Below are 55,161 nucleotides of genomic sequence, written 5' to 3' on the forward strand. Positions count from 1 at the left end.
AACCAAGCCTGCCCTTCGATCCGATGCCCGAGCGCATCGGGCCGTGCTTGGCGCTTCTGAAGCCGACACCACCGAAGGGAGCCGACTGGCTGTTCGAGGTGAAATGGGACGGATACCGTCTGGCGCTCCATATCGATCGGAAGGGTGTGAAGGACATCACGCGCGGCGGGCACGACTGGACGCACCGCTTTCCGGGGATTGTCGATGCGGCGCGTGCACTTGGGGTGAACAGCGCTATTATTGACGGCGAAGCCGTCGTCCTTGACGATCAGGGCCGCTCCGACTTCGGGGCGCTGCAGCGCTCGCTTGGCGGCCGCGGCGGCAAGAAGGCGTCAGGCGAGGCAATCCTCTATGCGTTCGACCTTCTCTATCTTGACGGCCACGACTTGACCGGCACCGAGCTTTCGGTGCGGCGGCATCTGCTGGAAGATCTGATTTCACCGACGAGCGAGGGCGCGGTTCGCCTGTCGCAGGAGATGGCGGTGGACGGCGATGTCTTGCTGGAGCACGCATGTCGGGCGGGGCTTGAAGGCATCATCGCCAAGCATCGCGACCGCCCTTATCGCTCCGGGCGCACCGGCGATTGGCTGAAGATCAAGTGCATCCAAAGCGAGAGCTTCATGGTCGTCGGCTATGAACAGTCGGCTTCGGCGCGCGGCAGCATCGGCAGCCTGCTCCTTGCGGCACGGAACGGATATGACTGGACCTATGTCGGCTCCGTCAGCACTGGCTTCAACACTAGAGATGCCGAGTACCTGCGCAAGACCCTCGACAAGCTGAAGACGGCGAGGCCGGTCGTGCCTCTCAAAGGCAAGAACTTCGTCTTTGCCCAGCCGGCCCTGATCGCCGAAATCGAGTTCCGCGGCTGGACCCATGACGGCAACCTTCGTCATGCCTCCTACAAGGGTTTGCGGGAAGTCCAGGACAATGCGGCCGTCTTCGACATTGCCGATCGGCCGGCGCCGAACGAGCAGGGCGCTCGATCGTTTTCCGGGTAGCCCAATCAAGCTCGGACAGTCGCGGAGAACATTTCTGCTTGCCTCAGGCAGATTCCATCGTTCGAACCTTCGCTTGGCGGCGGGCCGGCTCTATCCGCCGGCAAGTCGATCGACAATTTCGACGAGCCGTGCGACCTCAATCGTCGGTACCGCCGAACTCCGGTTCTCTGCGCGGAGAGGATTAAACCAGCAGCTTTCGATGCCGAATTGGTTCGCCCCAAGAATGTCCGCATCCAGTCGGTCACCGACTATTATTGCTTCTTGCTTGTCGAAAGTCCGGAACCTGCTCGCCGCGTGTTCAAAGAAGCGAATGTCCGGTTTGGCAAAGCCGCACTTCTCCGAAGTCGCGACGAAGCTGAGCCAGGGCGCAAGGCCTGAGTTTGCGGTGCGCTTCGCCTGGACTGCCTCAATCCCGTTTGTGATGATGCCGACCTCGCCTACCGCTGCTAGTTTCGCGCAGACGTCGGCCGCGCCCTCCACCAGCACGACAGTTTCAGGCAGGAATTGCAGATAGAGTGCGCTGGCGGTTTCCGGATCGGCATCTATGCGATGCCGCACGAAAATCCGCCGGAACCGCTCGACCTTCAAAGTTTCCTTTCGGACGGTTCCCTTCTCGAACTCCGACCAGAGCAGCATGTTTTCCCTCTGATAGTCGGCAAACAATGGCTCGCCTTCGCCGTCGATGCCCAAGCTCGACAAGGCCCGGCTAAAAGACAGCCGCTCCGACGCCTTGAAATCGAGCAGCGTATCGTCGAGATCGAAGAGAAAGTGCCGATATTTCATCTTAAATCCAAAACGGATGCATGAACTGCTCTCCAGAATAGAGGCTACAGAGGGTATATCGTCGTATTCAAAACCTGCAATCGTGATTTCTATCTCTCACTTGCATCATTGGAGGCTCCCTTGCATCGGTCGGGTGCTGTCGTGGTCATGACAGCGAGCGTTTAATTGGCTGAGTTCATCATCTTGACGATTGCATCATCGAGCGAGGTCGCGCCAAGGCGCTGGAGCGCTCGATCCAGGCATGATTGGATTTCCCCCTCAGCCTTGCCTTCAAGCATGGCGATCTCCGGCACGCTCCAGCAGAGTAATACCCAGCGAAGGCACGATCTCTCCATGGGCGATAGTTTCAACGTCGTCATGAACGCTCGCCAGATTAGGTGTCTGGGAGCCAACGTGGCACCCAGGTCTCGGGGTCAACGCTCGGTCATGCTCACCGCAATTTAAAGAGCATCTTCAGTGTCGGCAACGAGATGCAGCGCGGGCGACTTTGCGTTCGCCCGGTCTCCTGCGCGAGCTTCAGGCCAGCGCTCACTTCGTCGGGGGAATTGCAGTTCCCTCACCTCTCGTGCCGACCGCGAAACTCAAATACCAATTGCCTTGTAGGCTTCTGCGATGCGGTTCAACGCGATCCGATAGGCGGCCGTCCGCAAATCCTTGATGTCGGGAAAATCGCGCAGTGTCCTCGACATATTCTCGTAAGCGCCGCGCATGACATCATCCAGACCGGAGCATACCAAGTCGATCTCAGATCCGCCCTCAAGGAATTCGTCTCGCATCTCCTCCGGGAAAGCTTTTCCAGTCATTGTCTCCAGGGCTTGTGTGATCTGATGATTTCGGCGCTCCCGGCGCCGGCGCTCCACGAGACCGAACGGGATGTGCGTCAGGTTTTTGACCCACTCGAAATAGGATACAATGACGCCCCCGCGTTCACGAAAAGATCGGGGAGGACGACAATACCCTTCTCCAACAGCACCTTTTCGGCGGCGAACGCGACGGGGCCATTGGCGGCTTCAGCAATCAACCTGGCGCGAATACGGCCAACGTTTGAGGGCGTGATTGCGTTTTCCATGGCCGCCGGAATGAGGATGTCGCACTCTACTTCGAGGCCGCGGGTGCTGTCGGGATGGCTGTCGGCGCCGACAAACCAAGAATGCTACCGGTTTCCAACTGGTGGCTCTTCACCGCCGCAACGTCCAGTCCCTTATCATTCCGGAGATAGCCGTCGCGCTCTACGATGCAAACGATCTTGGCCCCGTCGTTCTCGCTGAGGAACTTCGCAGCATGGAACCCCACATTGCCAAAGCCCTGGACGGCCACCGTCATCTTCGCGAGGTCACGGTTTCCTCCGATGCCATTGCTGTAGGGATCTCGCAGATAACAATGAATGGCATATTGCACACTTCGCCCGGTGGCTTCGGTGCGACCCTCGATACCGCCATGAGACAGCGGTTTTCCGGTGACGCATGCGGCGCGTTGACGATGTCCGATGGCCCGGTCCGTTTGTGCTCGTCCGCCATCCACGCCATTTCCCGCTCACCCGTACCAACATCCGGTGCGGGCACGTTTCGCCCTGCCGAAATAAGGCTGCACTTTGCGAGCTCCTGTGTAAATCTGCGGGTTATGCGCTCGAGTTCGTGGACTTCCCAATCCTTGGGATTGATCTTCAGCGCTCCTTTCGAGCCACCGAAGGGAACGTCCACCAACGAGCATTTGAGGCTCATCAGCGCCGCCAACGTCTCCACCTCTTCTTGGTTCGACGCAAGATCATAGCGGATGCCACCCTTTGCAGGCTCAACGTGCTCGCTGTGGACGGAGCGCCAGCCCGTGAAGGAATACATTCGCCCCCTTAGCCAAACGCCGAAGCGAACCGTATAGGTGGAATTGCAAGCCTTTATGCGCTCTGCAAGTCCCTCTGGAACCGGCAACTGCGCGAGTGCGCGGTCCATATACGCTTCGACGCTGTCGAGAAACGAGAATTGTTAATCTTCAGACGTCGCAATTTTCACTGCCGTATTCAATTTTCATTCTCCTCGCGGAAATAAGCTGTTGCAAGTTGAGCGCGGTGCCGCCTGGGCCTCGCCAATCTTGAGCCCTCGCCGCGGGCATAAGCGCTCCGGCGAGGCCGTGGCATGGGGGCAATTTCAACCTGATCTGCCTATGGCCATCTTCTCGGACCCGCGCCAGGCATCCTGATTTACCGAAGCTCGATCGCGCGCTGTTCTGCTGCCCTAACGCATTGATCGAGCAGCGCAGGGAGCCCTTTTGGCCCTTCAAGTACCGAGAGGCCCGCCTCTGTCGTTCCTTTGGGACTGGTTACGGCCCGCTTCAGATCAATCGCGCTGCGTTGATCGCGCTCGAGCATCCGACCAGCGCCCACGACGGTCTGCCGAGCGAGTGCCGCCGCCAGTTCGGCCGGCAAGCCGATCTCCACAGCAGCCGCCTCGAGGTGTTGCGTGAAGGCAAACACATATCCAGGTCCGCTGCCGGCAACGGCCGTGACTTTATCGATGTCGTGTTCGTCAGAGACCCAGTGGAAGCGCCCAACGGCTTCAAAGACGCGTTCGACGCGCTCTAAAACCTCCCCATCTACCAGGTTATCCGCATATCCCACGGTCATCCCCGCCCCTACTGAAGCGGGAAGATTGGGCATCACGCGGATCAGCCTTGCGTGTTGGCCCGCAACCTCTCTCATCGTTGCCAGGCTGACGCCAGCGGCAATGGAAACCATCGGCGCCTCAGCAAGGCTGGCCTGACAAGTCTGCAATGCGTCGCCGATGTAGTTCGGTTTGACGCCGAGGATGATAAGGTCAAAGCGCCGCTTCATTAATTGGGCAAGGTCTGAGAACACCTGCACCCGGCTGCCTGGCGGCAGAAGCGATTTCGCGCGCTGTGCGTCAGGATCGACCGCGACGACATCTTCGTGCCCGTTTTGATCGACGCCGGAGGCGATGGCTGCGCCCATATTGCCGCAGCCGAGGACTAGAACGCTCATGAGGATGTCCTTTGCAGATGTTAGTGGGCGCTTGAGGCGATGAACTGCTTGAAACGTTCGGAGCGCGTATTGCCAAACAATTCGTCCGGGGTGCCGTCGGCTTCGACTTCACCTTTATGGAGGAACAGCACGCGATTGGACACGTTGCGGGCAAAGGCCATCTCATGGGTGACGACGAGCATGGTTCGGCCTTCCTCAGCCAGCCCACGCATCACCTTGAGGACTTCACCCACCAATTCAGGATCAAGGGCGGAGGTAGGCTCGTCAAACAACATGACTTTCGGGTTCATGGCCAAGGCACGGGCAATCGCCGCGCGTTGCTGCTGCCCGCCCGACAAGTGGCTTGGGTAGTAGTTGCGCCGTTCCGCGAGGCCCACTTTCTCCAAGAGCTCCTCAGCCTGAGCAACGCATTCGCTTCGCGGCCTTCGGAGAACGTGAACAGGCGCCTCGATGATGTTTTCAAGAACTGTCATATGGGACCAGAGATTAAAGCTCTGGAAAACCATGCCAAGTTCCGCGCGGATCGCGTCGACCTGGCGACGGTCAGCCGGCTCGCTACTTCCATCCCGTTTGGTCTTCATGAGGATCGTATGGCCACCGACCGTAATCGTCCCGGTGCTTGGGGTCTCAAGCATGTTTATGCAGCGCATAAACGTGCTCTTCCCCGATCCGCTTGATCCGAGGATCGAGATCACGTCACCTTGATGAGCCTCGAGCGAGATGCCTTTGAGAACCTCGTGCGAACCGAAAGATTTTCGGAGATCCTTTACGATCAATGCTGCATTTCTGTTCTGTGTCATTGGTTTTCCATCAAAGAGCTTGAACTGTCTCAACGCCGGTGGGTCGAGCCCGCAAGTGCGGAGACAGACGCCGCTCGAGCATCCCGAGCGCTTGGACCAAGAGGAAGTTCAAGAGGAGATATATGGCCGCCGCACACAAGAAAATTTCAAAGGTGCGGTATGTCGAGCTGATCATCTTGTTTGCAATTCCGGTGACCTCCCAAACCGTCACCAGACTGGCCAATGAAGTCGACTTCATCATAGAAACAAGTTCGGTTGAGTAAGCCGGTAGACAATGACGAAATGCGATCGGTCCGACTATGCGCCGGAAGAGGAGGAACCCGGACATGCCGTAGGCCTTGCCCGCTTCGACCTCCTTGGGGGGCACCGCGCGCAGTCCCCCGCGGAAAACTTCGGCAGTATAACCCGCCGTACACAATGCCAACGAGATACAAGCGCAGTAGAATGGCTCCCTAAGAATGGGCCATACCACGCTGTGGCGGACGATCGGAAATTGTCCGAGCCCGTAATAGAGCAGGAACATCTGCATCAAAAGCGGTGATCCACGGAATACGAATATATAGGATCGTGCGAAGCCGCGAGCGGCAGCGTTGTTGCTGACACGCAGGTAGGTCAGCAGTAGCGCCAGGAGGCCTCCGGCGGTGACCGAGATCGCGAAAAGGGCGACAGTCACAGGCAGCACCTCGAGAAGGGCCTGCATAACCTGCTCAAGAAAGACGAGATCCATGTTCACGCCTCTTCCGTGCGAGGCGTAAAGGCCTTGTCTGTCGCGCTTTCAGCTTTTTCAACAACTTGGTTCGATACTGCTGTCAACATCAGGTACAGCGCCGCCCCCGCTACATAAAAAAGGAAGTATTCACGCGTCGTGCGGGCAGCAACGTCGGTGGTCCTCATGATTTCCGCCAGGCCGGTGACCGAGACCAGTGCCGAATCCTTAAGGCTCATCTGCCAAACGTTGTTGAGGCCTGGCAGGGAAAAGCGCATGACTTGCGGTATCAGGATCCTGCGTAGCCTCAGCAGGCGCGGCATGCCGATGGCAACGGCTGCTTCGATTTCACCCTTCGAGACGGCGAGGTAGGCGCCCCTGTAGACCTCGGCCTGATACGCAGCACAGATCAGGCCCACGCCAAATGCGCCGGCAACGAACGGCGGGATCCCGACAAAGCCTGCACCGCCGCTCATATGGAATATGCCGCTAAGAAGTGAGGACCCGCCAAAATAGCAGAGATAGATGATCAATAGTTCCGGCACACCGCGAAAGACGACGGTGTAGCACTCGCCCAACAGGCTTGCGGGCAGTGATCGCGAGAGCTTGGCCCAGGCGATCAGCGCGCCAAGGACTGCCCCGATGATCAGCGATGCAAGCGTCACAGCAAGCGTCATGATGGCCGCTTGAAGCAGCAAACCGCCCCAGCCGCCCTTGCCAAATCCAAGCAAGAATAGGTCGCTCATTTACAGTTTCCGTAGATTTGGCCACGCAAGGGCAGCTGAAGCGTGATCCGAGTTACGGGCTCACGTCGCGTTTGAACCACTTCTGAGCCAGCGTCTTGACGGTGCCATCGGCCAATGCCGCTTGAATTGCGCCGTCGAATTTAGCTTTGAGGTCCGCGTCATCTGTGCGGAATGCCAAGGCCTGCCCGCCGCCCCAAATGGGTCCACCAACTTCGGGGCCTGAAAAAGCTAGATCTGCATTGTCAGGCTTCGCCAAGGCGGATCCGAAATAGGTCGCATCATCGAATGCCACGTCAATTCGACCGGCCGTCAAGTCAAGATCGTGCTCAGGGGGCGTCTTGTATTCCCGAATATCGGCCACATCCCCGAATTTCTTGTGAATGAAGTCGGAGTACACCGTTGATATTTGCACGCCGATCGTCTTGCCGGTCAGTGCTTTGCGAAGCCGGGAAATGACCGCCTCTGCGTCGCTGTCTCCCTTGCCCGCATCATCAAGCTTCAGCACGGTTTTCAGATCGGGTAGTTCATTCAGGGAACCCGTTTTGTTTACGACAAATGCCGCGGGCGTGTTGGCGTAGGGTATCGAGAAAGCCACCTGCTTCTTTCTCTCAGGTGTAATGTTTACACCATCCATAATGACGTCGAACTTCCCGGCCTGCAGACCCGTGAACATGCCATCCCAATCATTGGCAATGAGTTTGCAGTTGAGCTTCGCTTTTCCGCAAAGATAATTTGCAAGTTCGGGTTCGAACCCATCAAGCGTTCCATCAGACCGCGTCAGATTCCATGGTTCGTACGCTCCCTCCAGGGCAATCGTCACCGTGCGACCTTCGTCGGCCGCAGCCAGATAAGAATTGAGTAGCGTCATCGCGAGTGCCAGCGTGGTGGCCTTCGCTATTCCGATCGTGCGCTTCATCATCGAACCTCCCTGAGCTCTGCCTGGCCTCCCGCCACGGCATGGCGCAAACCCAAATGGTCTGCGCGATCAAAGCTATTTAGAGATCGGTCGCTTTCGAGAATATCCTCCTCAAGGAGGACAAAGGAGAGGCCTAACCCAGACGCAACCGGCTCGATCCTCTTCGCTATATTTCTGATTTTGAAAGCACCATGCTGCTGCCACGCCATCATCGGACGCAGTGCTGTGCCTGGGACCATTGCAGGGTTGTTCCCTGACAAACGGGTTATATCCAGTAACGCCCGATGAGGCGCCGCGAGGGTACGGCGGCGGAGTTGGCGCACGCATTCCGAAGAGGAATCGCATGGGGGCGGAAGGCCCGACCGACGGAGAACGCCCCTCAGCCGATCGGCAAACGATACCGAACGTTGCCATCCTCTCTGACGTAGCTATCGTAGAGCCGGCGCGCATGCGCGTTGTCCCGCCGGGCGTGCCAGTAAAACTCTGAGCATCCCGATTCCTTTGCGGTGCCAAGCAGATCGTCGAGCATTGCTCGCCCCAGGCCTTTGCCGCGGTGGCTCTCGGAAATGAAAAGATCTTCGAGGTAGCACACTGGCCGAACCTGCCAGCTTGAGGTCTGAAACTGAATGAGAGCGAAACCTGCTAGCTCGTCGTCGACTTCCAAAACCCTGATCCGTCTCGGAACCAACGGGTTGATTGCCGTTTCCCAGGTGTTTGTGGTCGTCTCCTCCTCCAACTGGACCTGATAAAAATCCAAATAACCTGCCCAAAGCATTCGCCAGGCACTGTAGTCGGCGGGGAGAGCATCTCGGATCGACGGCATGAACGTCCTTTTTCGATATGACTGCATTTGCAGACCGACTATTTCATGCGCGATGCAGAACCCAATCCTCCCCGAGTGGGACAAGCTTTGCCGGACACGCGCTGTTCGGTGTCAGATGACCTTCAAAGATCCCGGCGTCGCCCAGCGCCAGCGAGGCTGCCGAGCGCCGCCAGAAGGAGCTAAGGCCAACCAGGATGTCGCTTACGTGGGCGCAGCCTCATAGACGCCCGGCACGTCGCCTCATCAGCGAGCGGCCAAGACGCTTGCGCACCCCGGAGATCGGAGGGCAATTCCCGCCGTTTCAGCGGGGAACAATTGCTATGGCTCGTGCTGGGAATCCGGACCCGCCTTTCGGCTTTGGCCAAGACGCCATAATGAGGGCACCTGCCTCCGGCACCTGGTCTAAATTTCGCAATAATTCGATCTGCCACGCATTCTGTTGCAGCACAAACAGCTCGAGGCTGCTGTCGCCTCTGGAGACGGCCAGACCCGGATCGGTGTCGATTTGCTCGTGGCCGATCGCCGTTATCCGGCGTTCAAGGAGCAGGATTTCCAAAACGGATTTGGACCAGCCCGGCGTGTGCGAGATACCTTCCTGATCCAGGTTCGCAAATTTTTCGGCGTCCGGCCATCTGGTATGCCAATCCGTCCTGAGTGCCACAAAGCAACCCGAAGGTATTTGGCCATGCCGCTCTTCCCATTCAGTCAGATCCTCCACCGTCGGGGTGGCATCAGGATCTCGTCCGACCCTTTCGGAAATATCGATGACGACGAGCGGCAGGAGCATCTCTGAAACCGGAAGCTCATCGATTGTGCGTCCGCCTTTAACGAAATGGACAGGCGGGTCGACATGCGTCCCCCACTGACCGACGAAGCTATAGCGATGGGCTTGTGCGATATCGCCTCTGTCGAAATCCATCACGAGCCTTCTCTCTTCATCGGGGAAGCTTGAAAACCTCGGCTGACCCGGACCGAACGCATGGGTCAGGTCTACGAAGTCAGCCGAGGAGATCACCTCCCGATACATATCCCACAAAGGGTGTCGGGAGGGACGGGTCATGGTGCCGGCACGAACGAAGGGGCTTCTTCCGAAGCAAGGTAGAGCTTGCCATTCTTCACGCCGATGACGGTCACGGACTTCTCCGGCACTGGATTGCCGTCCTTGTAGGTGATCGTACCGGTGACACCTTCAAGGCCAGCAGTCGTCTTGATGGCCTCGTGGATTTTTGCCGGGTCGTCACTGCCGGCGCGCTTGATGGCGTCCGCCATCAGCTTCATGGCATCGTAGCCGAGAGCTGCGAAGGTGTTCTCCGGAGCACGCCCGTACGCTTTCTTGTATGCTTCCATGAACGCGGCGACTTTCGGCGAAGCGCCCTCACCAATGAAGCTGTGCGTCGTGAAATAGGTGTTGTTGGCAGCCGGACCACCCATCTCCAAGAGAAGCGGCGTGTCGTAGCCGTCACCGCCGACGACAGGGATATCGACCCCGGCTTGGCGCAGTTGCTTGAGGATAAGGCCGATGTCGTCGCCTCCAGCCGAGATGAAAATGAAATCCGGCTTCTCACCCAGGGCTTTGATTTTCGTCACCTGGGCGGTAAAGTTCTTGTCGCCGGTTTTGTAGGTATCCGTTCCCAGCAGCTTGCCGCCACCGTTCTCATAGGCTTTCGTAAAGTATTCGGCGAGCAGGGTCGTATACTCCATACCCATGTCGGTGATCAGGTACCCCTTCTTGGCATTGAGCTTCTCGAGCGCGAACTCCGCTCCGACCGCCGCCTGGACGTTATCCCCAAAGCAGGCCAGGAAAACCTGCGTGCCGACCTGCAGGGGAAGCTTCGGCGACGTAGCGCCAGGCGTGATCAAAGGAATTTTTGCGGCTTCGATCTGAGGAGCCGCCGCCAACACGCTGTCCGGATCGGCAAAACCGATAAACGCTTTGACTTTATCGCTCTCGATCATCTGGCTCGTGACCGTCGAGATCGTCGCAGTGTCGCTCTTGGTGTCATAGGTAACAAGGTCGATCGGGCGGCCAAGAACACCACCGGCGGCGTTGATCTCCGACACCGCGAGCTTCGCGCCGTTCAACATGGGTCCGTCAAATGAAGCCTCGATCCCCGTGATATTGGCCGGAAATCCGATCTTGATCGCATCGGCGGCGGAGGCTGTGGTCGCGAGCATCATCGCGGCCATCATTCCGAGAGTGAGCGTGGCACGCCTGGAAAGGCTTGGCATAGTGTTACCCCTTTTGCTTGGTTATTGCCGAGCTTTTGAACCGAGAGTGAACTCCCGGTCGCCCATGATCCCCTTCGGCCTGAAGATCATGACAACTATGAAGATGAATCCGAGGATGATCTGGCTCGCGCCGAAAACGGCCGGGACTTCGAAGGCACCAAGTGTGAAGCCCCTCTCCACGGACCGTAGGACTTCTGTGATCAGCGATATGCAAACGACGCCGATCAGGGCCCCTGAGAGCGACCCCATTCCGCCAAGGACCAACATCGCAACGATGTTCATTGTCATCGCAAAGTAGAACGTCTTCGGCGAAAACGAACCGAGGTAGTGCGCAAAGATCGATCCGCCGACGCCTGCAAAGAATGCACCCACCACAAAGGCGGTCAGACGCGTTCGCAATACGCTTATTCCGACTGCGCTGGCGGCGAGCTGGTCGTCCCGGACCGACTTCATCGCTCGTCCGAAGGGCGAATGAACAAGACGCCATAGGATATAGAAGGTGATGGCGAGCCACCCCACCGCCCACATCAAATTGGCGTCGACGGGCACCCCTGTGAACGTGCGGGCTCCGCGCGTGAAGTCGCTTGCATTGATCAGCACGACATTCACGATAATGAGAAAACCCATCGTGGCGACGGACACAAAGTTACCCGACAGTCGCATGAGCGGAAATCCGACGATAACCGCGAGAGCTGCCGCGATCAGTCCAGCCACAATGGTGGCTGGGAAAAACCCGAGATGCATTTGGGCGATCAAGAAAGGAAGGTTGGGGAGCAGCGCCGACTTCTGCTGAACGGAAAGGGAGAGAATGCCCGAAGCGTAAGCCCCGACCGCAATGAAACCAACGTGACCGAGAGAAAAAACCCCGGTAAAGCCATTGGTCAGCGCAAGCGAAAGCACGAAGATGCCGTTGAGCGCCATAAGAAGGCATATCCGGCTGACATAGTCGCTGGCTATTGCAGGCAGAAGCCATGCTGCCGAGATGGCGAGCGCGATGAGGGCGACGCCGATTGCGTGTGACTTCAACATCAGAGCTTGATCTCGCGATTGGGTTGGAGAAGGCCGCCGGGCCTGAACAGCAGGAAAGCGATGAGCAACGCGAAGACGATCGCGTCCCTGTAGGGCGACACGGACGAAGGCAGGAAAGCGACGATCAGAATTTCCAAGGCACCCAACATGTACCCGCCCACTAGGGCGCCGGCGATCGAGCCGAAACCGCCGATGATCGCTGCCACAAAGGCTTTCAGCAGCGGAGTAAAGCCCATCTGGGGATCGACCGCCCCCGCCTGAGCTGCCCACAAGACCCCGGCCAGCCCGGCATAGGCCGAGGCGAGCAGGAAGGCGATGACAATCAGCTTATTGACGTTGAGGCCCACAAGCTGCGCGGCATCCGCATCCTCAGCGGCGGCACGCATTCCCAGTCCCGCGGTGGTACGCGTGGTGAACCAGCCAAGCAGCACCAGCGAGCCTGCCGAAACCGCGATCGTCAACAGGGTAATGTTCGTGAGGGTGATGCCCCCTGTGAGCTGCCACGACCCATCGAGCCACGTTGGTATCGGAAAGTTGCGCGGCGACGAACTGAAGATGACAATACCCACATTCTCGAGAATGTATGTCACCGCGAGACTTGTCAGCAGACGCGCAACATCCGGCGCTTTGCGGATGGGTCGATAGGCGATGCGTTCAATGAGGATGCCCAGGACTGAGGCGACAGCGACGCCTATGACGATTGCCGGAATGAATGGAACGCCTGCAGCGATGGAGAGAACGGCTCCGAAGGCTCCGACCATCATGACGTCCCCATGGGCGAAATTGGTCAGACGCATGATCCCGAATATGATCGAAAGCCCGACTGCGACGAGGGCGTAGAGGCTGCCGAGGCTTACCGCATTCAGGAGCTGTTGAAGCACATAGTCCCAGAAATTCATTGTGATGCTCCCAAGTAGGCCTGAGCGACACGGTCGCCTACCCGAAGATCGGACGCTTCGTCGGTAAGCACGACCTGACCATTTCGAAGCACGTATGCGCGATCCGCCAGGTCCAGAGCCAGAGCCGTGTTCTGTTCGACCAGAAGCATCGTCATGCCGCGCCGCTTTAGCTCTCGAAGGGCTTCGAAAATATGCCGGACAAGGAGCGGTGCGACGCCGAGGGACGGCTCATCGAGAAGCAGAAGCCGTGGTGAGGCCATCAATGCCCGTGCCAAAGCCACTTGTTGCTGTTCTCCGCCCGAGAGGGTTCCTGCAAGTTGCGACATGCGCTGCTTGATGATCGGAAACAGCGTGAACATGTTGTCAAGATCTGCCGCGACTTGATGAGCGTCAGACCTTGTACTGGCTCCCAGGCGCAGATTGTCGGCGACGCTCAAGCCGCCAAAAAGCCGCCTTCCCTCGGGGCTCTGGGAAATGCCCAGCTTGACGATTTTCTCAGGAGTGAGGCCGAGAATACTCGTCCCTTCGAACGTCACGGCGCCGGATGACGGCCTTGTGAGACCGGATACCGTTCTTAAAGTGGTTGTCTTGCCCGCGCCATTGGAGCCCAACAAGGCTACGACCTCCCCATGCCCCACGCTGAGCGTGACCCCCTTTAACGCGCGCACGGCGCCGAATGAGACGGTGAGATTCGAGATTTCCAGCAGAGTGCCCGCATTGCTATTCATGGCCGAGATAGGCCTCCCTCACCCGCGGGTGCGCGCGCACTTCCTGTGGTGTTCCGACGCAGATAACCTCTCCTGCAGCCAGCACCTGGATGCGCTCGCAGAGATTCATGATCAGGTCCATGTCGTGCTCGACCACGACGACCGTGACGCCTCGACTGTCCCGGATACGTCTGATCAGGTCGGCGAGCTGTTTGGTCTCTGCGGAATCAAGGCCCGCGGCGGGCTCGTCGAGCAGAAGGATGTCAGGGGCGGTCGCCAGCGCTCTGGCGATCTCGAGCCGTCGCTGATCGCCGTAGGGAAGTTCGCAAGCGAGCCGGTCGGCTTGGTGTGACAGCCCCACCAAGGAGAGAAGTTCCTCCGCCTGGCGGGTTGCCGCCTCCTGCGTCCCAAAATATCGCCTGGTGAGGAGAACGGCTTCGAAGATGTTCGTCTGGTGCCTCAGATGAGCTGCGGCCCTGACATTTTCCCGCACCGTCAGAGATACGAATAGCCGGGAGCCTTGAAAGGTCCGCGCCAGGCCTTTTGCGACCACTGCGGATGGTCGCAAACCGCTGATGCGGTCGTGCCTGAAAAACACCTCTCCCGCGGTGGGTTTGGAAAAGCCGGTGATGCAGTTGAACAGCGTGCTCTTTCCCGACCCGTTCGGCCCGATGACGCCGACAATCTCGCCTTTGCGCAAATCGATCTGGTGATCGCGAAGAGCGATCAATCCTCGGAAGCTTTTGGTGAGCCCTCTGGTTCTAAGCAAAATTTCGTCGCTCGACGCGTCGACCATTCCGCAGCCCCTCCTCTTGTTTCTCCGCATAAGGCAAGACTATTTCCAAATAGTCAAGTACCTATCCTATGGTGAATTTACGCGAGCAACATCGGAGCCAATGTCGCCCAGATACATTCGGCCAGCCATATTAAATACCTTCTTTTCAATGTTTTATCATAAATCACTCTGAATTCTGGACAGGAAAGTCACTTGACATGGTCTCTTCGTGACAATAGCACTAGGCGAGAATGAAGGAGGACCTCGGCCCATGAGTGTTGTCTCGCACTCCAATGATTTTTGGCACGATGCGGCAAAATCCGTTCGAATCCCCACCCGCGCCTTCGTCGACGGGAAGCATGTAGATCCGGCGGGCGGGAAGACCTTTGACGCCGTAAACCCCGCCACGGGGAAAATACTGGCCGCTGTCGGCGCCTATGATGCCTCCGATGTCGACGCCGCGGTCCGGTCGGCGCGCAAGGCCTTCGACAAGGGTGACTGGTCGCGTTGCGATCCCGCCGAGCGCGGCCGTGTGCTGGTGCGCTTGGCGGACCTGATCATGCAGCACCGCGAAGAGCTGGCGCTCCTCGAAACCATGAATATGGGTAAGCTGATAACGGACTCGATCAAACTGGACGTGCCGAGCGCGGCCGCTGTGTTTCGCTGGTACGGGGAAGCTGTCGACAAGCTTGTGGACGAGGTGATCCCGACTGGCGAAAACCGACTGGCGATGGTGACCCGCGAGCCCGTCGGTGTCGTCGGCGCTGTCGTTCCGTGGAACTTTCCACTGAAAATGGCTGCATGGAAATGCGCGCCGTCGCTGGCGGCGGGCAACAGCGTCATTCTAAAGCCCGCCGAACAATCGCCGCTGAGTGCCTTGCGACTGGCAGAACTTGCTGCGGACGCTGGTATTCCCCCGGGCGTGTTCAACGTCCTCCCAGGCCTGGGAGCGGATGCGGGACGGGCAATCGGACTTCATCCTGACGTCGACTGTGTTGCCTTTACGGGCTCCACCGAGGTCGGAAAGATGTTCCTTGGCTATTCCTCCCAATCGAACATGAAGCGGGTTTGGCTGGAATGCGGCGGAAAGAGCGCCAACATCGTCTTCCCGGCCGTGGCCGACATCGGAGCGGCTGCGTCCGCCGCGGCCCTTGGAATCTACTTCAATCAGGGCGAAGTATGTTCGGCGACCTCCAGGCTCTACGTTCACGCGTCAATCCATGACGAGTTTGGTGAAAGGCTGAAGGGCGAAGTTTCGAAATTTCAGCCCGGCGACCCGCTCGACCCCGCATCAGGAATGGGCGCGCTCGTCAGCGAGGAGCATCTCGAAAAAGTCAGTGGCTATATCGATCTCGGGAAAAAGAGCGCGACGCTGGTTGCAGGAGGCGACAGAGCGTTGACCGGCAGCGGAGGCTATTTCATCGAGCCGACAATCTTCACCAATGTGGAGCCTGGTTCGACGCTATCGCAGGACGAGATATTCGGCCCGGTTCTGGCCGTCACCCGGTTCGAAAGCGAAGACGAGGCGGTCGGGTATGCAAACGCCTCCATTTACGGCTTGGGCGCCTCGGTCTGGACAAACGACCTTTCGCAGGCGCACCGCGTTGCCCGGCGCCTTCATGCGGGGAGCGTCAGCGTCAACCTTGTCGACAACGTTGACGTCAGGACTCCGTTCGGCGGCGTGAAGCAATCGGGGACCGGGCGAGACCTATCGCTTCATGCCTTCGACAAATACACCGAGTTGAAAACGACGTGGATCGCCCTTTGACGCACAGCGCTGCCACTCTCACGAATTCGAGCCGGCTTTGGAGCTCGATCATGCGCATTGCGGAAATCGGCGCGATTGAAGGAAACGGCAGCTGCCGCCTCTCCCTGACCGACGAAGACAAAGAGGCGCGCGATCTCTTCCGCTTCTGGGTGACCGCGGCCGGATGCGAGGTGCGTGTCGACAACTTCGGCAACATTTATGCGATCCGCCCCGGCGCTCGCGATGATCTGCCCGCGGTGCTGATTGGAAGCCACCTTGACACCCAGCCCCATGGCGGTCGCTTCGACGGTGTGCTTGGGGTCATGGCAGGACTTGAAATCGTCCGGGCGCTGAACGACGCCGGGATTGAAACCGAGGCGCCAATCGCCATCGTCAATTGGACCAACGAGGAAGGCGTTCGCTTCAAACCTGGGCTAACGGGATCGTGCGGTTTCGTCGGCGCCTTGCCAGGTGGCGACGAGAGTTCGATCTCCAGTTCCGACGGTAGCCGATACTACGCCGAACTCGCACGCATCGGATATGCGGGGCAGGATCGCCCTCCGCAAATATCGACCTATTTCGAGATGCACATCGAACAAGGCCCCGTGCTGGAGAACGCCGGCGCAACGATCGGCATCGTGGAAGGTGTCCAGGGAGTCCGATGGTTTGAAATTGATTTTCTTGGCCAGGACGCTCATGCCGGGACGACCCCCATGAACAATCGCCGGGACAGCTTTCTCGCGGCGTCACGATACGCCTTGGGCTTTCTCGAACGAGCTATGGACATCGACCCTGATGTTCGGGTCACATTCGGCCGTGTCGAAGTCGAGCCGAATTCCACCAACACCATACCCGGTCGCACGCGGCTGGTGCTCGATCTGCGTCATATCGACGAACACGTTCTCGACAGGGTCGAGCGGCTCATGGCCGATCAGGGCGAGCCGCTCAAGAAGCTGGGTTTCGGGTTCTCCATCAACCGCATCATGAACGTTCGACCTGCTTCGTTTAATCGCGACCTTAAAGACGCGGTCGAGAAAGTGGCGTCTTCCCTGTCGATGCCATCGTTGCGCCTCCCCAGCGGTGCGATGCACGACGCCAGCAACCTCGCGGCCGTCGTGCCCTCCGCGATGATTTTCATCCCCTCGCGAAACGGCATCAGCCACAACCCACTTGAGTGGTCCGAGCCCATGCATGTAGGGGATGGGTGCGAAGTACTGTGCCGTGCGGTCTTAGAGGCCGCCAAGGCTTAGAGGGGAAAAGGCCGGACCATGCAAAACCAGGATCAGTCACTCAAGATCGGCGCGAAGCTCAGGCACGCCCGTCTGCTTATGGGCATCAGCCTAGCGGAGCTTGGCGAAAAGATCGGTGTGACGGAAGGCTATCTCTCGAAGCTCGAAAACGATCGCTCGCAAGCCTCGATGGCGACGCTTCACAAATTGGTTCAAGCCCTCGGTACGAACATGAGCGAGTTGTTCGCGACACCTGCGGAGGATCACGGGCCGGTGCTTGTCGTACGCCAGAACGAGAGGGCCCGGCTTGTTACAGGCCATCGACGCGCCGGAAACCAGGTTACCCTCGAAAAACTTGTCCCAAGCGGCCCGGGATATCTTCTGCAGATCAATATCCATGTCGTGGCGGCCGGAGGCGGGAGTTCGGAACCCATCAGCCATATGGGGCAGGAGTTCGGCTACGTCTTGGCTGGAACCCTGGAGCTGACAGTCGACGGTCATCCAGTCCTCCTCCATGAGGGAGATTCCTTCTATTTCGAGTCCCCGCTTCCCCATTCCTACCAGAACCTGGGCGACGGTGAAGCGAGGATTCTGTGGGTCAACACTCCGCCAACTTTCTGATCAGAGCCCGCCTTTGACGTCGTCACTGCGGGTCTATCAACCGCCAAGGAACCTAAAGAATGAACTATGACGTTGAATCGGTTAGACGGAATTTTCCCGGGCTCCAACGCAAGAAACACGATCGGCAGGCAGTTTTCCTTGATAATCCCGCGGGGACGCAGGTCGCCGCCTCGGTGATCGAACGCATGACCGATATGATGATCAATGCGAACGGAAACCTTGGGGGCTTTTTCGACACGTCGCTTGAAGCGGCCTCAAGGGTCGAGGCTGCACACCGGGCGGCGGAGGCCTTCGTCAATGCCTACGAAGAAGGCGAGGTCTTTTTCGGCCAAAGCGCCACCGCCCTCACCTTTGCCATGTCGCGCAGCATAGGCTCGCTGTTGAGCGCCGGCGACGAGATAATACTCTCGCGCATGGATCACGACGCGAACGTCGCTCCGTGGCTGATGCTTGCAGAGGACCTGAACTTGAGCGTCAAGTGGCTGGATTTCTCAACCGAAACCTATGAATTTGATCCGGACGACCTCGTCAAGCTGATCAGCGACAAAACCAGGCTGGTCGCAGTCGGATACGCAAGCAACATCACCGGCACAATAAACAACGTCCAAGCGCTTGCGCAGATCGCGCACCGTGCCGACGCACTTGTCTACGTGGATGCCGTGCAATACGCGCCTCATGGATTGATAGATGTCCAGCGGCTCGGCTGCGATTTCCTCGTGTGCTCCGCCTATAAGTTTTTCGGTCCGCACTATGCCCTTCTTTGGGGCCGCAGATCCGTCCTCGACCGGGTGAGACCCTATAAGGTACGCGCAGCGTCCGATACGTTGCCATGGCGATTTACCAACGGTACGACGAACCGGGAGCAGTTGGCTGGGGTCCATGCCGCTATTGACTACATAGCGGCGCTCGGCGACGAATTCGCAGGCACCACATCCGCGTCCGGTCTCCGCGCACGTCTGGACGGTGGCTATAAGGCCATGAAACATCATGACGATCTGTTGGCTCTCAAGCTGATCGACGGGCTTCGAGCGCACAACAGAGTTCGGGTGTTGGGGATCAGTGATGCCAGAAGCCTCGATCGCCGCGTATCGACTGTAACCTTTGTGGCGGAAGGGGTTCCATCGGCCGACATTGCTCGCCACTTGGCTTCGAAGGGTATTCATGTTTGGAGCGGCCACAATTATGGGCTGGAAGCAAATCTTCGGCTCGGCATCCTCGATTCGGGCGGCGGCGTGCGTATCGGCCCAGTGCACTACAATACTCTCGAAGAGATCGACCGCACTCTGACAGAGATCTCGGGAATCCTGTCCCGCTAGCTGTTTCGGATCCGCAAGGGAAAGTGCGAGCCGGGGGCAACGGTGATGAACTACCCGGCCATGTTCAAACGCGAACGGGGCCGGTCTTCCATGCCGCGGATTGCCCCACAGTCAAGAATTGGACGCCGGGTTACCATCACGCTGCGCTTCCAAAACGACAGGATCAGCAAATCGGCAAGGCCGCCAGTTGTCAGCGCAACCGCGCCGTGCCGTGAGCGCCGTCACCGGCTCCTCTCGGGGCGCGGGCTGCCAGACGATACGGCCCCGGTAACTCCGCGTCGAGGTGATCTGCGATGGGAGGTCGCTTCCTTGCATCCTGACAACGTTCGGCCGTTAGGAGAACGGAGCGTCGGGCGCTAACCGCATCTACCGCTGGAAACAAGCCGGGCCGTGGAAAAGTTGCCGAACTGCGGAGACACTCCCCCACCTGTTAGCGTTTGCGAAGCTCTCTGTTCTTTTATTCGCGCCATCGCCGACCGGCCTGACAAAGCGATTTCCTGTTCCGCTCGTCGCCCAAATAGCAGCTATCGGCTGTTTGGCGGCACTATCGCCCAACCGATCGTTCGGTCGTGAGATGAAGGGTATGTGTAGACGCAATTGCGACAGCCGCCGCACATTGAACCGCTAGTTTATGATGGCGCTGGGTCAAGGCAAATTTGTCCCGGCCCAGCCCCAATTTCAATCAGCCAAGGATGTTGCGAACTGTTCGCATGAAAACTCCCGCCCCAATACCGATCAGGGGATCCGGATAGTCGAAGTCTGGGTTGTGAAGACCAGGGTGATTAACTCCGGCGCCAAGAAAGAACATCGCCGATGGCGCAACGCGTCCGAACACTCCGAAGTCCTCTCCGGCTCGCATGGGCAATATTCCATTGCCATCATCGAAGCTCACGCCTTCATCCGTCATGGCTTTTCTCAGTTCGGCAACAGCCTGGGGCGCATTGCTGCTTTGGGGGAATACGTCTTGGTATTCTATGCTTACAGTTAGGCCGGCCGCTTCAGCTTCAAGGTGAACGAGCCTTTCAGCAGCTGTGACCAGCTCCGCCATCGCGTCATCAGAAAGGGCTCGGAGTGTCGCCCAAACCTCGGCATATCCAGGGCTGATTCCGAAGGCGCGTTCGCCCAATCTGGCATAGGTAATTGTCACCTGCAGGAAATGCTCATCTACGGTCATGCCGCGGCCCAAGGCCGTGAGCCCCTCAAGCAGCCTTGCAACAGCGAATGTCGGTGCTGTTCCCTCCTCTGGCGAAGACGCATGGGCGGTCTTTCCGGTCAATGCGATCTTCAATCCTCGGGACGCGCAGTTGATGGGACCCTCCCTCAATGCGCTATGCCCAAGAGGAAGTCCTGGGAAATTGTGAAGCGAGAAGACCAGGTCTGGTCTGATCGCAGCAAACTTCGCGTCCGCGACGACCGCCGCCGCGCCGACGCCATTCTCCTCCGATGGTTGGAACATCAGGACCACTCTTCCGCGCGAAGGGCGCCTTTCGCCAAGTCCCTTGGCGAGCGCAATGAGAGTGGCCGTGTGTCCATCGTGGCCACAAAGATGGCCCTTGCCGGGAACCTCGGATCGGTAGGGAAGGTCGGAGATTTCGTCTATCGGCAATGCGTCGAGCTCGGAGCGGAACATCAGGCTTGGCCCATCTTCCCTGCCTGAAAAGATCGCCGCAACACCATGCCCGCCGATCCCGGTTAAAACCTCGTCCGCGCCAACGGCGCGAAGCGCATCGATGACTGCGCTTGCCGTCTCGACTTCTTCGCCAGAAGTCTCCGGGCGGCGATGGAGGCTATGTCTGAACGTTGTAATTTCAGCAAGTTGCTCGCTCGTCAGAAACAACTCTGGACTCCTTGGAAATAGTTAATCGAGCGCCATGTTCTCAAGACGCCAAATGCTTGCGCAGAAAGCTCTTCGTGCGGTCCTCGCGAGGAGTGACAAAAATCTCCTCCGGAGGTCCTTGTTCGACGACGACGCCGGCGTCCATAAACATGACGTGGTCGGAAACCTCAGCGGCAAATCGCATTTCGTGCGTGACAATCAGCATCGTCATGTGTTCGCTGGCAAGCTGCTTCATGACGAGGTTGACCTCGTCGACCAGTTCCGGATCGAGCGCCGAGGTAGCCTCGTCAAACAGCATCACCTTCGGCTGCATTGCGAGAGCCCGCGCGATGGCGACGCGCTGCTTCTGCCCTCCAGACAGGCGGGCCGGAAATACATTTCCCTTGTCCGACAAACCGACTTTCGCCAGCAGCATTTTTCCGCGGTCTTCAGCTTCCTTCTTGGACAGCCCCTTCAGCCGAATGGGACCGATCGTGATGTTCTGCAGCGCTGTCAAATGCGGAAACAGATTGAACTGCTGAAACACCATGCCCATCTGCTGTCGGATCTGGTTTATGTGTTTTTCGAAAGCGCGACCTTTGAGCGGCCGGTTCACCTGCTGGCCGTCGAGCCAAATCTCCCCGCCTGAAATTGCCTCCAGCATATTGATCGAGCGAAGCAGCGTGCTCTTGCCCGAGCCGCTCGGACCGATGATCGAGACAATCTTTCCCCGCTCAACGCTGAGATCAATTCCCTTCAACACTTCCAGGTTACCGTAAGACTTACGGATCTGTTGCAACTTGATCATAGTTGAATCTGCTTTCATCGGATCTCCTCCGCTCTCCTGGCTGCGCCGGCGAGCAACCACTCCATCACCAGGTTGACGACGTAGTAGCAAACGGCAGCGGTGAAATAGAATTCGAAGGGCCGATAGGTTTCGCTTATCGCCCGCTGAGACTCCAGGACCAGCTCGGTGATGCCAATCACCGACAGGACTGCCGTATCCTTGAGGAGGATGATGCAGTTATTCCCGACGCTCGGGAAAGCTATCAACAGGGCCTGCGGAACAATGAAATGTCTGGGCGTCGCCCAGCGGCCGAAACCGAGCGTTCTTGCTGCTTCCGTCTGGCCTGGATCGACGGCCTGCAAGGACGTGCGAACAATGTCCGCATTATATGCCGCATAGTGCACGCCCAGTCCCGCGACGCCTGTCCAGAACGCCGGTAGCATTATTCCGATTTGCGACAGCCCGTAATAGAGGAGGTAAAGCTGAAGCAGCAGCGGGGTCGCCATGAACAGAAATATGATCGCCCGCATGGGGACGCTGAACGCCGCCGCTCCGTATTGCGCGGTGAGCGCGATGCCAGTGCCCAGAACGATGCTGAGCGTGCCGGCCAGGACTGTCACCAAAACGGTCCATCCCAGCCCCTGGAGGATCACCGGCCAGTAAGGAATTATCACTCCGAAATCGAGGGTCATGGAGAGGTCGCTCCTCCGTAGGACGCCTCAGCGAGGCGCGCTATTGCAAGGATCACAGCGATAATGATGATGTAGGCTGCGCCGGCCACGCCGAAGACTTCGAACGGCTTGTAAGTCGAAGTGACGAAGCGCTGCGCTGAATATGTCAGCTCGACGACCCCGATTGTTGAAACCAGCGCGGTGCCCTTTGTCAGAATGACCGTATTGACTCCCAGCGACCTCACCAGAAGGGGCCGCGCTTGAGGAAGCACGAATAGACGCATTGTTTCGCTGCGACCAAAGCCCAAGGTCCTTGCCGCCTCTGTCTGGCCTTTGTCCACCGACAGGATCGCGCCGCGCATCCCTTCAGACATGTAGGCTCCGATGTTGAAGCCGAGCGTGAGAATGCCGGCGACGAAAGGGGTCAGCTCCATTCCCAATTGCGACGTTCCAAAGAAGACAAGGAACAGTTGGACCAACAGAGGCGTGCCGCGCATGACGCTGACATAGGCAGTAGCGAGCGCGCGGATTGCAAAACGCCTTGAGAACCGCGCGGCCACCAGAAGTGCAGAAACTGCCAGCCCAATCATGAAGCTCGCGACGGCTAGCTTGATGGTCATCAAGCCAGCCTCCGCCACAAACGGCAATATTTTCAGTATGAGATTGATATCCATGGCGGAAGCTTTCGTCCGGGAGGACAATTAGTTTCGGATGTCCATGCCAATCCACTTTTTCGCGATGGCTTCGTACGTACCGTCTGCCATCATATCGTCGAGCGCCTTCTGCATTGCGGCCGCGAGTTCAGGGTTTTCCTTGCGGATAGCAATGCCGATATCGTACTTCGGCAAACTGCTGTCCTTGATCTGCTCGATGGCAGCGCCGCTTTTGTGGATCGCGACGATGACAGGCACGTCGTCTGACACGATGGCATCGACACGACCAGAATTGAGCTCGAGCATCAGCTCCGGCAGCCCTTTATAGGTTCGTAGGTCGAACTTGTTTTGGTCACGCGCCCATTTTTCCGACACTTCGCCGAGCGTCGCGCCGACGGTCTTGCCATCGAGGTCGCTCAACTTGGTCGACGACGAACCCTTCTTTACGAACACTCCAATGCCGGATCGGTAATAGGGCCCGACGAAGTCGACTGCCTTCTTGCGCTCCTCATTGATCGTCATCGAACCGATGATCGTGTCATAACGCTTGGTCACGAGGCCGGCGATGATGCCGTCCCATTGCGTTGTGATAATTTCGGGCTCGACCTTAAGCCGCCGGGCAATTTCAGATGCGATGTCGACGTCGAAGCCAACGACCTTGTTGTTGTCGTCGACGAAGCTGAACGGCGGGAAGACGCCAGACATGGCGACCGACAATTTGCCCGCCGACTGAATTTTCTCCAAATCGTCCGCACGAGCGACATTCACAAGACACATGCTGGCGGCCACGGCAACTGCAGCCGCAATACGCTTGAATGATCCCATTTTCTTCTCCTCCGGTGGGGGTTTCGCAACCAAAAATCTTCGATGAACGCAAAGAGTCGCAGCCCGACGGGGCTGAAGAGGAAGGTGCCACTGGATTGTCGCGATTGACGCTGCGTCGCCAGACTAGACGTCAGCGTGCTCCCCGTTTTTGTTGTGCCCAAATTATGCTGAAGACGCTGCACGAAAAAGAACGCAAAGTGTTTATTTTTAAGCTAAACTGACGATTTCGATACACACGGTCACCAAAAGGTACACTTCTTGATGGACAGTCTCGATCACCGTATGATCGCCGAGCTCCGCATCAACGGCCGCGCCTCTATTCCTCAGCTGGCGCAAATATTAGGGGTCTCGAGGGTAACGGCGCAGAGGCGTCTCGATCGCTTGATCGAAAACGGGGACATCAGGGGGTTTACGGTCCGTCTGCGGGACGAAGTTCGCGATGATCAGCTTCGAGCTGTTATGCTGATTGAATTTGCCGACTCCCCAGTCAAGGGGGTCATAGCGGCGATCAAGCGTATTCCAGGAATTGCTGCTGCCTATAATACGAATGGGACCTGGGACGTGATCGCGGAAGTCGAGGTCTCCACCATGAGCGAACTCAACGCGCTTGTGACAGCGGTCCGTTCGCGCGAGGGGATCGCAAAAAGCGAGACCTTCATCATACTTGGCCCCGCGTAGATGAAGCATCGGCGACTTCCAGTAACTTCGCCAAACTATGCAGTGTCGCGATATCGACGTGCGACGTGCGGAACTTGCAGGCTGCGCCAAAAACCACTCACGGAGCGGTCGAACATCCATGCTGGGACTTCAAGAAGTCGATCAGAAGAAGACCCAGAAAGGTTGCAGCGGAAAATATGCGTCCCTTTGGACAACGCCTCATGGACGTGAACAAACCGCCCGGACCAGGGATGCCACGGATACAAAAGCTCGCGAACGGCGGTCCCGTGGGTGTTCTGTCGTCGTGTTGTACAACCATTTCCAGGCGCACTCATCGCTCGGATACAAGACCCCACCAACACCCACCCCCATTAAGCACAGCTGTGGAGGTCTGTTTGATTCTTATAAGGCTGTGTGGTGGAGACTCCGCGTGCGATTAAATTCTCGCGCTCCACCAGTCACTGAAGCTGGTTGGCCGCCTCGGCAAGCGACTTCGTGTATTGGACTTGCAGCCATGTGAAACATAAATGGGTCCAATCCAAACAATCGATTTTACCGACCCGCAAGATCCGCATAGCGTCTTCCGGCAGTGCCCCGACCGGCCGGCAGATGATCGCCGTCTCAAAGCAAGCTCGCGAATGGCATACGAGCCTCTCCATCATTGCCAGGCAACCTCGGCAGCGGGCCTTTTTCAAGAATTTGAGGGTAAAGAATATGGAAAATTTCGTGTATTTGTTGGATTCCGACACCGCTACCTTTCGTGCTGCTGAGCTTTGTGATCGAAACAGCATTGCAGCGATCTCCGACTTAATTGGAAGCGATCTGATTCAGATGATCCGCTTCGACGACATGCACTCGCTATTTGTTGACGAAGAAGGTTTACGGGCTGGGCTTACCTCATTTACAATCTTTGACGGCTACCCGACGCCTCTTGCCGGGAAGATAGCGCTCTTGGGAGGCGACGGTAGCCAACCCTATTGTTCCCCAACGATAACAATGACTGAAGCGGCGCGACGTTTTCAATGTTGCCGGCCGGTGTTTGATCCAGTTTTTGTTCCAGCGGACCAAATGGGGCAGAAGGGCCTCGTAGTTGCAGGAGCAGTGGAAACCCTCCACGCGCGTATCGATCGCCGCACCCCGCTGCTCGTACGAGACGGCGCAACGATGAAATTCGAGATCCGGGAAACAAACCGGATCGCACTGTTCACGAGCGTGCGATAGCAGCGCGAGAAAACGAGGAGTTGAAGTGTCACACTCGCTGCGTACCGGTGCCATAGGGTCGGACGTGAGTGCAGCGGCTAGAGCTTTTCCACAGAGTGACGCAGCGCAGGGAAGATGCAGCGTGTCCGGCGGTCGACCACCCTTGGCGTTCCACGCGGCTAAGTTTGAAAGTCACCCAATCGGCGGCCAAATCGTAAGCGGATTGGCACGTCTTTCTGCCGCACTCAAACGTGGAAGAAACTGACCTGCCACTGTATTTCCCTACAATATGGATTAGAGTTCGGCCCATTGAGGCGGATTTATGAAGAAGCAGCGATTTACGGAAGAGCAGATCATAGCGGTGTTGAAGGAGCAGGAGGCCGAAGCGAAAGCGGCAGATCTTTGCCGTAGGCAGCGGATTTCCGAGACGACCTTTTACAACTGGAACGCCAAATACGGCGGCCTGTCGCCGTTTAACGTACTTTGAAATCAATCCCGCTCAAGAGGGCAACGGGTCGCGCTATTCAGTCGTTTAAACCGCTCCAGCCTCTTTCTCAGCTGCGCGTTTTGCAGCCTTAGTGGCCAGCTGAATCCTGAGCACCATGATCTCTTCATTGAGGTTCATTTTCGTCTGCAGTGTGAGTTACTTGGCAGACCTTGGGAGCGTTCGAAATCGCGGCCGCTTCCTTGCCGCGACTTCGTCGCTTGCAGATTGGTGCCTCGAGACATCGAGTGATCTCCGCAGCATCATGTGCAACGGTGACGTCGAAACCTGCACCGCCGCCGGATACAGCTGCATACCTGCCTTATCTGTAAGCGTCAAGCGCGGCGGAGATCGCCTTCAGACCACCACGAAGTTCGTCTTCCGTCGGCCACCCGAAACCAACGCGGAAGTAGTTGCCCGGCATTTGAAACCAATGGCCAGGCCCGACATAGGTGCCGTGCTCGTCGAGGAGCGATCTGTAGAAGGCGCCGGCGTCAAAGTCCGCGGAAACCTTCAGGCGCGGGAAGCCCACGACACCACCTGACGGCCTGACCCATTCGACGAGAGGCTCGCCATTAATCCATTCTTGAACGATGTCGCGGCGCCTGCGCATTTCCGGCAGCACCTTCGCGAGGAACTGCTCGCTTTTCTTGAGGAGCTCGAGAGCGACAGTTTCGTCCAGGATCGAACCGCAAATCGCGATCTGTTCCTTCGCAGAAAGGAAGCGTTCGTAGAGCACCTCGTCCTGCGTGATCAGCCACCCAACGCGGATACCCGGGATGCCGTATGCCTTCGAAAGCGAGGCTACGCTAATCGCCTTTTTGCTCAGCGAGGCAGCTGTCGGAAGCTTCGCTTCATAGCTCAGATCTCGGTAGGTCTCATCAACGAGTAGATAGCAGCCGTGATCCTCGGCGATCTGAATCAAACGGTCGAGCTCGGCGCGCGACATCGTGGTGCCACTCGGATTATGTGGGCAAGTGACGCTGATGAAGCGCGTGTTGGGTCTTAGCGAGTTTGCGACCTTATCGATGTCGACAGAAAAGCCTCTGTCGAAATCGAGATCGATATATGTGATTTCGCAACCGATCGCTTTCGGCGTTTCGATGTTCGTAGCATAGTTCGGCCGCACGACGACGAGATGGTCGTTCTGCGAAAGGAGCGTAGTAGAGATAATAAACAGAGCCCCCGCAGCACCAGGAGCCATGAGGACGTGCTCCGCAGATAGGCCGTCGTCCTTCTCGACAACCAGCTTACGCAGCTCCGGATCGCCACGATGCTCGCCATAGAGAAGCTTGACGTCCGGAATAACGACGCCGATGTCAGACAGTCTCTGATCTGTAATAGAGCTTTCAGAAAGATTGTACTTAATCAGGTCGTAGCCGTATTCTTCCGGCGATTCCTTTTCAATGACCATACGGGCGTATTTCATGAGGCTACCTCCTGTTCGAACATGTCTGCTGATGCAGACGCCTGAGGTCAGCTACCGTGAACGTGCCTTTTTCCGCTATCCTCCCAGAGGACTACAGCGTCGATCACTTGCGAGCGTTCCCAACCGCGGCCGATCTGAAACGGGCGGACTTTCATCGCCCTTGCTGCTCGAGATTCTTCGATAGAAAAATACGAACCGCTACGCTAAAACACACCAACAGCGCCGCGCTCGGCGCGCAAACCGAAAAAACCAGCAGTTGACCGCGTCCTGGTCGGGCTGGCTGGCTTCTTGGGCGGGCGAATGCTGCATACAGCAGAGTACAAGCAGATCGGCGAAATGATTGCGTCATGTCGGGAAACTGATTTTTGTGCGCGTCTTGCCGAGTGGATCCGAACGGATGCAGCTGTCGACACGCTTACGATGGTCGTGTACCGCGGCTCTGAACCGCCAATACATCTTTACGATGACTTCAGAAATGAGACGGCCCGCGCTGGGATGATGACCTATCTGACCAGCACCTACGTCCTGAACGCCTTTTTCCAAAGGCATCAGACGGGGCTCCACTCTGGCGTCTACCGCATTCGTGACCTGGCCCCCGATGCATATCTCCAAAGCGAGCTCTACAAGGGATATGAAGTGGTCCTGTCTGAGCGTGAAGAGATTGGCTATGTCACTGAAGGCTGGCCACAGGGCCTCGAAGAGATCGATATTGCAGTCTCGTTAGGAAATTTGGTTACAGCTGAAATAGGCCTCTATCGCGCTACCGACCGAGGCGGCTTTGCGGATGAGGCGATCCGACTCTTCCAAGCAAGAATGCCGGTGATCGAGGCTGCATTCCACGCCTATTGGAGCTATTCGGAATCCCGACCTGCATCTGAAGAAGAGGCGCCTAGACCGAACGCAAGGATTGGGTTCGAGACCTTTGGTGCCTGTCTAACGTCGCGTGAACGGGAGGTCGTGACAATGATCCTGCGCGGTCACTCCTCGGAATCGATTTCCTACAATCTCGGAATTTCAATCACCACCGTGAAGACCCATCGCAAACGCGCATACGAAAAACTGAATATTTCGACCCAAGCCGAGTTGCTTTCCCTCTTCTTGGAGCACGTTCAGTCGAACTATAACGCTCCGCATTGAGCTGAACAGCCTACACGAAGACTACACTGTTAATTGTCGCTTCGATCTGAGCCGCATTTCCGCTTGCGCTGATCCGCGCTTCTGGACAGGCGGTCCGGTGTTTAGCCAATTTTCTTCATATCTTAGACTTCGTCGGGCTGTTTCACCACAATGACGGCATACGTGCACTATCTCCCCGCCGGGCGGTATTTCGTTCTACGAGACGACGTTGCGAATGAAGCGAACGATCTTCTTCTCAACGTTGCAGTAGGAATAGTGCTGAGCCGTGCTGTAGGTGACAAACTCGCCCGCGGCATAGTCCCGCGCCTCGTCTGGTTGGATCAAACGCAGCGCTCCTTCGACGACAAAAAGTATTTCGTGCCATCCTTCAGGGTCCGGCTCTGCCATGCGGCCAATGGCCGAAAATGGAAATACGATCGATGTTTGCGGCTGACGTTCGAGCAGGGCTTTGCGAGGAATTCAAAAGATCCGCAAGATATTGGTGCCGATTCCGATGAAGCCGCCCCTTTGTTCCGAGATGATTGCGCCCCCGGATTCCGGGATGATCTCGCCCCCTGAGGCTGGGGTCCTGCTGGCAGTGATTGTTGTCAGTTCATTCGTGTAGCGAGTCAAGATTTCCGGCGCTGATTTCGCCGCAAGCTTTCCCCGGATAGGTCGATGCGATGGGCGTTATGAACGAGGCGATCGAGGATGGCATCGGCGTAGGTTGGGTTGCCGATGATCTCATGCCAGGCTGATACCGGAAGCTGACTGGTAATGATTGTCGAGCGGCGGCCGTAGCGATCCTCAAGGATCTCCAGAAGGTCGTGGCGCGCCTGTTCGTTGAGCGGCTCCAGACCCCAGTCATCGAGGATCAAGAGCTGGACGTGCCCGAGGGTCCGCTGCAGCCTGGCATAGCGGCCATCGCCGTGAGCGAGAGCAAGATTGGCAAACAGCCGCGGCACGCGCTGATAGAGAACCGAGCGATCATCGCGGCAGGCCTTGTGCCCGAGCGCACAGGCCAACCAGCTTTTTCCGACGCCAGATGGCCCGCAGATCGCGAGGTTGTCGTGGGCATCGATCCAGTCGCCGCCGATCAGCTTCATGAACAGCGCCCGATCGAGACCGCGCTCGCTGCGGTAGTCGACATCCTCGGGCACGGCATGGTGGCGCAGTTTGGCAAACCGCAGACGGGCGGCAAGCTTGCGATCGTGGCGCGAGCTCCATTCTCGTTCGAGCAGCAGCCCGAGCCATTCGGCATGGGAGAGTTGTTCGCTCTCGCCGTTGCTGATCAGTTCGTTGAACGCCTTGGCCATGCCGGTCAGGCCCATGGCATTCAATTTATCAAGGGTGGGATGTGCAAGCATATGTCGTCTCCTCAGTGGTAATAGCGGGGGCCGCGGATGTTGGAGTGATTGATCGGCTCGGGTGATGCTGGGCTTGATGACGAAGATCGGTCGAGGTGATTGTCGAGAATGGAGCGCACCGATCCATAGGTTCGAGCGCCGATTTCCAATGCTCGGCTGCAGGCCGCATTGACCCTCTCGCGTTCGAATGCTTTGACGAGGCGGATAATGCCTAGGCAGGCTCTGTAGCCCTGTTCCGGATGCGGCCGATCAGCGAGAATACGCTCGCAGAGCAATGCAACGTCCGATCCCGATTGCCGATGCTTCGCGGCTGATACGTTCGATCGTCCAGTCGGCAAAGCGGCGATGGGAGGATGGCATGTGCTCGGGCGTTGTCGTGTGCTTGCCATTGCCACTCGAACGCCTGTGGGCGGCGATGCGCTCGCCCTTGTGGAAGATCTCGATGGTATTGGCGGTGATGCGTGCCTCGACTTGCTCACGGGCAAAACGATAGGGCACGGAGTAATAGTGCTTATCGATATCGACATGATAATCGAGCCCAGCCCGGCGTATCTTCCATTCAGCAAAGACGTATCGTTCGACGGAAAGCGGCCGCAGGGCCGGATAGTCGATCTCTTCAAACAACTGTCGCCTTGTGCGCCCGACACGGCGCAGAACACGGGTGTCGTTGAGATCGGCGAGCAATTCGATGATTGCCGCATTGACGTCGGCAAGGCTGTAGAAGACGCGGTGGCGCATTCGGCCAAGCAACCAGCGCTCGACAATGCGAACCGCTGCCTCCACTTTCGCCTTGTCCCGCGGCCGGCGTGGTCGCGTCGGAAGAACCGAGCTTCCGTAGTGAGCTGCCATCCCGGCATAGGTGCGATTGACCTGCGGATCAAAATGGCAGGCCTTGATCACGGCCACTTTGGCGTTGTCAGGGACAAGCAATGCCGGCGCGCCACCAAACGCTTCAAGCGCCAGCAGGTGGCACTCAATCCAGTCGGGAAGTGTTTCGCTCCAGCGGGCGTGTGCAAATGACAGGCTCGATGCCCCCAACACCGCAACGAACAGATGCGCCTGTCGCGTCTTTCCCGACAATCTGTCGACGACCACCGTCACCGTGTCGCCGGCATAATCGACGAACAGCTTTTCGCCAGCCGCATGATCCTGGCGCATCGTCACCGGCAGCTTCACCGCCCAAGCGCGATACAAATCACAGTAGCGGCTGTAGCGATATCCATCGGGATGAAGGCCGATATACTCGTCCCAGAGGATCTGCAGCGTCACATGCTTGCGCTTCAGTTCGCGATGAACATGCGCCCAATCCGGCTCGGCACTGCGACGGTGACCGGTCTTCGTGCCGGCAGCCTTATAGAGAGCCGCTTCCAACATCGCATCGCTGACATCGTCGCCCAAAGGCCAGGAAAGCCCGGCACGCTCCAAACGGCGCAACGTCTCGCGCACNGTNGACGGGGCCGCTCCAACGCGCACCGCAATCAACTTGTGGCCAAGGCCGTCCTCAAATCGGTATCTCAAAATCTCGCGGACACGCCGCATCTTTAGTCTCTCCGCTGGCATCGCGTTCCTTCCTCTCCAGCAACTGAAAGGAAGAACGTCTCACCAGCAGGACACCCCGACAAACACCCCAATCAGGGGGCGGCATCATCTCGGAACAAGGGGGCGGTTAATTCTCGGAATTGGGGGCGGCATCATTTCGGAATGCGGGGGCGGATTGCCTCGGAATCTGCAATATTGGTTCCCATTTATCTGCTGGAGCCACCTGAAACCGAGCATTATGAGCTCTGTTCATCGATTCATGCAGTAATGCCATTTCTGATTTGATTGGCCTTATGATATCGTCGGTCACCGAATATCCCCCTTGAGAGCCACATTGAGAACCAATGTCATCACTCGGATCTGGGAAATTTCAAGAGATTGGGCGGCCGATACGCCGCGTTCCGATTGCTGCTTGCGGCAAACTCGAGCGATAAACTTTGACGAAGGTTCGATATCTCCGAACTCCGGTCAACAGCAAATAAGAGGTCTTGTATGCGCGCCGACGTGCAGTGGAAATTGCGCTGGGAAAGCGAGTTGGAACTCGCCGAACATGTCGAACTCGCCGAGTTTTTTCGAAAGACCTATGGACCAACCGGGGCCTTTAATGCAAAGCCGTTCGAGGGCAGCCAAAGCTGGGCCGGAGCAAGACCTGAGCTTCGTGCAATCACCTATGACGCTCATGGGGTCGCGGCTCACATGGGATTGCTGCGCCGCTTCATAAAGGTTGGCACAACCGATCAGTTGGTGGCTGAGCTCGGACTATATGGTGTGCGTCCGGATCTTGAGGGTTTGGGGATAGGACATTCGATCCAAGCCATGCTTCCGGTGTTGCGCGAACTGGCTGTTCCGTTTGCTTTCGGCACGGTGCGGCCCGCATTGCAAAAACACATTGAGAGGTTCGGGCGAAACTGTCCGGTGACTGTTGTGTCGGAGATTAGAGTACGATCCACGCTGCCACACGCGCGTACTGACTTGCCGCCCACGCGGGTCGAGGACCCACTTGTCATTATTCTGCCTGTTGGACGGCCAATCTCCGATTGGCCAGCCGGTACGACAATCGACCGGAACGGACCGGAGCTGTGAGGCACCTCGACTGCTTACCCGAAGCGCCGAATGCCCGTTGGCAAACTTACGCAGTCCCACGCACATTGAAATTCTGGCGATCGGGATTTTGTCACCCGTCTGTCGAAGAAACCTGCGGTTCAAAGGACTTTGATCTAAATCTCCCGGTCGTGTTCGATGCTTTGATGACCGAGCCAAACTCACTGCGGCCCGCAGATCAGTCTCAGTTAGCCGGCGAAGAGGGCGGTTTACTGTCGCGGAAAGTCGAATGTTGCCGCACGTTGAAGGGAATCGAGGATGCGTAATCACAAGTCGGAATGCACGAGCACACAGCTAGATCACCGGCTTGGTCATTGAACCAGCATGACCGAGCAGCAGGATTGAGCCTGGAGATGCATGATGGAAAATAGCGCTGAGAATACCGGTTTTCGATATCGTGGCTCGACGTTCGATAGCATGATCGAATCCCTCGGAGCGGTTTTCGGCACATTCGACGCCGATCTCGTCGGTCGTACTCGGGACTTCTATTGGGCGCTCGATCTTGCGGGGTGTGAAAACGCAACATTGATTACCGGTCACCATCAGACCGGGTTTCAGTTCCGCGCTCAGTGGTGTTCTGAAGCTACAGAGCATCTATCGATCGTGGTGCCTCGCAGAGGCGGCATGGGTGTCACGTACGGTTCGCGCATGGCTGAGGCCCGGGAAGAGAAATTGCTTCTTTACAGGAATTTCGAACTAGATAGCATTTCTATACAAGGGCAATCCAATTTAATAGATGAGCTGGTGCTTAATTGGTCTTTGATCCAACGGACCATTGGCGAAACTTTCGATATCCCGTTTAGCGGCTCGCTCGACCTGTTGCCCGAAGTCGACCTTTCAACGCCAGTTGGCCGGACAATCGGCAATCTCACGGAAGCGATTATCGACGGAATACGTGATAATGGTCCCCTTTGTCAGAGTCCCATAGCCACGGCTCATATTACGCAGGCGCTAGCCGATGTCGTAATACGGATGGTGCCTCATCGGTTATCGCATCTGCTGGATAAGAAACCACACATGATTGCTCCCGGCCACGTCCGCCGTGGGATCGAGTTCATGTGTGCCAATGTTAACCAGCCGATTACAATGCCAATGGTGGCAGATGCAGCGGGTGTTTCCACCAGGGCACTCGAAGCAGGTTTTCGTGCTTTCAAGAATACAACGCCGGCAGCTTATCTACAGATGCTTCGGCTCCGGGCAGCGCGCGAGGACCTGCTCGATCCAGAAAACCGCATGCTCATGAAGGAAATCTGCCTGAAATGGGGGTTCTTTCAATTCGGAAGATTCGCCGCAGTTTATAGGGCGCACTATGGAGAAAATCCCTCCGAAACAAGGAGACGGGTCTGCGGATCAAATTCTCGTAGGTCCTTCTGACAAGCGAATTGACGAAGGCGCTGGCGCGATTAACGGCAGAACCGGTCTGTGCAAGCCGGATGATGGCATCACATTGATAAGTCTCTGGGCGGATGATTGCCTCTAGCTTCCCCTCCTCAGCATCCGTCCGGTTCAGCCGCTTAATGTGATCGCCCAATTTGTCCTGCGGCCTGACCTGTTGCGCCTGACAGTAGTGCGGCAGACCGGACTCGGATCAGAGTTGCTGCGCGACCCCCAACGATAGAAACGGCAACTTAACAAGCAGCGCTTTGCGCTCTAAATTGCAGAACTCCTGTCCGAATGAATGGGACCATCTCTCTCTACCGCGTTCAATCCTCCAGTTTTAATTCCCTGTGTACCACTTCCGGCTTTAGCTTTGCGCCAGCGGCGTTGATCAAACGGGAACATAATGAAGTCGCGTACGGTGAGCGGTTCGGGCTGATTTCGCATGCCAACTTCCGGCCACTCATTCGTTTTCGGCCAGTATGCAGTACGGAAAATCGTGTCCCAAACGGTTGTAAAGAAGCCATAGTTTTTATGCCGGTGGTGGAATTCCGTGGAGTGATGAATACGATGGAATTTATTATCGCCGATGAGGTACCGAAGTGGCCCCAAATTAAAGCGTGTGCTAGAGTGGGAAAGATGGGCCTGAAAGGTAATCAGCGCCATGGCAGCAACGGGCACGACGCCTGATTCGAAGTGAATTAGCGCGAGTGGGAGTGCTACAAACGCCGCGTAAACAAATGGCTCGGAAATATGGTGGTTGCAATTCCACGCCGTCAGTTCGCGGATTGAATGATGGGTCGCGTGCAGGCGCCACAGAAATGGAACGGCGTGCTGAGCACGGTGCATCCAGTAGTAAAAGAAGTCACCAGCAATCGCGACTAGAACGCCCGAAAGGACGGCGAAGCCAGTATTGGCGATCGGGTTACTAGAGTGAAGCAACGCACCAAAATTGATCGTTACGAGCGGCTTAACCCCCAACCATTTCAAACCCAAAGCGTAGAAGTGCCAAATTAAAGTGCCGCATCCGATACGGATAATCCAATTCCGCGCACCGCGAATGTACGAGGCAAAGCTGTATCGGTAAGCCGGAAAGATCACCTCGAGCACAACGCATGCGGTAGCGAAAATCGCAACCAATTTAAACGCTTTGACGAAGAGCTGGGCCATTTCCCCTACATCGAGAACGTGCATTTTGATTGCTCCGAAGAATTGGCGAACAACAAAATGCACTATGCGGAATTTACCTAGATTGCAAAATCGATTGTTTGGATGATGAGTATCCATCTCCCAAATGATTCTCTCCACTCCATTGACAGGAATGACCCGTTCTTCGGACGGCTCTCTCGCAAATGTGCTGATTGAGATCGCCCAGTGTTCTCGCGTCAGATCCTCACGGCCTGCATGGATCACTTGGACTGCCGCAGGGCCAAGCTGCAAGGGTAATTGCTTTGGTTGTATTCGACGTTTGGATGTATCTCATGACATCAATTAATTACCCAATGGTCCGATGAAGGGTAAATAGGTTTCGCTGAGACGCTCAATCACAAGGGGTATCTGCTACGGTTCGGACCAATTGGTCTCGACCCGCCTTCTCGTGCCCTGTTTGATGCCATTCCGAGCGAAGAGTTTGCTCTCGAGCGCATCGTCAGCAAGGTCCCCAGGCAACGGCCAACCCAACCGCCGCTGCGCGCTGCAGATTATACTGCACCGTGCTTCGCGCAATTCCCAACAGGACGGCAATCTCACGCGAGCTGGTTCCGCTTGCTGCAAGTCGCAGCATTTGTCGCAAATGTCTCATGGTCAGCCTTGTCTTTGCCGGCAACAAAATCCCCTCGTTCATCGCGAGGTATTTGATGCCAAAGTTGCTGACCAGGGAGTGATCTTCAGTGCCGAAAACTGGCCGGTCTTTGATCGGAACGGTGGCCGGCTTCAAATCGGAATGGCGGCCGGTCTTTGATCGGAATGCCGGCCGGCTTCACGTCGCAATCTGGAGGGTTATGTGAGGTCGCATATACAATGCGGAAAATGCTCGATATGAAACGCAGTCTTGCGTTCGAATGGCTGGGAAAATCAAGCCGGTTCTTTCGGAGATGGATTAGTTCGATTCTGGATATGATATCCCGCTCTGCCACCCCGCATCCTGGAATTCGCTGTCCGGCTTGATCTTTCCAGGCCGCGGCATCCGGAACCTGCCGGGTCTATCGAAGAAATGGTTTCCTTGGTTGCCGATCGCCTCCATATACTCTGGCGTGTCCTTGCGGATTAAACGGGATCAGATGATTACAGATCACGCGAACTCACCGGAATGTCAGAGCACTGCGATCTCGACAGATGTCCCATTCATGATCGTGGTGGCCGCAAGGCTGGGCGGGGAGCGGACAAGCGCACCCGCGGCATTGGGGCTGCTCCACCGGCAACGGTGCCATACCAACATTTTTGCAGTTCAGTCGCCCGACGAAGTTTTCAGATCAGAGATGAGCTGGACAACATTCGTGCTGGTCCTGGTTGATGAGGGGCTCGGCAGCTACAAGCGGTGATGTCATACGGGCCGCTTCCTGGAATAGCATGTCGCGCATCCAGACGCTTGCCGGATCACTATTGTGAAGCGCATGCCATTGCACGGCCTCGGTGAAGGGAAGATGTTGTGGCAGCGGAAGGTCGACAATTCGAAGGGGTATTGTTTTTGCTAAATGCCGCGCCAGCCGTAAGGGCATGGTTCCTATACGGTCAGTGTTGGACAGCACGGGCGCAATCATGCTGAAGCCGTGTACCACGACGTCGATGCGTCTCTTGCGACCGTGCTCGCGCAAATACCATTCCTCGAGGCCTGGCCTCCGAAAACTTCCGAACTTAGCGACAACGTGCCCCATCGACATGTATCTCTCGAATGTAAGTGGCTCTGCCAGCTGCTTGTTCGAGCGACAGCCTACGCACACGTGTAAATCGTCGAAAAGCCTCGCATGAGGATGGGCATTCGACATGAATATTTCCGGCAATATGAGAAGATCGACGTCGCCGCGCTGGAGAAGATCTTCATTGTGGTCGGCGGGAGGGAAAAATTCGAAGCTGACGCCGGGAGCTTGCCGCGCCACACGCTCCACAACTTTTTCAAAAAATACAAGAGTGACGTAATCGGAAAGCGCGATTTTGAAGCGACGATCCGATTGGGCCGGATCAAACGGCTGCCAGGAAATAATAGAGAGCTGAACTTGCAGCAGAGCCTCGCGCACCGCAGGCGCAATACCTTCCGCCCGCGCCGTCGGGATAAATTCGCGGCCCGTCATCGTAAACAGCTCATCTTGGAAATAGGCGCGCAGCCGGGCGACAGCCGCGCTCATGGCCGGCTGACTGAGATTGATGCTGTGCGCCGCCGCCGTGAGCTTACGCTCAGTCATCAAAGCGTCGAACACGACCAGGAGATTTAGATCAAGTCCCTTAAACCGCATGTCTCTCTATCTATCCATAGCGTGGATCTATGCTCCCCAAACCCAACAGCATTCTTCATTAGTAATACAAATTGACATTTTCACAGCGCAGAGACCAAGTATGGAGATTTTCATTCGCTAAATGCACATTGAATGCGAATTTGAACATGGCACTGTCGGCTTGCGCTCGCGCGGGGGTCGGACAACGCGAGCGACCCATCCACCATGCGTCGCGCCGATTCAGCATATACCCGGAGTTCGTTAGCGGCGCGCAGTCCGCGTATGGTGATTTCGGAACGGTTTGCAACCAGGATCTTGGAATTCGTCACGTTCAGGTCACTGGAAGTGCTTTGACCCAAAGCAGGTACGAACCAGATAGCGCTTGCCGAAGAAACCGGCATACACGTTGATGACATCTCGAACTGGCCAAGATGGTAAGGGGAATGGTGATTTTTATAGGATTTGCGATGCTGCTGCTGCCGTGGTTGCGATTGCAGCGATATTCTTTAGGCAGTGTTCAGCGCAACTCGACGACGGACGGGAACACGTGTCGGTCGAGCAGTGGCCGCCAAGGTCAACGATCGTGGTTGAAAATCAACGAAACCTCGAATTTCTGGTACTGGCCGACAGGCTGAGGTTCCAAGGCGAAAAGCTTGAACGGCACTGCTGGGACGCCTGCCCACCGGCAGGCCACTCGAGGCCACGACGGCCGCAGACGTTTTGCGGATGACTGAGATGGTGGTGCGAGGTCACAAACACGAGGTGCATGAGCCTCCGTGTTATGAACAGAATTTATCGATCCATGAAGCAAGGAAATTTTTGATCCGACATTCCTCGTGCTATGTGCGCGGGATCACAAATTTGTCCCACCAGCCCGCCGACCGTCATCCCCGCTTGAAGACCGTCACGGGCGCGCCCGCTTCTGACAGGCCAACGCTGTCGGGAGCCAGCTTCCCGGAGAGAGATAATGAGGAACACCAAGGTAGCTATTATCGGCGGAGGCTTTGCAGGACTGCACACCGCGCGACTGCTGCATGCGGCCGAGATCGAATTCCTGCTCATCGAGGCAAGAGCCACCCTCGGCGGCCGGATCGAGACCGTGAACGAGACAGGCCAGCCGGACGCAGACGGCTTCGACCTTGGACCGTCCTGGATCTGGCCTCGAATGCAGCCTGCGATCGCCGCGCTCGTTGCCGAACTCGATCTGCTCACGTTTGCGCAAAACAGCGATGGCGACGTTGTCTTCGAGCGGATGTCGCGGGAATCGGCAAAGCGCTATCCCGGACTGAATCAGGAGCCCGAAGCACTGAGGTTCATCGGAGGATCCGCTTCATTGGTTCGTGCGCTGGCGCAAGGCTTGCCTGAGGCGGCGCTGTGGTGCGGTGCGCAAGTCACCGCGATGCGTCTCAACGAAACCGGTGTCGAGCTGTCTTTGAGATTTGCCGACGGACGTATAGAGCTGATTCAGGCGTCACAGGTGATTGCGGCGCTTCCGCCGCGTATTCTGGAGGCGACCGTCCAGTTCGAGCCGGCCCAGGAGAAAGGCACGACCGAACTGTGGAGGCAAACGCCGACCTGGATGGCGCCACACGCCAAATTTTTCGCTATCTACGATCGTCCCTTCTGGCGCGAGGCAGGATTCTCCGGGACGGCGCAAAGCATGGTTGGACCTTTGACGGAGATCCATGATGCAACCACGTACTCGGGCAAGGCAGCCCTGTTCGGCTTCGTCGGGATGGGAGCCGAACAACGTGCAGCAATCGGCGCGGTCGCGCTGAAGGAGGCCTCGATCCGCCAGTTCACGCGCATCTTCGGGCCGCAAGCTGCCCATCCGCGAGCGACCCTCTACAAGGACTGGGCTGCCGACCCGCTGACTGCGACATCCGCCGACTGGTTTTCCGCCGGCCACCCGAATGGCCCTGGAGGGGGCTGGATCGCTAGCCCGTGGAAAGAGCGGCTGGTCCTAGCCGGGAGCGAGACGAGCCGAGGTGAGGCCGGCTACCTTGCCGGCGCCGTACAAGCATCTTCCCAAGCTGCCCGAGACGTCATCTCGAAACTCGTTGTCGAGCAAAGCTGAAGGATAGAGGTGGTTCGGTTTGCCTGAACAGTTCCAGGCTTTCCGCGACACAACCGCCGGGTCACAACATCAGAAGACCACCACACGAAACCTCTGGGTTCGGACTGCGGCACAGTCGCTAAGCTCGACAGAGCGATCGCCCGGGTTATGGTCGGTGGCTTGGTTGCTGCTGTGATCGCCCGCAGTTGGTCATCTGGACCCTCGAAGCAGTTCCAGGTCACCATTTTGGGGGCAGCTTCCTCAGTCAGGCCGCACTTGCGATGCTTGCTATTCCGATCCGTTTGCTTCCCTACGTCGGAGGCGAGACATCACAATGCGATGCCGCACGGAAGGAAAGACGCGAGACATGGCCGCCTACATGCACAAGCTCGAATAACCTCTTGCAAATATCGTGGCTCTGAACATCTCCTCGACGGTGATTGACGAGAGGGAATCAAGGCGGCGCTGGGAAATTCGCTTTCCGCGATCACGGCGAAGGCGAGCGCCCCCTCTCGCGGGCAAGCGCTAGAAAACCGTCGATGTATGATATGGTCTCCTCACCGCGCCGTACACCCAGATTGATGTTTTTCCGTATACCGGTATCGCCCACGCGTAGCGCGCGTATCGGCATTCCAACGGCGTCTTCCTGCAGCAGCCAATCCGGTAGGACCGTAACACCCCTTTTCGCACAGACGAGTTGCAGCATCAGGTCGATGGTTTCGGCCGTGCGGTGCTGACGCGGTCGGCAATGGGCGGGAACAAGGAATTTGGTGTATATGTCCAGCCGCTCCAATGTGACCGGAACCGTGATCAGTTCCTCGTCGAGAAGATCCTGTGGCTGCACGCATTTCCGGTTGGCAAGAGGATGGGTCGCATGCACCATCAGCACCAACTCATATTCGAAAACCGGCGTAAAGAGCAGGTCCGGCGCGTCCACGGGATCCGGTGTGATCAGAAGATCGATTTCGTACGCAAGGAGTGCCTCGACACCGTCGAACCGGAAAGCCGTACGCACGTCGAAATCGACATCGGGCCACTTGTCGAGATAAGACGTCGCAATCTTGGTCAGCCACCGCTGGCAGGGATGACATTCCATGCCAACACGAAGGGCTCCTCTCCTTCCCATAGCAAAATCGGTCAGGACCCGCTCGGCATGTTCCATTTGGGGCAGGACGCGTTCGGCCACAGAAAGCAGATACTCACCTGTCTGCGTCAACCGCAGCCCGCGGCCTGATTTCATCCATATCTTGATGCGGTGCCGTTCCTCGAACTTTGCGATCGTATGGCTCAAGGCGGATTGAGTGACGTTCAGCTTTTCGGCGGCCGCGGTAACGCTGCCTCGACGGCTGACTTCTCTCAGAATTGCAAGATGCTGACGATCAAGCATTATGATGCCATTTATGAACCGAAGGATCAATGACATTTCTGATCATAATGCATCGCTGCTAACCTCGTCGTCAACCAAGCTCTGCCCAAGCCTCGCGATGGACGAAGGGATACTCCAGTGATCTTTTTCGATGCGGTCGTTCGTGGCTTCCATGGCTACGTCAATCCTTCTTTTGAAAATGTGTGAGTACGTCGCTCGCTGATCACGCAGCCAGGTCGGAAGCGACCCGGTCGAGCACAGAGCAGCACTCATTGAGCTCCGACAGGAGAATGTATTCATCGACCTTGTGCGCTCGGTCGACGTTACCGGGACCGCAGATGATTGAGGGAATACCGGTTTTCGCAAAAAGCCCGGCTTCGGTCCCGTAGCTCACCGCCCGGATGGGGTTCCGGCCAGTTGCCCTCGTCATCAATGTGGCCAAATCGGAATCTTCCGGGAGTTCCATTCCTGGATATTCGGACAAGCGATCAGCTTTGACTTTGAGTCCAACCTTTTCAAGCTCGGGAAAGGCCTTGAAAATCGGTTCAAGCAGTGAGTAGGGCTCCGCGCCGGGAATGGCTCTAACCTCGACATCAAAGCTTGCGAACTGCGGTATGACGTTAAGTGACAGACCTCCTTCGATCACACCGACCTGAAGGGTCGAGTATGACGGCAAAAAGAGTTCATTCTGCTGCCCGTGCTTCAGCAGATCCGACTGAGCCACCGCCTTGGCCAATAAGGTGGACAGTCCGTGAATGGCATTGAGCCCGCGATCGGGTCTCGACGAATGACCGGCTGTTCCTTCGACTGTGAATTTGACGGCGGCCTTCCCCTTGTGCGCAAGAATCGGGATCATCTGGCTTGGCTCTCCGACAATGCAGCTCGCCGGCAAGGCGCAGATCGACGGAATTGCCTCGATCATATGGGGAACGCCTCGACATCCTGCCTCTTCGTCGTAGGAAAATTCAAAGCGAAGGGGGCGACGGAGTTTTTCCGCATTGACTCCAGCTGCGACGGCCATGGCAGCGGCAAGAAACCCTTTCATATCGCTGGTGCCGCGGCCGTAAAGGCGATCGCCCCCTTGTCGAAGCGCGAACGCCGGCGATGTCCAAGGCTGACCCTCTATGGGCACGACATCCGTATGACCCGAGAGAATGATGCCGGCTCGATCACGCGGTCCCATGCTCACGAACAGATTTGAACGATTTCCTTCCGGACCGGGCAGCTCGCTCACATGCGCGCCGAGCGCAACGAAATAGTCCCTGATGTAAGAGACGATCGGCGCGTTCGCCGAGCCCACGACGGATGGAAAACCTATCAACTTTTCAAGAATTTCACGAGCGTTTGCCATAATGCGTACCTCCGGCGCCAATTCAGATTTCGATCAAAACGCTCTTTAGCCGACGGTTGGATTTGTAGGCTTCCTTGCCAAGGTCCTTGCCGATACCGGATGCCTTGTAACCACCGGTCGGGAGGATGTGGTCGCGCGAGCGCCCGTAACGATTGACCCAAACTGTCCCTGCCTCAACGCGTTTGACCGCCCGCATTGCCTGCGACAGATCCTTCGAGAACACGCCGGCGGCAAGACCGTAGGTTGGATGATCACTCAATTCGAAGGCTTCTTCTTCGTCACCGAACGTTTGAACGGTGATGACCGGGCCAAATATTTCTTCGACCAGCGCGGGAGAATCCTTCTCTACGCCGCTAAGAATCGTGGGCTCATAGAAATATCCATCACGATCCATGCGTTTCCCGCCTATGATTGCCTCGGCTCCTTCAGAGACTGCCGCATCGACGATGGTCTCAATGCGCGCGATTTGGTGCGCGGAAATGACGGGGGAATAGTTGCTTGTAGCATCCCAAGTTGGGCCCGCATGGTAGGACGTCATCGCTGCCGCCAGAAGCCCCATGAACTCGCCTGAGACACGCTGATCGATAATCAGCCTTGTGCCGGCAACGCATGTTTGCCCGGCATTCAGCATGATGCTTCCGGCGATGCACCGGGCGGCCACCTTGAGGTCGGCGGAAGGAAAGACGATCTGAGGACTCTTCCCCCCGAGCTCCAGCGTCATAGGCTTGATCTGGGTCGACGCGATTTTTTTCATGATCGCACCTCCAGCAAGAGTGGAGCCGGTGAAACTGACCTTGGCGATATCGGAATGCGCAATGAGGCTCGCGCCCGTCGTCATTCCGTCACCCAAGACGACGTTTACGATGCCAGCTGGTATTCCTGCTTTGATGGCAAGCTGCGCGATGTAGATCGTGGAGAACGGTGTCAACTCGGAGGGCTTAAGAACAATGGCGTTACCGGCCGCCAAAGCAGGCGCCATTTTCCAACCCGCCATAGAGACTGGCACGTTCCAAGGCGTGATTGCCCCGACGACACCGTAGGGTTCACTGAGGATCATGCCGAGATGGTTGCCATCTGTCGGAACCACATCGCCGCCTTCCTTGTCGGCCATCTCAGCGAAGAAACGAATTTGTTCGGCGGTCACGGCAACATCGATCGAAACGGACTGCGCGATCGGCCGTGAAGAAGAAATCGACTCCAACTGGCCGATCTTTTCGCCTTCGGCAACGATGAGATCTGCCCAACGGTGCATGACTTCGGTGCGTTCGCGGGGCCGGCGCATTCCCCACCCACTCGTCTTGAGAGCGGCTTTGGCGGTCGAAACAGCCTGATCGACGATCTCGGGACCTCCCAATGGGCAGGAAGCGTAGTTGATACCATCTGAGGGGCGTTGCAGCTCGATTCCCGAACTGTCGATAATCAGCCGGTCACCGATCCAGTGGCCAATCGGCATTTCGACGAGTTCTGGTTTGAATGAACTGGCCATGGGTTATCAACCTTTTCTGCAAAGTTTTTCGGCCACCACCTGAGGCAGCGACGTTGGGGCCTGTATGGGCGGGGAGCAATGCCCTCCCCGCCCGATTGATCAAGCTTCACGGACCTGTTGTGCGCCGGCGCTTTCGGGTTTGCGGGTCACGAGCGTAACAAACACGAGAGTGATTACGTTGAGCGCCAAAGCCACGATACCGACGTTCAGATCCTGCAATGGCGACGGCAGGAAAGGGAACAGGGCGCCGACAGTGCTTTTGGTAAGCGAAACCCAGGCCACAGTTGCTTCGCCGACAACGATCCTGACGATGGCAGCGGAGCGGGTAACGGGGTTATTCTTCCTTAGGCTCATCAAAAGGACCGGGAAGAGCTGTGTTACGAATGCATAGGCCATGAGGAGCAGCGAGACGATTGTGTCGCCACCGCCAAATGTGGCGGTAAACGTATGCGGCCACATATAAAAGCCCAACGTCGAAAGCAGCACCGTCGAGGCATACCAGGTGGTGCTTTGGCCAGTCGGTGCCAAGGCCAAGAAACCGGGCTTTGCCTGGTTTAAAGCTTCGAACATCGGTCCGATGCCACCGTAGTAATGATAAGGCAGATAAAGGCCGAGAAACACCGCAACGAACATCACCAGAATGTCCTTGACGACAGCAGTCCATGCCGACCCGTGAATGCCAGACACGAAAACGTAGAGCGCCACGATTATAGCGCCGACCCAGATTCCCTGGGTGGACGAGATCGATGAGTATGATGCAACGTTGATAATAATGCCCAAGCCCTTGAGTTGAAGGACAAGATACGGAATGAGCGCCACGACTCCGACCACCGCGACAACATCGCCAAGTGTTTGACTTTCATACTCAAAAAAATCCGGCTGCGACAAAAGCCCCTTCTCCTTGGCGTAGCGCCAGATCGGCGGCAGAAGCCAATAGGAGAGAATGAAGCAAAGGCTTCCATAGCCAAGTAGGTAAAACGCTGCCGCTCCTTTGCCGTACGCAAACCCGCTGCCGCCGAGAAAGACGAACGTCGTGAAGATTTCGCCCGCCATCAGAAGGAAAACAATGAGCGTACCAAAGCCGCGCCCGCCGACGGACCATTGCTCGAGGCTCATGTCCTTGCCGCGCCTTGCGCGAAGTCCAAGCCCAAGTGCAACGACCAGGATTCCGAAGATGAAAAAGTGTGCGCTGTTCACTTGCTGGCTCCTTCCAAATCATCGGAGCCATGTGCGCCGCTCGCTTTGTCAACGACATAGATGCAAGCCATTGCGACCGAGGTCAGCACAAGCATGAGGGACAGCCATGCCAGAACGAATGGCATGCCCAAAAGGAACGGTTCGACCCGGTTCAGGAAGAATGGCGCAACGAGGACCGGGATCAAGGCCAGTATGTGTATAGGTCGCATGGTTCCATCCTCTTGTTAAGCGACACAGAAAATTGCTCCGCTCTTGCGGCGGATTTCTTCACCCCGCCTTTTCGGCCCGTTTGCCGAATGGCGAGTTCATGTCAGTTGATTGCTAGCGTTTGCCGCCAGCGATGCGCTTTGCATCCGGATCAGAACGCAGGCGCCACATGGCGACGCAGCCGATGATCGGGCCGACCGCCAGCATCATGAATGCGCCCGACCAGCCCAAGATTTCCTGAACGATAGGCACGATTTGAATGCTAGCCATGGTGAGCAAAAATCCAGCGCATGTCTGAGCAGTCAGCAAGGTTCCGACGGAGCTCGGCTCGGCAAGTTCTGCAATAGTTGCAGAGAATTGCGCAGAGTCGGCAATGACGCTAATGCCCCATAGGACAACAAGAGGAGCCAGAATGACCAGCGGTGCATGGTAGAGCCATCCAACGGTTGCCGCACACGTACCGCTCACCGCCATTGCGGCTATCGTCACAAAAGTCCGACCAATGCGGTCCGCTAGGAGGCCACCTAGCCACGAGCCGACCGCTCCCGACGCGATCGCTACGAACGTCAACCAGGCGGCCATTGTATTCGAGTTGGCGAATCCACGTTCGGCGAACGATTGATGTAGAAACACTGTAAGCCATGCCCACATGGCGTAGAGTTCCCACATGTGACCCAAATAACCGAGATTGGCCTTGCGGATTGACGGCCGGCGCCAGCTCTGGGCGATTTTGGAAAAGTCGACCGCCGTTGCTCGGCGGATATTCGGACCCAAACGCACGAAGCAGATGAGGACGGCTGCAAGTAAAGCGGACCCTGACGCGACGAGATAGATGTTTTTCCAGTTCACCTCGACTGTCGCGGCCAGCAAATGCGGGCTCGCCGAGCCAAGGGTGAGCGCACCAACGAGAAGCCCGATCAAAAGACCAAGATCTTTGTTAGCCCAGGTTGCAGCCATGCGCATGCCGACCGGATAGACGCCGGCCATACAAAGACCTGTCAAGAACCGGAGGAAGACGACCGGCAGACCAGTTGGCGCGCTAAAGACGAGGCAGAGAGTTGCCAAACCTGCGATTGCCGCGCAACCCGAGAAAAGCCGCCGAGGATCGTACCAATCAGGGAGCGAGAAAAGGGCCGAGACAATAGTTCCCGCAACGAATCCGATCTGGACTGTTGTCGTCAGGAACGCCTCTTCCGTTGACGTTATTGACTGATGTTGCTTGATGCTTGCGATCGCCGCGCTGGATGAAAACCACACGCTCATTGCTGAGACCTGTGCGGCAAGGATCAGGGCCAAGGCACCCCATTTGTCCTTGCTCGCAGGTTTTCCGGACGGGATGGCAAGAGATCGTGGACTGACGTTAACGCGCCTGCCCATCGTTCTAAGTCCTGGCCTCGGCTGGACCGCCCATATTCACACCGACTCGGTGAAAATCCCGACCGAAATATATCAAGCCGTCAGAACCCGGCTGATTTTGGACTGCTTTCACCCGGCAGTAAAAAACTGTGTGCGTGCCAACTTCCGAGACGGAATCGACCTGGCAATCGATGGCACACACGGCTCCGTTAAGAACGGGTGCGCCGGTTTCGAGAACGCTCCACTTGGCGCAAGCAAGACGTTCGGTGACAGACAGGCCTTTGGTGGCAAATTGCATTGCGACATGGCGCTGGTCGGCCGACAGAACATTGACGCAAATATTGCCATTCTTTCGAATGATTTCGTTGTTTGCACTCGCTCGGTTGATGCAGACGAGCAAGGTAGGAGGCTCGTCCGTCACGGAGCAGACAGCGGAGACTGTGCAGCCAGCAGTGCCTGCCGCACCGTCAGACGTAATGATATTCACCGCGGCAGCGAGACCGGCCATCGCATCGCGATATTGGGATTTGTCGATCATCTGAAATCCTCCTCCTAATGAGAGCGACTATTCTGCAGCAGTCCCACCGCGATATTGCGCGGCGGAATGAGTGGCTGGCAGGCGGGCGTGGCCGAACAGCTTTTCGCGATACGTGCCCTCCGCGTAAGACGTCTTGTAAACGCCCTTCTCCTGCAGAAGCGGGATCAGGTGGGTGATTACGTCGTCGATGCTCTCCGGTGTAACCGTCCGGGACAGGTTGAACCCGGCGATCCCGGCTTCCTCGCTCCACCCGATGAGCGTCTCGGCGATCTCTTCTGCGGATCCGACCCAAGGCTGCTGCCTGCTACCGAGCACCATCTGCTCCAACAGCCTGCGCCGGGTCCATTTCGGGCCAGCAGCCTTGTTCATGATCTCGACGTTGGAAACGATCGCCTGGCTCTTGCCTGTTTCGATCGGCTCGTCGAGATCGTACTTCGCAAAGTCGATGCCGAGCGAGGCGGCCGCATGTACAAGCGCGGCCTCCGAGCTCACATATCGACGGTATTCCTCGAATTTCTCCTGCGCCTCTGCGCCCGTCTTACCGATGATCAGGGTCGCTCCAAGGAAGACCTTTACGTCATCTGTGGAACGTCCTTTTGCCTCCGCACGCGCTTTGATGTCAGAGGTGATGCCCCTGACATCTTCCTTCTTCTGGCCGTTCACGAAAACGCACTCGGCGTGAGTGGCAGCGAATTCGCGGCCGCGCGGCGACGACCCTGCCTGATAAAGAACCGGCGTGCGCTGTGGAGAGGGCGAGCAAAGATGCATCGCGTCAACTTTGTACTGCCGCCCTTCGTGATGGATAACGCGCACCTTGGCCGGATCGGTGAAAACGGCGTTCTGTTTGTCACCGACGACCGCGTCATCATCCCAGGAGCCCTCCCAAAGCTTGTAGACAAGCGACATATACTCGTCGGCCAGATCGTATCTGTCGTCATGAGCGACCTGTCCCTGCAGACCAATCGCACGAGCCGCACTGTCGAGATATCCCGTGACGATGTTCCAGCCGATACGACCGCCCGTCATGTGATCCAGGGTGGACATTCGCCGGGCAAAGAGGAACGGCTGCTCATAGATAAGATTGCAGGTGACGCCGAAACCGAGGTTCTTCGTAACCGCGGCCATTGCCGGGATGACGATTGTTGGATCATTGGCCGGAAGCTGAACAGCGCCGCGCACGGCGGCGTCCGCACTGCCGCCATAAACGTCATAGACCCCCACCACGTCGGCAAAGAAGATTCCGTCGAACAGGCCTTGTTCCAGCTTACGCGCACAATCGGTCCAATATTGTAGATCATTGACGCGATATGATTGATCACGAGGATGTGTCCACATTCCCTGCTGGATGTGGCCTGGGCAAAACATATCGAAGGCGTTGAGATGTATTTCGCGTAACATAGGCACTCCTTCTCTTATCGATATCGGTCGAATTGTCCATCTTAATGAAACAGGTATGCCACTATGATGGACATTTGAGATATGTCAAGAGAGCTTTGAAAAGAAGGTTGGCTTGAAAGAGGGGCTTGGAAAAGCTGTGTCGTCGTGTCCCCAGTACGTGAAAAGCCCGAACGCTTCCGTCACTATATGATTACGCTCAGGGGATTCGAGACGACTCCATTCAGTAAAGAAAAGGCGGAAGGCACGGCAGCCTTCCGCCTGATCCGAGCGGCATGCAACGGTAAGAACGAGATTATGTCAGGCTTCTCTGAGCACGATCACAGCGTAGCGGCACTCGTCTGCCGTCTCGTTCGCGAAAGTACAATCGTTCGGTGGCCCCACTTCAAGGCAATCACCTTCATCCATCTGGTGCGTCGTCTCGCCCTCGATGAACACAAGTTCTCCCTTCAAGACCCACACCAGGTGCTTTCGATGTGCATAGGATGAAGCAGGAAACGAGGACCGCTTTCCCGGAGGCAGAACGACATCGATCACATCGATTGGAGTCGATGAACGGGGCGACACATGTGTTCGGATGTAGCCCGTAACGGGATCGACCCAGACGGGTTGCTGGCGCTTTCGCAAAAGCATCCCTTCCTGCGTCTCGGCACGGACCATGAGTGTGGACATGCTGATCTCGAATGCTCCCGAAAGACGTGCCAGTAGCATTGCGGTCGGGCTTGCATCCCCGCGCTCGACCTTGTGGATCATTGCCCGAGACACGCCTGACCGCTTCGCCAATTCTGTCAACGACCAACCGCGGAGTTCGCGCTCAATCTTTATGCGAGCGCCCAGCCGCTCATCAATGTTATCCAACATAATAGACTTTCTTGCCTCGTGCGCCAGACTCGGGAGTGAGCAATTTCCGCGGAGGGACGCCGGTTTTCACTTGAATTTCAGGATACGATAGAATATCGGTGTGCTCCACATCTGTTTGGAAAACGCGGCGCAGCGTGAACATCATAGTGGACAGTTTCGAGATATGGAAAATTCAATTGTAATCCGTCCGGCGCTTGAGGCCGACCTCCCAGCCATTCTCGATATCTATAATGAAGCGGTGCAAAACACCACCGCGATATGGAACGAGACACTTGTTGATTTGCCAAACCGAAGGATGTGGCTCGCCGATCGAATGGCGAAGAAGCATCCTGTGCTCGTAGCGGACAGGAACGGCGATGTCTTAGGGTACGCGACCTACGGAATCTGGCGGACAATCGAAGGCTTCCGGCAGACGATGGAACATTCAGTATACGTGCGAAAGGGCTCGCAAGGCGGAGGCATTGGCTCAAGCCTCATGCGCGCACTTATCTCGGAAGCGCAAGCTCGCCAGATTCATGTTCTTGTCGCATGCATTGAGGCGGAGAATTCCGGTTCGATCAAACTGCACGAGAAATTGGGCTTTAAGACAGTCGGAAAATTCAGCGAGGTCGGCCAAAAGTTCGGGCGGTGGCTTGATCTCCTGTGCATGCAGCTTCGACTTTAGGACAGCGCCGCACCTCCGGTTACAGCCTGAGACTTTGTCGACCGCTTCGAGCTTACAAGCCCACGGATCAGTGACGCCGTAGCGGGCGTGAAGCTGATCCGGAATGCAAAAGCTCGCCACCGCGCATCCGACTCCGTGACCAAGCTCCAGGTCTCCTCCGATATCACCTAGCTCGGTGCTGTCACGTTGTACTTGGCTTAACGGTTGACGGATAGCCGGACGTGATGAGCGCGCCGACCATCATTCTATAAGAACCACCGTTTCCCACCGCAGATCCATCGCCCATGCGGTCTGGCGCCAAAGAGGATTATCACCGATAAACTGCGCTCATACGGAGCGGCAAAGCCAGGTGTGATGCTGGCCGTTGAACATAGATCACACAAGGGCCTCAACAATCGTGCAGAAAATTCCCATCTGCGGCTGCGAAAACTAGAACGAATAATGCAAGGCTTCCGATCCGTCGGCGGCTTGCAACGATTCGTCTCGGTGTTTTCAGCGCTCAGAAATCATTCCGTCCCGTCGCACCAGAGCACTCTGCTCTCGCCACCCACATTCATCGCATCCGCGCTATGGCGCAATGGAAAGCAGCCGCGACCGGCGCAGCAGCCTGAGTTGAACTGAAAGCGCTTCGTCCGACCTCAGTGAAACAAGGTGACAACGCCGTCACGCGCATTGACGCGGCTTCCGGGTCTTCGGCGGAGTGCCCGAGCGGGGGAATTTACGACAATATGCGCACTGCTAGTCAATATCCGGTTTTTGGCGATGACGAACCACTACGTCTTTACGCCCGAGTTTTGTAACCCCTCCGCCGGCTCGGAGAAGGGGCAAGTTGAGAAGAACGTCCAAGATGCCGGCCACGGCTTTGGCAACAGATACCGGTCTTCCCGAACTTGCTGTCTTTGAACGTCTGGCTGGAAGAGCATTGCTAAGACCTGTGGCGGGAACAGCGCATGGCACCTGGCCCCCCGGTCTGTTGTCGCCAGGCTCTGTCAGTTGGAGTGGGGTCCCGCTTTTGGGGGATCAATGCGCGTGACTTTTCCAGAGCCAGTCGTGGAAGGTCGCGACCTCGTGGCGCCGCAGTGCCTTTGGGGCAGCTACGATGTAATAGGCCCATTTCACCGGCCAGCAAATTTCCGGTAACAGATGGACGAGGCGGCCGCTTTCCAGTTCCTGGGCGACCAGCGCCTTGCGCACCAGGGCGACGCCGCGCGCGGCGATCGCCGCTTGGATCACGGCGGCGGTGGAGTTGATCTTCAGGCCGCGCTCAGCCGGCACCTGGTTGGCGCCGGAACGGGAAAGCCAGTCGGCCCATGATGGGAAGTCGCCGCCCCGATGCGGCGTGCCGTCGTGGATCAGTGTCTGTTCGGCGATCCAGCCGGCGGTGACCTCGCGATCTTGAGGCAGCAGCCTGTTGTGGCAGACGGCGATGATCTCCTCGCCCATCAGGAAGGTCGATTTGACACCCTTCCATGTGCCGAGCCCGCAGCGAATGCCAATATCGGCTTCGCCTAAGGCAAGGTCACTGACCCGGTCGGAGACGTCGAGCCGGACGTCGATATTCGGGCAGTTCACGGAGAAATCGTCGAGGCGCGCCAGCAGCCAGTTGCCAACCAGCGCCTGCGAGGCGGTGACGACGACGACGGCACGCGCCTTGCGGCCGCGCAGCTTGCGCAAGCCCGCCTCCAGCAGGTCGAGCCCTTGAGCGATATCCTCGAGTGCATCCGCGGCCTCGTCGACCGGCGTCAGACGCTCGGTGCCGGAGCGGCTGCGCTTAAACAGCGGATAGCCCACCCAATCCTCCAGCGAACGCACGAGCTGGCCGACGGCGGGCGGCGTCACGTCGAGCTCGCTTGCCGCGCCGACAAAGCTGCCGTGTCTTGCCGAGGCCTCCAGTGCCTGGAGCGATCGCAGTCTGGTCAGGTTTCTCATCGCGCCCACGCAAAGATTTTCTTTCTTTGCGGTATGGCCGGTTTTCCTCGTCAATGCAATCGCGGGCGCTAGAGTCTTCGCCAGACGAGAGGATTGACGAATGATGCTTGAGGGAAAGACGGCGCTGATCACCGGCGGTTCGAGCGGGATCGGCCTTGCCGCCGCGAAGGCGCTGCGCGCCAACGGCGCTCGCGTGGCGATCACCGGCCGCTCGCAGGAAAAACTCGATCTGGCCGCTGCCGAGATTGGCGGCGACGCACTGGCGATCCAGGCGGACGTGTCCTCGATCGACGATCTGGGCCGGGTCAAGAGCGTGCTTCAGGATGCGTTCGGATCGCTCGACATCCTGTTTGCCAATGCGGGCGTGGCACTCGGCACGCCGCTTGCGACGGCGGACGAGGCGACCTATCACAGGATTATGGACGTGAACGTGAAGGGCGTATTCTTCACCGTGCGGGCCGTCCTGCCGCTGATGCGCCCGGGCGGATCGATCGTGCTCAACACCTCCTGGCTGAATCAGGTGGGCACGCCCGGCCGGGCGATCCTCTCGGCCTCGAAGGCGGCGGTTCGCTCCTTTGCCCGAACCATGTCGGCCGAGCTCATCGACCGGAAGATCAGGGTGAACGCCGTCAGCCCCGGCTCGATCGAAACGCCGATCCACCGCGCCAGGGACCAGAGCGAGGAAGAGTTCCGCGCCTATGCGGAACGCGTCGGCGCGCAGGTGCCGCTCGGGCGCATGGGCAGACCGGAAGAGATCGCCGCCGCCGTGCTCTTCCTGGCAAGCGACGCTTCGAGCTATATGCTCGGCGCAGAGATCGTCGTCGATGGCGGCAGATCGGAGCTTTGACATGCTGCTGAACGAAGATCTTTCCCGACGCACGCTCGTCCATGCCGCGGCACTCGAGTGGATGCCAAGCCCCGCCAAGGGAGTCAACCGGCGCATGCTCTTCAGGATCGGGGAAGAGAAGGCGCGGGCCACCTCGATCGTCCGCTACGCCGCGGGCAGCCGTTTTGCCCATCACGCGCATCCGGGCGGCGAGGAATTTCTGGTTCTCGACGGGGTCTTCCAGGATGACGGCGGCGATTTTCCGATGGGCGCCTATGTCCGCAATCCGCCCGGCAGCGGCCACGCGCCGCAAAGCGAGGACGGCTGCACCATTCTGGTGAAGCTGTGGCAATTCAAGGCGGATGATCGCGAGCGGGTGGTGATCATGCCTGGCGAAGGCGAAGCGGGCAAATTGCGTGCCGGTGTCGCCTCATCGAAAATTCTCTTCGAGGGTGCGAGCGAGCGGGTGATGCTGGAGACATGGCAGCCGAAGGCGCAGGTGACGATCGCCAATTTCCAGGGGCTCGAGCTGCTGGTGCTCGACGGCGCTTTCAGCGGGGCGGGCGAGGCTTTGGGACGCTGGAGCTGGCTGCGGCTCCCAGCGGAACAACATCTGCATGCGAAAATCCGGCCGGAGGGTGCGCGGGTGTGGTACAAAGCTGCGCCGCTTCTGCACGCGGATGTCTGCGCCTTCGACAATCCTCAATCCCCCTCCCAATCCCCCGGAAGCAACATATGAAAACCTGCCAAATCGCCGTCGTCGGCGCCGGTCTCTCCGGCCTCTATGCCGCGCGTTCGCTGAACGCTGCCGGCCTTGACGTCATTGTCCTCGAAGCGCGCGACCGTCTTGGCGGCCGCATCCTGACGACGGGCGAGGATGGTCTCTCCAGCGAGGATGGCTTCGACCTCGGCCCCTCCTGGTACTGGCCGCAGATGCAGCCGGCAATGGCGACGCTCGTCGGCCAGCTCGGGCTTTCATTCTTCTGCCAGAACGGCGAGGGCGACGTGATTTTCGAGCGCATGTCGCGTGAGAGGCCGCAGCGCTACAGCCCGACATCTATGGAACAGCAATCGATGCGGCTTGCCGGTGGCACTGCCGCCCTGGTGCGGGCGCTCGCCGCCGATCTTCCCGCCGGCCGCATCCTGCGCGGTGCGAAGGTGACGGCGATGGTGCTTGCCGATGCCGGCATCGAACTGAGCGTGGAAACGGGCGAGGAGAGCGCGTCTCTGTTGCTGGCCGAGCATGTGATCGCCGCCCTGCCCCCGCGGCTTCTCGAAGCGACGGTGCGTTTTACGCCGGCGCAGGAGCCCAAGACCGCCGCACGCTGGCGCGACATGGCGACGTGGATGGCGCCGCATGCGAAATTCTTTGCGATCTACGACCAGCCCTTCTGGCGCACGGACGGCCTCTCCGGCACGGCACAGAGCATGGTCGGGCCGATGGTTGAAATCCACGACGCGACGACGGCATCCGGCAAGGCGGCGCTGTTCGGCTTTCTTGGCGTCGGAGCGGAGCAGCGTCGCGCAGCAACCGGCGAGCAGGCGTTGAAAGAGGCCTGCCTCACGCAGTTGGCGCGGCTCTTCGGCCCGCAGGCGCTCAAGCCCCTTGCCACCATTCTCAAGGATTGGGCCGCCGATCCGCTGACGGCGACCGCCGCCGACCGCACGGGCGGCGCCCATCCTGTGGCCGGAAGCAAGGAGTGGGTCTCAGGCCCGTGGAAAGATCGTCTATTCCTCGCCGGCAGCGAGACAAGCCCTTCCGAGCCTGGCTATCTCTCTGGCGCCGTCACTGCCGCCGAGGAGGCAGTAACCAAAATCCTGTCGGAAATCCATCGCCAATAAATCGGCGCATCGAAACGAGCCGCCGCCAATGCCAATGTGGGCAATGGCCGGGCCAAGGCCTCCCGTTCGCCAGCAGCAAAGATGGCCAAGACGGTAGGCGCGCCACAGCGCCGCGCCGGTCGACGGGAGGCGGCTATGGCTCTTCGCCCCTATTGGAAAGGCTATCTGAAGCTTTCGTTGGTCACCTGTCCCGTGCAGTTGATGCCGGCGACCTCGGAAAGCGAAAAGGTCCGTTTCCAGTCGGTGAGGAGGCGTTCTCCGTCATCCGCGACGCCATGGGCGCAGAGAATGGTTGGCATATCAAGGCTGGTGGTTTCGCGG

At 57.6% G+C, this 55,161-nt stretch carries 50 protein-coding genes and 6 pseudogenes; 19 read left to right on the forward strand and 37 right to left on the reverse strand.

The genetic code is table 11. The annotated features are described in order from the left end of the window. Window positions 1-998, forward strand: a 998-nt coding sequence (ligD, locus tag BN77_RS29675) for a non-homologous end-joining DNA ligase (protein ID WP_040679099.1), incomplete at its 5' end; no start/stop codon positions are given. A 90-nt stretch (window positions 999-1,088) separates the two neighbouring features. Here the strand turns inward: ligD and BN77_RS29680 are convergent. The 15 genes and pseudogenes from BN77_RS29680 to BN77_RS29755 form a co-directional block, all read right to left on the reverse strand. Then, window positions 1,089-1,781 carry a YjjG family noncanonical pyrimidine nucleotidase gene (locus tag BN77_RS29680; protein ID WP_007539290.1) on the reverse strand — a complete coding sequence of 231 codons (693 nt, stop codon included), beginning with the start codon at window positions 1,779-1,781 and terminating at the stop codon, window positions 1,089-1,091. 161 nt (window positions 1,782-1,942) lie between these two features. Beyond that, complete coding sequence (locus BN77_RS29685) at window positions 1,943-2,140, reverse strand: helix-turn-helix domain-containing protein (protein WP_040679102.1); 198 nt, start codon at window positions 2,138-2,140, stop codon at window positions 1,943-1,945. Between the two features lie 222 nt (window positions 2,141-2,362). Next, a pseudogene (locus tag BN77_RS29690) lies at window positions 2,363-3,727 on the reverse strand (Glu/Leu/Phe/Val family dehydrogenase). Window positions 3,728-3,975: 248 nt separating this feature from the next. Next, window positions 3,976-4,773 (reverse strand): pyrroline-5-carboxylate reductase, encoded by a 798-nt coding sequence (gene proC, locus BN77_RS29695; RefSeq protein ID WP_007539292.1) that lies wholly within the window; start codon window positions 4,771-4,773, stop codon window positions 3,976-3,978. A 20-nt stretch (window positions 4,774-4,793) separates the two neighbouring features. Next, on the reverse strand, window positions 4,794-5,573 hold the full coding sequence (locus BN77_RS29700; RefSeq protein ID WP_007539293.1) for an ABC transporter ATP-binding protein: 780 nt from the start codon (window positions 5,571-5,573) through the stop codon (window positions 4,794-4,796). A 10-nt stretch (window positions 5,574-5,583) separates the two neighbouring features. Continuing rightward, entirely contained in the window at window positions 5,584-6,300 is a 717-nt protein-coding gene (locus BN77_RS29705) for an ABC transporter permease (protein ID WP_028748624.1), read from the reverse strand. A gap of 2 nt (window positions 6,301-6,302) precedes the next feature. Next, window positions 6,303-7,025 carry an ABC transporter permease gene (locus BN77_RS29710; protein WP_007539295.1) on the reverse strand — a complete coding sequence of 241 codons (723 nt, stop codon included), beginning with the start codon at window positions 7,023-7,025 and terminating at the stop codon, window positions 6,303-6,305. Between the two features lie 52 nt (window positions 7,026-7,077). Continuing rightward, window positions 7,078-7,893 carry a transporter substrate-binding domain-containing protein gene (locus BN77_RS29715; protein WP_425280272.1) on the reverse strand — a complete coding sequence of 272 codons (816 nt, stop codon included), beginning with the start codon at window positions 7,891-7,893 and terminating at the stop codon, window positions 7,078-7,080. A 427-nt stretch (window positions 7,894-8,320) separates the two neighbouring features. Continuing rightward, entirely contained in the window at window positions 8,321-8,764 is a 444-nt protein-coding gene (locus BN77_RS29725) for a GNAT family N-acetyltransferase (RefSeq protein WP_007539298.1), read from the reverse strand. Between the two features lie 301 nt (window positions 8,765-9,065). Next, window positions 9,066-9,824, reverse strand: coding sequence for a cyclase family protein (locus tag BN77_RS29730; RefSeq protein ID WP_007539299.1), 759 nt, complete (start codon window positions 9,822-9,824; stop codon window positions 9,066-9,068). Further along, the gene (locus tag BN77_RS29735) at window positions 9,821-10,993 is read right to left on the reverse strand and encodes an ABC transporter substrate-binding protein (protein WP_007539300.1); all 1,173 of its coding nucleotides are present in this window, start codon (window positions 10,991-10,993) and stop codon (window positions 9,821-9,823) included. The genes BN77_RS29730 and BN77_RS29735 overlap by 4 nt, the downstream gene beginning before the upstream one ends. A 21-nt stretch (window positions 10,994-11,014) precedes the next feature. Further along, window positions 11,015-12,022, reverse strand: coding sequence for a branched-chain amino acid ABC transporter permease (locus tag BN77_RS29740; RefSeq protein ID WP_007539302.1), 1,008 nt, complete (start codon window positions 12,020-12,022; stop codon window positions 11,015-11,017). Beyond that, entirely contained in the window at window positions 12,022-12,921 is a 900-nt protein-coding gene (locus tag BN77_RS29745) for a branched-chain amino acid ABC transporter permease (protein WP_007539304.1), read from the reverse strand. Before BN77_RS29745 ends, BN77_RS29740 begins: the two co-directional genes overlap by 1 nt. Further along, window positions 12,918-13,649 (reverse strand): ABC transporter ATP-binding protein, encoded by a 732-nt coding sequence (locus tag BN77_RS29750; RefSeq protein ID WP_007539306.1) that lies wholly within the window; start codon window positions 13,647-13,649, stop codon window positions 12,918-12,920. The genes BN77_RS29745 and BN77_RS29750 overlap by 4 nt, the downstream gene beginning before the upstream one ends. Beyond that, complete coding sequence (locus BN77_RS29755) at window positions 13,642-14,424, reverse strand: ABC transporter ATP-binding protein (protein WP_007539308.1); 783 nt, start codon at window positions 14,422-14,424, stop codon at window positions 13,642-13,644. Before BN77_RS29755 ends, BN77_RS29750 begins: the two co-directional genes overlap by 8 nt. A 250-nt stretch (window positions 14,425-14,674) precedes the next feature. Here BN77_RS29755 and BN77_RS29760 point away from each other — a divergent pair, with 250 nt between their 5' ends. From BN77_RS29760 to BN77_RS29775, 4 genes are read left to right on the forward strand one after another with little or no spacing between them, the layout of a single operon-like run. Then, the gene (locus BN77_RS29760) at window positions 14,675-16,171 is read left to right on the forward strand and encodes an aldehyde dehydrogenase (protein ID WP_007539313.1); all 1,497 of its coding nucleotides are present in this window, start codon (window positions 14,675-14,677) and stop codon (window positions 16,169-16,171) included. Next, complete coding sequence (locus BN77_RS29765; protein ID WP_081593643.1) at window positions 16,156-17,400, forward strand: M20 family metallo-hydrolase; 1,245 nt, start codon at window positions 16,156-16,158, stop codon at window positions 17,398-17,400. The genes BN77_RS29760 and BN77_RS29765 overlap by 16 nt, the downstream gene beginning before the upstream one ends. Window positions 17,401-17,418: 18 nt before the next feature. Then, window positions 17,419-18,000 carry a cupin domain-containing protein gene (locus tag BN77_RS29770; protein WP_007539317.1) on the forward strand — a complete coding sequence of 194 codons (582 nt, stop codon included), beginning with the start codon at window positions 17,419-17,421 and terminating at the stop codon, window positions 17,998-18,000. Between the two features lie 59 nt (window positions 18,001-18,059). Further along, window positions 18,060-19,316 (forward strand): cysteine desulfurase-like protein, encoded by a 1,257-nt coding sequence (locus tag BN77_RS29775; RefSeq protein ID WP_007539319.1) that lies wholly within the window; start codon window positions 18,060-18,062, stop codon window positions 19,314-19,316. A gap of 682 nt (window positions 19,317-19,998) precedes the next feature. Here BN77_RS29775 and BN77_RS29780 read toward each other — a convergent pair. The 5 genes from BN77_RS29780 to BN77_RS29800 are packed head-to-tail and all read right to left on the reverse strand — an operon-like array spanning window position 19,999 to window position 24,068. Beyond that, window positions 19,999-21,153 (reverse strand): amidohydrolase, encoded by a 1,155-nt coding sequence (locus tag BN77_RS29780; protein ID WP_007539321.1) that lies wholly within the window; start codon window positions 21,151-21,153, stop codon window positions 19,999-20,001. Window positions 21,154-21,193: 40 nt separating this feature from the next. Next, window positions 21,194-21,958, reverse strand: a complete 765-nt coding sequence (locus BN77_RS29785; protein ID WP_007539323.1) for an amino acid ABC transporter ATP-binding protein — start codon at window positions 21,956-21,958, stop codon at window positions 21,194-21,196. Continuing rightward, window positions 21,955-22,611: an amino acid ABC transporter permease gene (locus BN77_RS29790; protein WP_007539326.1), complete on the reverse strand. Its 657-nt coding sequence runs from the start codon at window positions 22,609-22,611 to the stop codon at window positions 21,955-21,957. Before BN77_RS29790 ends, BN77_RS29785 begins: the two co-directional genes overlap by 4 nt. Beyond that, window positions 22,608-23,264, reverse strand: a complete 657-nt coding sequence (locus BN77_RS29795) for an amino acid ABC transporter permease (RefSeq protein WP_007539328.1) — start codon at window positions 23,262-23,264, stop codon at window positions 22,608-22,610. Before BN77_RS29795 ends, BN77_RS29790 begins: the two co-directional genes overlap by 4 nt. Before the next feature lie 27 nt (window positions 23,265-23,291). After that, window positions 23,292-24,068, reverse strand: coding sequence for a transporter substrate-binding domain-containing protein (locus BN77_RS29800; protein WP_007539329.1), 777 nt, complete (start codon window positions 24,066-24,068; stop codon window positions 23,292-23,294). Window positions 24,069-24,329: 261 nt separating this feature from the next. On the opposite strand from BN77_RS29800, the gene BN77_RS29805 reads away from it, so the two are divergent. From BN77_RS29805 to BN77_RS29820, 3 genes and pseudogenes are all read left to right on the forward strand, one after another. Then, window positions 24,330-24,746, forward strand: coding sequence for an Lrp/AsnC family transcriptional regulator (locus BN77_RS29805; RefSeq protein WP_028748640.1), 417 nt, complete (start codon window positions 24,330-24,332; stop codon window positions 24,744-24,746). Window positions 24,747-25,241: 495 nt separating this feature from the next. Beyond that, complete coding sequence (locus BN77_RS29815) at window positions 25,242-25,946, forward strand: DUF3846 domain-containing protein (protein ID WP_244426290.1); 705 nt, start codon at window positions 25,242-25,244, stop codon at window positions 25,944-25,946. A 301-nt stretch (window positions 25,947-26,247) separates the two neighbouring features. Then, window positions 26,248-26,391 (forward strand): annotated as a pseudogene (locus BN77_RS29820) (transposase); the annotation flags it as partial. Window positions 26,392-26,731: 340 nt separating this feature from the next. Here the strand turns inward: BN77_RS29820 and BN77_RS29825 are convergent. After that, window positions 26,732-27,838 carry an aminotransferase class I/II-fold pyridoxal phosphate-dependent enzyme gene (locus BN77_RS29825; RefSeq protein ID WP_007539332.1) on the reverse strand — a complete coding sequence of 369 codons (1,107 nt, stop codon included), beginning with the start codon at window positions 27,836-27,838 and terminating at the stop codon, window positions 26,732-26,734. Between the two features lie 300 nt (window positions 27,839-28,138). Here BN77_RS29825 and BN77_RS29830 point away from each other — a divergent pair, with 300 nt between their 5' ends. Continuing rightward, entirely contained in the window at window positions 28,139-28,975 is an 837-nt protein-coding gene (locus BN77_RS29830) for a helix-turn-helix transcriptional regulator (protein WP_007539333.1), read from the forward strand. A 195-nt stretch (window positions 28,976-29,170) separates the two neighbouring features. On the opposite strand, the gene BN77_RS35635 is transcribed toward BN77_RS29830, so the two are convergent. The 3 genes and pseudogenes from BN77_RS35635 to istA form a co-directional block, all read right to left on the reverse strand. Continuing rightward, a complete protein-coding gene (locus tag BN77_RS35635; RefSeq protein ID WP_280109962.1) occupies window positions 29,171-29,299 on the reverse strand; it encodes a hypothetical protein in 129 nt (42 codons plus the stop codon). Between the two features lie 284 nt (window positions 29,300-29,583). Beyond that, the gene (gene istB, locus BN77_RS29840) at window positions 29,584-30,321 is read right to left on the reverse strand and encodes an IS21-like element ISRel16 family helper ATPase IstB (RefSeq protein WP_007539334.1); all 738 of its coding nucleotides are present in this window, start codon (window positions 30,319-30,321) and stop codon (window positions 29,584-29,586) included. An 11-nt stretch (window positions 30,322-30,332) separates the two neighbouring features. After that, window positions 30,333-31,860 (reverse strand): annotated as a pseudogene (gene istA, locus BN77_RS29845) (IS21 family transposase). Window positions 31,861-32,352: 492 nt separating this feature from the next. Between istA and BN77_RS29850 the strand changes: the two are divergent. Together BN77_RS29850 and BN77_RS29855 are read left to right on the forward strand one after the other, a co-directional pair. Continuing rightward, complete coding sequence (locus BN77_RS29850; RefSeq protein WP_007539335.1) at window positions 32,353-32,943, forward strand: NodA family N-acyltransferase; 591 nt, start codon at window positions 32,353-32,355, stop codon at window positions 32,941-32,943. A 375-nt stretch (window positions 32,944-33,318) separates the two neighbouring features. After that, on the forward strand, window positions 33,319-34,335 hold the full coding sequence (locus BN77_RS29855; protein WP_007539337.1) for a helix-turn-helix transcriptional regulator: 1,017 nt from the start codon (window positions 33,319-33,321) through the stop codon (window positions 34,333-34,335). Between the two features lie 276 nt (window positions 34,336-34,611). Here the strand turns inward: BN77_RS29855 and BN77_RS29860 are convergent, their stop codons facing one another. The 3 genes from BN77_RS29860 to BN77_RS29870 form a co-directional block, all read right to left on the reverse strand. Beyond that, the gene (locus tag BN77_RS29860) at window positions 34,612-35,751 is read right to left on the reverse strand and encodes a sterol desaturase family protein (RefSeq protein ID WP_244426291.1); all 1,140 of its coding nucleotides are present in this window, start codon (window positions 35,749-35,751) and stop codon (window positions 34,612-34,614) included. Window positions 35,752-35,986: 235 nt separating this feature from the next. After that, the gene (locus tag BN77_RS35410; protein WP_341872176.1) at window positions 35,987-36,181 is read right to left on the reverse strand and encodes a sigma factor-like helix-turn-helix DNA-binding protein; all 195 of its coding nucleotides are present in this window, start codon (window positions 36,179-36,181) and stop codon (window positions 35,987-35,989) included. A 628-nt stretch (window positions 36,182-36,809) separates the two neighbouring features. After that, complete coding sequence (locus BN77_RS29870; protein WP_007539339.1) at window positions 36,810-37,787, reverse strand: LysR family transcriptional regulator; 978 nt, start codon at window positions 37,785-37,787, stop codon at window positions 36,810-36,812. Window positions 37,788-38,733: 946 nt separating this feature from the next. Here BN77_RS29870 and BN77_RS29875 point away from each other — a divergent pair. Further along, entirely contained in the window at window positions 38,734-39,843 is a 1,110-nt protein-coding gene (locus tag BN77_RS29875) for a flavin monoamine oxidase family protein (protein WP_007539340.1), read from the forward strand. Between the two features lie 466 nt (window positions 39,844-40,309). Here the strand turns inward: BN77_RS29875 and BN77_RS29880 are convergent, their stop codons facing one another. From BN77_RS29880 to BN77_RS29920, 9 genes are all read right to left on the reverse strand, one after another. Then, window positions 40,310-41,209, reverse strand: a complete 900-nt coding sequence (locus BN77_RS29880) for a LysR family transcriptional regulator (protein ID WP_040679154.1) — start codon at window positions 41,207-41,209, stop codon at window positions 40,310-40,312. Window positions 41,210-41,411: 202 nt separating this feature from the next. Beyond that, window positions 41,412-42,539 carry an acetylornithine deacetylase gene (gene argE, locus BN77_RS29885; RefSeq protein WP_040679155.1) on the reverse strand — a complete coding sequence of 376 codons (1,128 nt, stop codon included), beginning with the start codon at window positions 42,537-42,539 and terminating at the stop codon, window positions 41,412-41,414. Between the two features lie 22 nt (window positions 42,540-42,561). Beyond that, window positions 42,562-44,025 carry an aldehyde dehydrogenase family protein gene (locus BN77_RS29890; RefSeq protein ID WP_007539345.1) on the reverse strand — a complete coding sequence of 488 codons (1,464 nt, stop codon included), beginning with the start codon at window positions 44,023-44,025 and terminating at the stop codon, window positions 42,562-42,564. 99 nt (window positions 44,026-44,124) lie between these two features. Next, the gene (locus tag BN77_RS29895) at window positions 44,125-45,222 is read right to left on the reverse strand and encodes a sodium:solute symporter family protein (protein WP_007539347.1); all 1,098 of its coding nucleotides are present in this window, start codon (window positions 45,220-45,222) and stop codon (window positions 44,125-44,127) included. Beyond that, on the reverse strand, window positions 45,219-45,431 hold the full coding sequence (locus BN77_RS29900) for a DUF3311 domain-containing protein (protein ID WP_007539349.1): 213 nt from the start codon (window positions 45,429-45,431) through the stop codon (window positions 45,219-45,221). The genes BN77_RS29895 and BN77_RS29900 overlap by 4 nt, the downstream gene beginning before the upstream one ends. Before the next feature lie 112 nt (window positions 45,432-45,543). Next, window positions 45,544-46,806, reverse strand: coding sequence for an MFS transporter (locus BN77_RS29905; protein WP_007539352.1), 1,263 nt, complete (start codon window positions 46,804-46,806; stop codon window positions 45,544-45,546). A 4-nt stretch (window positions 46,807-46,810) separates the two neighbouring features. Beyond that, complete coding sequence (locus BN77_RS29910) at window positions 46,811-47,323, reverse strand: flavin reductase (RefSeq protein WP_007539353.1); 513 nt, start codon at window positions 47,321-47,323, stop codon at window positions 46,811-46,813. Window positions 47,324-47,350: 27 nt separating this feature from the next. Continuing rightward, window positions 47,351-48,721, reverse strand: coding sequence for an LLM class flavin-dependent oxidoreductase (locus BN77_RS29915; protein ID WP_007539355.1), 1,371 nt, complete (start codon window positions 48,719-48,721; stop codon window positions 47,351-47,353). Window positions 48,722-49,018: 297 nt separating this feature from the next. Then, entirely contained in the window at window positions 49,019-49,579 is a 561-nt protein-coding gene (locus tag BN77_RS29920) for a helix-turn-helix domain-containing protein (protein ID WP_007539357.1), read from the reverse strand. Window positions 49,580-49,742: 163 nt separating this feature from the next. Here BN77_RS29920 and BN77_RS29925 point away from each other — a divergent pair, with 163 nt between their 5' ends. From BN77_RS29925 to BN77_RS35420, 3 genes and pseudogenes are all read left to right on the forward strand, one after another. After that, on the forward strand, window positions 49,743-50,243 hold the full coding sequence (locus BN77_RS29925; RefSeq protein WP_007539358.1) for a GNAT family N-acetyltransferase: 501 nt from the start codon (window positions 49,743-49,745) through the stop codon (window positions 50,241-50,243). 288 nt (window positions 50,244-50,531) lie between these two features. Beyond that, window positions 50,532-50,854: pseudogene (locus BN77_RS33070) on the forward strand (DDE-type integrase/transposase/recombinase); the annotation flags it as partial. A 65-nt stretch (window positions 50,855-50,919) separates the two neighbouring features. Beyond that, a pseudogene (locus BN77_RS35420) lies at window positions 50,920-51,169 on the forward strand (IS21 family transposase); the annotation flags it as partial. Between the two features lie 94 nt (window positions 51,170-51,263). On the opposite strand, the gene BN77_RS29930 reads toward BN77_RS35420, so the two are convergent. Then, window positions 51,264-52,172, reverse strand: a complete 909-nt coding sequence (locus tag BN77_RS29930) for a LysR substrate-binding domain-containing protein (protein WP_040679158.1) — start codon at window positions 52,170-52,172, stop codon at window positions 51,264-51,266. A 103-nt stretch (window positions 52,173-52,275) separates the two neighbouring features. Between BN77_RS29930 and BN77_RS29935 the strand changes: the two genes are divergently transcribed. The 4 genes and pseudogenes from BN77_RS29935 to BN77_RS35425 all read left to right on the forward strand — a co-directional run. Beyond that, window positions 52,276-53,019, forward strand: a complete 744-nt coding sequence (locus BN77_RS29935; RefSeq protein WP_037075944.1) for a glucose 1-dehydrogenase — start codon at window positions 52,276-52,278, stop codon at window positions 53,017-53,019. Window position 53,020: 1 nt separating this feature from the next. After that, window positions 53,021-53,737 (forward strand): cupin domain-containing protein, encoded by a 717-nt coding sequence (locus BN77_RS29940; protein ID WP_007539370.1) that lies wholly within the window; start codon window positions 53,021-53,023, stop codon window positions 53,735-53,737. After that, window positions 53,734-54,840 (forward strand): flavin monoamine oxidase family protein, encoded by a 1,107-nt coding sequence (locus BN77_RS29945; protein WP_007539373.1) that lies wholly within the window; start codon window positions 53,734-53,736, stop codon window positions 54,838-54,840. The genes BN77_RS29940 and BN77_RS29945 overlap by 4 nt, the downstream gene beginning before the upstream one ends. 135 nt (window positions 54,841-54,975) lie before the next feature. Continuing rightward, window positions 54,976-55,098, forward strand: a pseudogene (locus BN77_RS35425) (non-homologous end joining protein Ku); the annotation flags it as partial. Window positions 55,099-55,161 lie beyond the last annotated feature (63 nt).

This window comes from Rhizobium mesoamericanum STM3625 (genome assembly GCF_000312665.1).
Classification (GTDB): domain Bacteria; phylum Pseudomonadota; class Alphaproteobacteria; order Rhizobiales; family Rhizobiaceae; genus Rhizobium; species Rhizobium mesoamericanum.

What these genes read in the sequence shown, in the direction of transcription:
- BN77_RS29855 (WP_007539337.1), top strand. Translation starts at nt 33,319, where the DNA reads ATGATGGAAAATAGCGCTGAGAATACCGGTTTTCGATATCGTGGCTCG.
- BN77_RS29910 (WP_007539353.1), bottom strand. Translation starts at nt 47,323, where the DNA reads ATGATCGACAAATCCCAATATCGCGATGCGATGGCCGGTCTCGCTGCC.
- BN77_RS29850 (WP_007539335.1), top strand. Translation starts at nt 32,353, where the DNA reads ATGCGCGCCGACGTGCAGTGGAAATTGCGCTGGGAAAGCGAGTTGGAA.
- BN77_RS29915 (WP_007539355.1), bottom strand. Translation starts at nt 48,721, where the DNA reads ATGTTACGCGAAATACATCTCAACGCCTTCGATATGTTTTGCCCAGGC.
- BN77_RS29930 (WP_040679158.1), bottom strand. Translation starts at nt 52,172, where the DNA reads ATGAGAAACCTGACCAGACTGCGATCGCTCCAGGCACTGGAGGCCTCG.
- BN77_RS29880 (WP_040679154.1), bottom strand. Translation starts at nt 41,209, where the DNA reads ATGCTTGATCGTCAGCATCTTGCAATTCTGAGAGAAGTCAGCCGTCGA.
- BN77_RS29830 (WP_007539333.1), top strand. Translation starts at nt 28,139, where the DNA reads ATGCTGCATACAGCAGAGTACAAGCAGATCGGCGAAATGATTGCGTCA.
- BN77_RS29875 (WP_007539340.1), top strand. Translation starts at nt 38,734, where the DNA reads ATGAGGAACACCAAGGTAGCTATTATCGGCGGAGGCTTTGCAGGACTG.
- istB (WP_007539334.1), bottom strand. Translation starts at nt 30,321, where the DNA reads ATGCTTGCACATCCCACCCTTGATAAATTGAATGCCATGGGCCTGACC.
- BN77_RS29925 (WP_007539358.1), top strand. Translation starts at nt 49,743, where the DNA reads ATGGAAAATTCAATTGTAATCCGTCCGGCGCTTGAGGCCGACCTCCCA.
- BN77_RS29745 (WP_007539304.1), bottom strand. Translation starts at nt 12,921, where the DNA reads ATGAATTTCTGGGACTATGTGCTTCAACAGCTCCTGAATGCGGTAAGC.
- BN77_RS29705 (WP_028748624.1), bottom strand. Translation starts at nt 6,300, where the DNA reads ATGGATCTCGTCTTTCTTGAGCAGGTTATGCAGGCCCTTCTCGAGGTG.
- BN77_RS29900 (WP_007539349.1), bottom strand. Translation starts at nt 45,431, where the DNA reads ATGCGACCTATACACATACTGGCCTTGATCCCGGTCCTCGTTGCGCCA.
- BN77_RS29770 (WP_007539317.1), top strand. Translation starts at nt 17,419, where the DNA reads ATGCAAAACCAGGATCAGTCACTCAAGATCGGCGCGAAGCTCAGGCAC.
- BN77_RS29890 (WP_007539345.1), bottom strand. Translation starts at nt 44,025, where the DNA reads ATGGCCAGTTCATTCAAACCAGAACTCGTCGAAATGCCGATTGGCCAC.
- BN77_RS29805 (WP_028748640.1), top strand. Translation starts at nt 24,330, where the DNA reads ATGGACAGTCTCGATCACCGTATGATCGCCGAGCTCCGCATCAACGGC.
- BN77_RS29920 (WP_007539357.1), bottom strand. Translation starts at nt 49,579, where the DNA reads ATGTTGGATAACATTGATGAGCGGCTGGGCGCTCGCATAAAGATTGAG.
- BN77_RS29935 (WP_037075944.1), top strand. Translation starts at nt 52,276, where the DNA reads ATGCTTGAGGGAAAGACGGCGCTGATCACCGGCGGTTCGAGCGGGATC.
- BN77_RS29825 (WP_007539332.1), bottom strand. Translation starts at nt 27,838, where the DNA reads ATGAAATACGCCCGTATGGTCATTGAAAAGGAATCGCCGGAAGAATAC.
- BN77_RS29680 (WP_007539290.1), bottom strand. Translation starts at nt 1,781, where the DNA reads ATGAAATATCGGCACTTTCTCTTCGATCTCGACGATACGCTGCTCGAT.
- BN77_RS29775 (WP_007539319.1), top strand. Translation starts at nt 18,060, where the DNA reads ATGAACTATGACGTTGAATCGGTTAGACGGAATTTTCCCGGGCTCCAA.
- BN77_RS29750 (WP_007539306.1), bottom strand. Translation starts at nt 13,649, where the DNA reads ATGAATAGCAATGCGGGCACTCTGCTGGAAATCTCGAATCTCACCGTC.
- proC (WP_007539292.1), bottom strand. Translation starts at nt 4,773, where the DNA reads ATGAGCGTTCTAGTCCTCGGCTGCGGCAATATGGGCGCAGCCATCGCC.
- BN77_RS29785 (WP_007539323.1), bottom strand. Translation starts at nt 21,958, where the DNA reads ATGAAAGCAGATTCAACTATGATCAAGTTGCAACAGATCCGTAAGTCT.
- BN77_RS29760 (WP_007539313.1), top strand. Translation starts at nt 14,675, where the DNA reads ATGAGTGTTGTCTCGCACTCCAATGATTTTTGGCACGATGCGGCAAAA.
- BN77_RS29940 (WP_007539370.1), top strand. Translation starts at nt 53,021, where the DNA reads ATGCTGCTGAACGAAGATCTTTCCCGACGCACGCTCGTCCATGCCGCG.
- BN77_RS29790 (WP_007539326.1), bottom strand. Translation starts at nt 22,611, where the DNA reads ATGACCCTCGATTTCGGAGTGATAATTCCTTACTGGCCGGTGATCCTC.
- BN77_RS29740 (WP_007539302.1), bottom strand. Translation starts at nt 12,022, where the DNA reads ATGTTGAAGTCACACGCAATCGGCGTCGCCCTCATCGCGCTCGCCATC.
- BN77_RS29735 (WP_007539300.1), bottom strand. Translation starts at nt 10,993, where the DNA reads ATGCCAAGCCTTTCCAGGCGTGCCACGCTCACTCTCGGAATGATGGCC.
- BN77_RS29800 (WP_007539329.1), bottom strand. Translation starts at nt 24,068, where the DNA reads ATGGGATCATTCAAGCGTATTGCGGCTGCAGTTGCCGTGGCCGCCAGC.
- BN77_RS29755 (WP_007539308.1), bottom strand. Translation starts at nt 14,424, where the DNA reads ATGGTCGACGCGTCGAGCGACGAAATTTTGCTTAGAACCAGAGGGCTC.
- BN77_RS29685 (WP_040679102.1), bottom strand. Translation starts at nt 2,140, where the DNA reads ATGACGACGTTGAAACTATCGCCCATGGAGAGATCGTGCCTTCGCTGG.
- BN77_RS29715 (WP_425280272.1), bottom strand. Translation starts at nt 7,893, where the DNA reads ATGACGCTACTCAATTCTTATCTGGCTGCGGCCGACGAAGGTCGCACG.
- BN77_RS29795 (WP_007539328.1), bottom strand. Translation starts at nt 23,264, where the DNA reads ATGGATATCAATCTCATACTGAAAATATTGCCGTTTGTGGCGGAGGCT.
- BN77_RS29730 (WP_007539299.1), bottom strand. Translation starts at nt 9,824, where the DNA reads ATGACCCGTCCCTCCCGACACCCTTTGTGGGATATGTATCGGGAGGTG.
- BN77_RS35410 (WP_341872176.1), bottom strand. Translation starts at nt 36,181, where the DNA reads ATGAACGAGGGGATTTTGTTGCCGGCAAAGACAAGGCTGACCATGAGA.
- BN77_RS29700 (WP_007539293.1), bottom strand. Translation starts at nt 5,573, where the DNA reads ATGACACAGAACAGAAATGCAGCATTGATCGTAAAGGATCTCCGAAAA.
- BN77_RS29710 (WP_007539295.1), bottom strand. Translation starts at nt 7,025, where the DNA reads ATGAGCGACCTATTCTTGCTTGGATTTGGCAAGGGCGGCTGGGGCGGT.
- argE (WP_040679155.1), bottom strand. Translation starts at nt 42,539, where the DNA reads ATGGCAAACGCTCGTGAAATTCTTGAAAAGTTGATAGGTTTTCCATCC.
- BN77_RS29725 (WP_007539298.1), bottom strand. Translation starts at nt 8,764, where the DNA reads ATGCCGTCGATCCGAGATGCTCTCCCCGCCGACTACAGTGCCTGGCGA.
- BN77_RS29905 (WP_007539352.1), bottom strand. Translation starts at nt 46,806, where the DNA reads ATGGGCAGGCGCGTTAACGTCAGTCCACGATCTCTTGCCATCCCGTCC.
- BN77_RS29870 (WP_007539339.1), bottom strand. Translation starts at nt 37,787, where the DNA reads ATGCGGTTTAAGGGACTTGATCTAAATCTCCTGGTCGTGTTCGACGCT.
- BN77_RS29945 (WP_007539373.1), top strand. Translation starts at nt 53,734, where the DNA reads ATGAAAACCTGCCAAATCGCCGTCGTCGGCGCCGGTCTCTCCGGCCTC.